This is a genomic window from Streptomyces sp. NPDC023527 (assembly GCF_055560115.1).
The window spans coordinates 297,551-355,221 of sequence record NZ_JBVHJJ010000003.1; the positions used below are offsets into that span (position 1 = coordinate 297,551).

Annotated in this window: 40 protein-coding genes (1 of these 40 cut by a window edge); 20 read left to right on the forward strand and 20 right to left on the reverse strand. The window is 72.4% G+C overall.

Annotation, left to right across the window (positions count from 1 at the left end):
- Window positions 1-484 precede the first annotated feature (484 nt).
- Window positions 485-1,039, reverse strand: a complete 555-nt coding sequence (locus tag ACZ303_RS08365; protein WP_467336389.1) for a hypothetical protein — start codon at window positions 1,037-1,039, stop codon at window positions 485-487.
- Window positions 1,040-1,420: 381 nt separating this feature from the next.
- On the opposite strand from ACZ303_RS08365, the gene ACZ303_RS08370 reads away from it, so the two are divergent.
- Genes ACZ303_RS08370 through ACZ303_RS08385 form a run of 4 tightly spaced genes read left to right on the forward strand, consistent with a single transcriptional unit; the run spans window position 1,421 to window position 9,159 of the window.
- A complete protein-coding gene (locus tag ACZ303_RS08370) occupies window positions 1,421-3,148 on the forward strand; it encodes a S1 family peptidase (protein WP_467336391.1) in 1,728 nt (575 codons plus the stop codon).
- Window positions 3,145-5,424: a tetratricopeptide repeat protein gene (locus ACZ303_RS08375; protein WP_467336393.1), complete on the forward strand. Its 2,280-nt coding sequence runs from the start codon at window positions 3,145-3,147 to the stop codon at window positions 5,422-5,424. Before ACZ303_RS08370 ends, ACZ303_RS08375 begins: the two co-directional genes overlap by 4 nt.
- A 13-nt stretch (window positions 5,425-5,437) precedes the next feature.
- Window positions 5,438-6,931 carry a VWA domain-containing protein gene (locus tag ACZ303_RS08380; protein ID WP_467336395.1) on the forward strand — a complete coding sequence of 498 codons (1,494 nt, stop codon included), beginning with the start codon at window positions 5,438-5,440 and terminating at the stop codon, window positions 6,929-6,931.
- Window positions 6,928-9,159, forward strand: a complete 2,232-nt coding sequence (locus ACZ303_RS08385) for a hypothetical protein (protein ID WP_467336397.1) — start codon at window positions 6,928-6,930, stop codon at window positions 9,157-9,159. Before ACZ303_RS08380 ends, ACZ303_RS08385 begins: the two co-directional genes overlap by 4 nt.
- A 12-nt stretch (window positions 9,160-9,171) precedes the next feature.
- Here the strand turns inward: ACZ303_RS08385 and ACZ303_RS08390 are convergent, their stop codons facing one another.
- Both ACZ303_RS08390 and ACZ303_RS08395 read right to left on the reverse strand, forming a co-directional pair.
- Window positions 9,172-11,043, reverse strand: coding sequence for an MFS transporter (locus ACZ303_RS08390; RefSeq protein WP_467336399.1), 1,872 nt, complete (start codon window positions 11,041-11,043; stop codon window positions 9,172-9,174).
- 205 nt (window positions 11,044-11,248) lie between these two features.
- The gene (locus tag ACZ303_RS08395; RefSeq protein ID WP_467336401.1) at window positions 11,249-14,095 is read right to left on the reverse strand and encodes a D-alanyl-D-alanine carboxypeptidase family protein; all 2,847 of its coding nucleotides are present in this window, start codon (window positions 14,093-14,095) and stop codon (window positions 11,249-11,251) included.
- 260 nt (window positions 14,096-14,355) lie between these two features.
- Here ACZ303_RS08395 and ACZ303_RS08400 point away from each other — a divergent pair, with 260 nt between their 5' ends.
- From ACZ303_RS08400 to ACZ303_RS08410, 3 genes are all read left to right on the forward strand, one after another.
- Entirely contained in the window at window positions 14,356-15,132 is a 777-nt protein-coding gene (locus tag ACZ303_RS08400; RefSeq protein WP_467336402.1) for a GOLPH3/VPS74 family protein, read from the forward strand.
- A 411-nt stretch (window positions 15,133-15,543) separates the two neighbouring features.
- Window positions 15,544-16,401: a helix-turn-helix domain-containing protein gene (locus tag ACZ303_RS08405; RefSeq protein WP_467336697.1), complete on the forward strand. Its 858-nt coding sequence runs from the start codon at window positions 15,544-15,546 to the stop codon at window positions 16,399-16,401.
- 196 nt (window positions 16,402-16,597) lie between these two features.
- Window positions 16,598-16,801: a DUF397 domain-containing protein gene (locus tag ACZ303_RS08410; RefSeq protein ID WP_467336404.1), complete on the forward strand. Its 204-nt coding sequence runs from the start codon at window positions 16,598-16,600 to the stop codon at window positions 16,799-16,801.
- 146 nt (window positions 16,802-16,947) lie between these two features.
- Here ACZ303_RS08410 and ACZ303_RS08415 read toward each other — a convergent pair whose 3' ends face one another.
- The 4 genes from ACZ303_RS08415 to ACZ303_RS08430 form a co-directional block, all read right to left on the reverse strand.
- On the reverse strand, window positions 16,948-18,078 hold the full coding sequence (locus tag ACZ303_RS08415) for an ADP-ribosylglycohydrolase family protein (protein WP_467336406.1): 1,131 nt from the start codon (window positions 18,076-18,078) through the stop codon (window positions 16,948-16,950).
- Between the two features lie 67 nt (window positions 18,079-18,145).
- Window positions 18,146-19,240 (reverse strand): DUF8017 domain-containing protein, encoded by a 1,095-nt coding sequence (locus ACZ303_RS08420; RefSeq protein WP_467336408.1) that lies wholly within the window; start codon window positions 19,238-19,240, stop codon window positions 18,146-18,148.
- Window positions 19,241-19,454: 214 nt separating this feature from the next.
- Window positions 19,455-22,049, reverse strand: coding sequence for a bifunctional FO biosynthesis protein CofGH (locus ACZ303_RS08425; protein WP_467336410.1), 2,595 nt, complete (start codon window positions 22,047-22,049; stop codon window positions 19,455-19,457).
- A 127-nt stretch (window positions 22,050-22,176) separates the two neighbouring features.
- Window positions 22,177-23,034, reverse strand: a complete 858-nt coding sequence (locus tag ACZ303_RS08430) for a TIGR03619 family F420-dependent LLM class oxidoreductase (protein ID WP_467336412.1) — start codon at window positions 23,032-23,034, stop codon at window positions 22,177-22,179.
- Window positions 23,035-23,282: 248 nt separating this feature from the next.
- On the opposite strand from ACZ303_RS08430, the gene ACZ303_RS08435 reads away from it, so the two are divergent.
- Window positions 23,283-24,815 carry a CehA/McbA family metallohydrolase gene (locus ACZ303_RS08435; RefSeq protein ID WP_467336699.1) on the forward strand — a complete coding sequence of 511 codons (1,533 nt, stop codon included), beginning with the start codon at window positions 23,283-23,285 and terminating at the stop codon, window positions 24,813-24,815.
- A 108-nt stretch (window positions 24,816-24,923) separates the two neighbouring features.
- Here the strand turns inward: ACZ303_RS08435 and ACZ303_RS08440 are convergent, their stop codons facing one another.
- Complete coding sequence (locus ACZ303_RS08440) at window positions 24,924-25,571, reverse strand: DUF6415 family natural product biosynthesis protein (protein WP_467336414.1); 648 nt, start codon at window positions 25,569-25,571, stop codon at window positions 24,924-24,926.
- Window positions 25,572-25,844: 273 nt separating this feature from the next.
- On the opposite strand from ACZ303_RS08440, the gene ACZ303_RS08445 reads away from it, so the two are divergent.
- Together ACZ303_RS08445 and ACZ303_RS08450 are read left to right on the forward strand one after the other, a co-directional pair.
- Window positions 25,845-26,714 (forward strand): helix-turn-helix domain-containing protein, encoded by an 870-nt coding sequence (locus ACZ303_RS08445; protein ID WP_467336416.1) that lies wholly within the window; start codon window positions 25,845-25,847, stop codon window positions 26,712-26,714.
- Entirely contained in the window at window positions 26,704-27,099 is a 396-nt protein-coding gene (locus tag ACZ303_RS08450; RefSeq protein ID WP_467336418.1) for a DUF397 domain-containing protein, read from the forward strand. Before ACZ303_RS08445 ends, ACZ303_RS08450 begins: the two co-directional genes overlap by 11 nt.
- Before the next feature lie 92 nt (window positions 27,100-27,191).
- Here the strand turns inward: ACZ303_RS08450 and ACZ303_RS08455 are convergent, their stop codons facing one another.
- Window positions 27,192-27,401: a hypothetical protein gene (locus tag ACZ303_RS08455; protein ID WP_467336420.1), complete on the reverse strand. Its 210-nt coding sequence runs from the start codon at window positions 27,399-27,401 to the stop codon at window positions 27,192-27,194.
- A 250-nt stretch (window positions 27,402-27,651) separates the two neighbouring features.
- On the opposite strand from ACZ303_RS08455, the gene ACZ303_RS08460 reads away from it, so the two are divergent.
- Complete coding sequence (locus tag ACZ303_RS08460; protein ID WP_467336422.1) at window positions 27,652-28,239, forward strand: YceI family protein; 588 nt, start codon at window positions 27,652-27,654, stop codon at window positions 28,237-28,239.
- A 4-nt stretch (window positions 28,240-28,243) separates the two neighbouring features.
- On the opposite strand, the gene ACZ303_RS08465 is transcribed toward ACZ303_RS08460, so the two are convergent.
- From ACZ303_RS08465 to ACZ303_RS08490, 6 genes are all read right to left on the reverse strand, one after another.
- Complete coding sequence (locus tag ACZ303_RS08465; RefSeq protein WP_467336424.1) at window positions 28,244-29,803, reverse strand: APC family permease; 1,560 nt, start codon at window positions 29,801-29,803, stop codon at window positions 28,244-28,246.
- A gap of 227 nt (window positions 29,804-30,030) precedes the next feature.
- A complete protein-coding gene (locus ACZ303_RS08470; RefSeq protein WP_467336426.1) occupies window positions 30,031-31,782 on the reverse strand; it encodes an N-acyl-D-amino-acid deacylase family protein in 1,752 nt (583 codons plus the stop codon).
- Window positions 31,783-32,012: 230 nt separating this feature from the next.
- Window positions 32,013-33,134 carry an LLM class flavin-dependent oxidoreductase gene (locus tag ACZ303_RS08475; RefSeq protein WP_467336428.1) on the reverse strand — a complete coding sequence of 374 codons (1,122 nt, stop codon included), beginning with the start codon at window positions 33,132-33,134 and terminating at the stop codon, window positions 32,013-32,015.
- Between the two features lie 121 nt (window positions 33,135-33,255).
- On the reverse strand, window positions 33,256-34,044 hold the full coding sequence (locus ACZ303_RS08480; protein ID WP_467336431.1) for an SDR family NAD(P)-dependent oxidoreductase: 789 nt from the start codon (window positions 34,042-34,044) through the stop codon (window positions 33,256-33,258).
- A 72-nt stretch (window positions 34,045-34,116) separates the two neighbouring features.
- Window positions 34,117-35,079, reverse strand: coding sequence for a TIGR03619 family F420-dependent LLM class oxidoreductase (locus ACZ303_RS08485; protein ID WP_467336433.1), 963 nt, complete (start codon window positions 35,077-35,079; stop codon window positions 34,117-34,119).
- A 128-nt stretch (window positions 35,080-35,207) separates the two neighbouring features.
- On the reverse strand, window positions 35,208-36,041 hold the full coding sequence (locus ACZ303_RS08490; RefSeq protein WP_467336435.1) for a DUF4231 domain-containing protein: 834 nt from the start codon (window positions 36,039-36,041) through the stop codon (window positions 35,208-35,210).
- Between the two features lie 262 nt (window positions 36,042-36,303).
- On the opposite strand from ACZ303_RS08490, the gene ACZ303_RS08495 reads away from it, so the two are divergent.
- On the forward strand, window positions 36,304-39,135 hold the full coding sequence (locus ACZ303_RS08495; RefSeq protein WP_467336437.1) for a TIR domain-containing protein: 2,832 nt from the start codon (window positions 36,304-36,306) through the stop codon (window positions 39,133-39,135).
- 97 nt (window positions 39,136-39,232) lie between these two features.
- Window positions 39,233-42,088: a toll/interleukin-1 receptor domain-containing protein gene (locus ACZ303_RS08500; RefSeq protein ID WP_467336439.1), complete on the forward strand. Its 2,856-nt coding sequence runs from the start codon at window positions 39,233-39,235 to the stop codon at window positions 42,086-42,088.
- Window positions 42,089-42,118: 30 nt separating this feature from the next.
- Here the strand turns inward: ACZ303_RS08500 and ACZ303_RS08505 are convergent, their stop codons facing one another.
- On the reverse strand, window positions 42,119-43,345 hold the full coding sequence (locus tag ACZ303_RS08505; RefSeq protein WP_467336441.1) for an amidohydrolase family protein: 1,227 nt from the start codon (window positions 43,343-43,345) through the stop codon (window positions 42,119-42,121).
- Between the two features lie 154 nt (window positions 43,346-43,499).
- On the opposite strand from ACZ303_RS08505, the gene afsR reads away from it, so the two are divergent.
- From afsR to ACZ303_RS08520, 3 genes are all read left to right on the forward strand, one after another.
- Window positions 43,500-46,433 carry an SARP-family global regulator AfsR gene (afsR, locus tag ACZ303_RS08510; protein ID WP_467336443.1) on the forward strand — a complete coding sequence of 978 codons (2,934 nt, stop codon included), beginning with the start codon at window positions 43,500-43,502 and terminating at the stop codon, window positions 46,431-46,433.
- A 714-nt stretch (window positions 46,434-47,147) separates the two neighbouring features.
- Window positions 47,148-47,372 carry a hypothetical protein gene (locus tag ACZ303_RS08515; RefSeq protein WP_467336445.1) on the forward strand — a complete coding sequence of 75 codons (225 nt, stop codon included), beginning with the start codon at window positions 47,148-47,150 and terminating at the stop codon, window positions 47,370-47,372.
- Window positions 47,373-48,200: 828 nt separating this feature from the next.
- Complete coding sequence (locus tag ACZ303_RS08520) at window positions 48,201-48,491, forward strand: hypothetical protein (protein WP_467336447.1); 291 nt, start codon at window positions 48,201-48,203, stop codon at window positions 48,489-48,491.
- 120 nt (window positions 48,492-48,611) lie between these two features.
- Here ACZ303_RS08520 and ACZ303_RS08525 read toward each other — a convergent pair whose 3' ends face one another.
- Both ACZ303_RS08525 and ACZ303_RS08530 read right to left on the reverse strand, forming a co-directional pair.
- Entirely contained in the window at window positions 48,612-49,046 is a 435-nt protein-coding gene (locus ACZ303_RS08525; protein WP_467336449.1) for a pyridoxamine 5'-phosphate oxidase family protein, read from the reverse strand.
- Window positions 49,047-49,183: 137 nt separating this feature from the next.
- The gene (locus tag ACZ303_RS08530; protein ID WP_467336451.1) at window positions 49,184-50,869 is read right to left on the reverse strand and encodes an AMP-binding protein; all 1,686 of its coding nucleotides are present in this window, start codon (window positions 50,867-50,869) and stop codon (window positions 49,184-49,186) included.
- A gap of 228 nt (window positions 50,870-51,097) precedes the next feature.
- On the opposite strand from ACZ303_RS08530, the gene ACZ303_RS08535 reads away from it, so the two are divergent.
- The 3 genes from ACZ303_RS08535 to ACZ303_RS08545 are packed head-to-tail and all read left to right on the forward strand — an operon-like array spanning window position 51,098 to window position 53,508.
- Window positions 51,098-52,255 carry a lipid-transfer protein gene (locus ACZ303_RS08535; RefSeq protein WP_467336453.1) on the forward strand — a complete coding sequence of 386 codons (1,158 nt, stop codon included), beginning with the start codon at window positions 51,098-51,100 and terminating at the stop codon, window positions 52,253-52,255.
- Window positions 52,256-52,261: 6 nt separating this feature from the next.
- Window positions 52,262-52,726 (forward strand): Zn-ribbon domain-containing OB-fold protein, encoded by a 465-nt coding sequence (locus tag ACZ303_RS08540; protein ID WP_467336454.1) that lies wholly within the window; start codon window positions 52,262-52,264, stop codon window positions 52,724-52,726.
- Window positions 52,723-53,508, forward strand: coding sequence for an enoyl-CoA hydratase/isomerase family protein (locus tag ACZ303_RS08545; protein ID WP_467336455.1), 786 nt, complete (start codon window positions 52,723-52,725; stop codon window positions 53,506-53,508). Before ACZ303_RS08540 ends, ACZ303_RS08545 begins: the two co-directional genes overlap by 4 nt.
- Window positions 53,509-53,538: 30 nt before the next feature.
- On the opposite strand, the gene afsK is transcribed toward ACZ303_RS08545, so the two are convergent.
- A complete protein-coding gene (gene afsK, locus ACZ303_RS08550) occupies window positions 53,539-56,076 on the reverse strand; it encodes a protein serine/threonine kinase AfsK (RefSeq protein ID WP_467336456.1) in 2,538 nt (845 codons plus the stop codon).
- 497 nt (window positions 56,077-56,573) lie between these two features.
- Between afsK and ACZ303_RS08555 the strand changes: the two genes are divergently transcribed.
- Window positions 56,574-57,221 carry a TetR family transcriptional regulator gene (locus tag ACZ303_RS08555; RefSeq protein WP_467336458.1) on the forward strand — a complete coding sequence of 216 codons (648 nt, stop codon included), beginning with the start codon at window positions 56,574-56,576 and terminating at the stop codon, window positions 57,219-57,221.
- Between the two features lie 151 nt (window positions 57,222-57,372).
- Here the strand turns inward: ACZ303_RS08555 and ACZ303_RS08560 are convergent, their stop codons facing one another.
- Window positions 57,373-57,671: the 3' portion of a nitroreductase family deazaflavin-dependent oxidoreductase gene (locus ACZ303_RS08560; RefSeq protein ID WP_467336460.1), read on the reverse strand. It continues 181 nt past the right edge of the window; 299 of the gene's 480 nt are visible here — the last part of the coding sequence; its start codon lies beyond the right edge, outside the window — the gene reads right to left on this strand; the stop codon is at window positions 57,373-57,375.

Consider the following 57,671-nt stretch of genomic DNA (forward strand, 5'->3'; position numbering starts at 1 on the left):
ACCCGGCGGGCCCGCGGGTGGGGGCCCGGGCCCCGGGGGTTGGTGTGTCGGGCTGCTTCGCTTTACGCCCGACACACCACCCCCTCCGGCCCGCCCCCTCCTGCCAGTGGGTTGTTCCTGGTCCGGTGACCGGAGTCCGCAGCTCTCCCCTGCCGCCTGCCGCCCCCTTCCGCCAGTGGGCGGTTCCTCCTCCGGCCCCCAGGGTGGCCCCCCTGCCGTTTCCGGTCGTTCTCCGCCGGGGGGCCGGTTCCGCTCCGGTGCGTCCTCACCTCGTACGGAAACCCGCCCCCGCGCCGCCTCCGCCGCCCGGGTCCTCAGGGCCTCTCTCCGGCGGGCGTCGCGTCTGCGCCGGGAAGCGCCCCGCTCGCGGGAACCTCGGCCGCCCTGCCTCTGCGACATTCGCTCTCCTCCACCGCCCCCGGCCCCCGGACGCTCGCGCGTGCGGGGACCGGGGAAGGAGCCTGCCGGACCGGGGCGCTCGCCGTCAGGCCCGGTCGCCGTCGCCGCGGCGGCGCAGGAACCACGTGCCGCCCACGGCCGCCGTGGCCAGGACCGCCGCGCCGGCCACGATCTCCGTCATGCCCGTGTCGTCGGCGGTGGAGCCGACACCGGTCTTCATGCCGCCGGAGGGAGCCCCGGCGGAGGGGGCGCCGCCGGAGGGAGCCGCGCTGGAACCGCCGCCGCCCTTGGTCGTGACGACCAGGTCGCCCGTGGCCTCCTTGCCGCTCTTGCACCTGACGCCGACGCCGTACGTGCCCGGCTTGGCCTTGTCCGGGACGCTGAACTGGCCGACGGCACCGTCCTTGTCGGTGCCCGCCCTGAGCTCGAACGAGGCCGGACCGCCGACCGCGCTGGCGTCGCCCGTGGCCGCGCCCTCGGAGCCGCACGCGGCGGTGTTCACCGTGACCATCGCGCCGGGCTGCGCGGGGTTCGGGGACACCTCCGCCTTTCCGAAGTCCCCGGCGAGCGCGGGGGCGGTCGCCAGCCCGAGGGCGGCTATGGTCAGGGCGGTCCCGGTGAGCACTCGTGCTGTACGCATGCTTGTTCCTCCGTGAGCGCGGACGCGGCACACCGATGTGCCATGAAGGAGTGGGGGATTCCGCGCTCCTACAAGCCGAGCGAACCCGCGTTCCCACGCCCCCGCACCCCGACGCATCGGCGAAACCCCCCGCCCGGCGCCGCGCGCCGAACTCATCGGACGGCGTAACACCAGGTCACGCCAGGTGATCGCATGGTCACGGATATGAACGGATCCGGGTGGTCGCGATCACGGCGAATGGGTGACCCGCGCCCGCGACGCCCTCGCCGCCCGACCTCTCCCGCACCATGCCGCACAGTGGCCACTAACCACCACACAGAACGGTGACCCGGGGGTCACAAGGGGTCACTTCCGGGGACTCCGCGCGTATGCTCTGCGCCCATGGGGGAGGACAACGACGTCCCCGTCAACGACCAAGAGTTCGAAGAGACTTGGCGGGTTCGTATTTCCACGTCCGGCGGGGACGTTCTCGGCGCCGGAATTCTGCTGGGTGTCGACACCGTGCTGACCTGCGCCCACGTCATTCCCTGGGACGGCGGCCCGGAGCCGGCCGGGGAGGTGCTGGCCGAGCTGGTCGGGGTGGCCGGGGCGACGCCCGTACGGGCCAGGGTGGCCGACGGCTGCTGGGTGCCCGAGCAGGCCGACTCCCGGGGCGACGTGGCGCTGCTGAAGCTCGCCGAGCCGCAGCACGCCCGGCACGCCGCGCCCCTGCACCGGATGGCGCCCACGCCGGGGCGCGAGGTGTGGATGTGCGGGCACCCCAAGGGCCTGCGCGACGGCGTCTATTTCCGGGCCACGCTCGACGGGCCGTGCGGGCCGCGCGGCGAGTGGGTGCAGATGTCGCCGAGGACGCCCGCGGAGACCGTGCGGCCCGGGTTCAGCGGGGCCGCCGTCACCGACACCGAGACCCACCGGGTGCTGGGCATGGTCGTCAGCCGCTACGACGACCGCACCGCGGACGCGCCCACCGGCCAGCGGCTGCACCTGTCGTACATGATCCCGATCGAGACCGTCGTCCGGCACCTGCCGCGCATCGACGAGCACGTGGGCGGCCGGCGCGGCAACGACCTGCCCTCCGTGCCGCGCACGGCCCGGCGCGATGAGGACTTCGCCCGCTGGCTGGCCGGCTGGTTCCGGGCGGGGCCCGGCACCCGGGACGTCGAGGCGATCGTCATCAAGAAGGGCGAGGCGGCCCGCGCCGCGACCCTCAGCCGGGCCGTCGCCCTCGCCGACCGCGAGGTGTCGGCGGACATCGAGGGCGGCCTCGGCGCGGCGCCCGCGTCCCCGTACGACGCCCCGGACACCGTGCCGCCCATCGGCAGCGTCGACCTGGCCCTCGACGTCTCGGGCACGACCGTCGCCGTGGTCGCCGAGCGGGTCGCCGACCGGCTCGGGATGCACGCGTGCGGCGGCCGCGCGCTGAGCCGCATAGGCAGAGCCCGCTCGGTGCCGCTGACCGTCGTCGCGGAGGGCGTCGACTACGCCGAGGACCCGGTCGCGCTCGTCGAGTTCGCCGATCTGCTCGCCGCCCGGGGCGCACGCCTGCTCCTCGTCTTCCGCAACCACGAATCGCAGAGCCTGGAGCTGGCGCTGAGGATGTCCGACCCGAGCAAGGACGAGATCACCGCCCGCCTCGACCGGGTGCGCGACCGCATCGAGCACATCGCCCGCCGCGAGCGCGTCGCCCACGACCGGGCCGCGCTGATCGCGCCCGTCCGGCCCGTACCGCAGGAGGCGGCCGGGCTGCGGCTGGGCCTGACCGAGCTGCGCTGCGACCCGGAGCCGGCCGGCAGACGGTTCCTGCCCCGGCTCGCGGCCTTCGAGAGCGCCGTGGAGTCGGGGCTGCTGAAGGTGGAGGAGGCGATCGCGCGGGCCGAGGCCGGCATCGCCCGCCGCGATGAACTGCGCGGCCGCCTGGAGGCGTTCTTCGCGCTGCTCGCCGCCCGCAGCCAGGAGGAGGGCCGGGCCGCCGCACAGCTCTACCGGGCCGCGCACAACCTCCTCTACCAGGCACCCTGCGAGCTCGCCGAGGCCACCCGGGCCGTGGAGCGGTTCGCCGACGCCGTACGCCGTCATACGCACCGTCCGCGAGGAGACGACCGGCCATGACAGCGCGCGCCGACTGCGAACGCCCCGACTGCCGGGGCTGCTCCACCGACGGCACCGGCTTCTGCCGCGTCACCGGCCGCGCCCTCGCCGCGCCCACGGCACTCGCCGGCGGCCCGGCCGAGAGCGCGCCCACCGCGGGCACCCGGCGCCGGATCGCCACGGACAGCCTGTTCACCGTCGCCCCGGCGGGCGACGGCCTGCTCGACCTGCCCGTCGTCGGCACCCCCTCCCCCGACGACCTGGTCGTCATCGACTGGCACGTCCCCGAAGGCGGCCGGATCTGCGGGTGGCAGGGCTGCACCAGCATCGTCGGCCGCGCCTACGCCGGGCAGCCCGCCCTCATCCAGGGCTACTGCCCCCGCTGCGGCCACCGCTTCGACTTCACCCCGAAGCTCGCCCCCGGCGAACTGGTCGGCGAGCAGTACCGCGTGGTGGGCCGCATCGCCAACGGCGGCCTCGGCTGGGTCTACCTCGCCGAGGACATCCAGCTCCAGCGCTGCGTCGCCCTCAAGGGCCTCATCCAGGACGACTCCGGGAGCCTGCGCGAGGAGCGGGACCACCTCACCCGCCTCGACCACCCGGGCATCGTCCGCATCATCAATTACGTGACCCACCCGGGCCGCGACAGGGCCGAGGGCGACGGCCCGACGGAATACATCGTCATGGAGTTCGTCAACGGCATGTCGCTCTCGCAGGTCCGCGACCGCATCAGCCGCAACGAGGGCCCCTTCGGCGGCGACCGGGTCTTCGAGTACGTCCTCGTCTACGGCTGCCACATCCTCGACGCCCTCGACCACCTCCACCGCGACGGCCGGCTCTACTGCGACCTCAAGCCCAACAACGTGATGCACCACGGGAACCGCGTGAAGCTCATCGACCTCGGCGGCGTCCACAGGATCGGCAATCCCCTCGTCTCGATCCAGGGCGCGCCCCGCTTCATGGCACCCGAGATCGGCGACCCCGCCCTGCCCGATCACGGCCTCTCCGAGCGCTCGGACCTCTACAGCGTCGGCATGACCCTCAAGGTCCTCTCCGACGAGGCCGAAACGCTCCCCCCGGGGCTGGGCGTCGATTCCTATACCCGGGCCATCACGCGCGCCCTGCACCCCGAGCGGGGCGCCCGGTTCGCCGGCGCGCGCGACATGGCCGAGCAACTGCGCGGCGTGCTCCGGGAGATCCGGGCGCTGCGCACCGGTCAGGAGCTCCCCGAGCCCTCCACGCTGTTCGCCCCCACCGCCGCCCTGCTGGACGCCTCGCTCGGGCGCGTACCGCCGCTGGAGCGCTGGCTGTCCGGCGCGCGGCGCCCGCTGCTCGACAGCGGACTGCCCGCCCCCGAGCGGGTGCCGCCGGCCCTGCCCGTGCCCTACCCCGACCCGGACGACCCCGCCGCGGCCCTCCTCACCCAGCCCACGACCAGCGGCCCCCGCCGCGTCGTCCAGCAGCTGTACGCCTCCGGCATCCCCTCCGTGGAGATCGCCCTGCGGCAGTGCCGCGCCCATCTGGAGCTGGGCGAACTCGACGCCGCCGACGAGCGCCTGACGGCGGCGCGGGCCGCCCTGGACCCGGCGGCGGCCCCGTACGACTGGCGGCTCCACTGGCACCGCGGGCTGCTGGGCCTGGCCCGCCGCGACACCGACGCCGCCGAGCGCGAGTTCGACCGGGTCTACAGCGACCTGCCCGGGGAGTACGCGCCGAAGCTCGCCCTCGGCTACTGCGCCGAGCACCGCGGCGACCCGGGCTCCGCCGAGCGCTTCTACCAGGCCGTGTGGCAGCGCAACCGGTCGCAGGGCAGCGCCGCCTTCGGCCTCGCCCGGCTGCGGCTCGCCGACGGCGACCGCCGGGGCGCCGTCGACCTGCTCAGCGAGGTGCCGAAGGTCTCCCGGCACCACGACGCGGCGCGCACCGCCTGCGTGCGGATCCTCGCCGGGCGACTCTGCGCCGACCAGGGGCGCGGCCTGCCGGACCTGACGGACCTCACCGAGGCCCTCACCCGGCTGCCCCGGCTCTACCTCGACGAGGGCCACCGCACCGGGCCGGCCCGCGACCGGCTGGAGGCCGAGCTCCTCGATGTCGCCCTGGACTGGATTTCGGCGGACACCACGCCCGCCGGCGAGCGGGGCGACCGCGCGCTCTTCGGCACGGACGACGAGGAGTTCACCATCCGCGGCCGGCTCGAACAGAAGCTGCGCGGCCTCGCCCGGCAGGCCGGCACCCCGGCCGGGCTCGGGACCCTGGTCGACCTGGCCAACCGCGTCCGCCCCAAGACCCGCTTCTGACCAGGGGGAGCAGATGAACCGAGCGAACGGCACCACCGGGGGCCCCGACAGGGCCCCGGGGCCCACCGTCACCACCCAGCTGGGCCAGAACAAATACCTGCCCGCGGGCAGGGGCACGGCGCCCGCCCACGCCGTCCTCACCGTCGAGGCCGAGGGGCTGGGCCGGCTCGCCGCGCGCGCCGACTGCGCCGAGGTCGTCGTCATCGACTGCTCCGGCTCGATGAGCTGGCCCAGCACCAAGATCGCGGCGGCCCGGCGGGCGGCCGCGGCGGCCATCGGGGCGCTGCGCGACGGCACCCGCTTCGCGCTCGTCGAGGGCACCGACCAGGCGCGCGTCGTCTATCCGCCGGACGGGCGGATGGCGGTCGCCGGACCGGACTCCAAGGCCGACGCCGCCCATGCCGCGGCGCGCCTCGTCGGCGCCGGCGGCACCGCCATCGCCGCCTGGCTCACCTGCGCCCTCGACCTCCTCACCACGCAGGACGCCCCCATCCGGCACGCCCTGCTGCTGACCGACGGCCGCAACGAACACGACCGGCCCGGCGAGCTGGAGCGCGTGCTGGCCGCCTGCGCCGGCCGGTTCACCTGCGACGCGCGGGGCCTCGGTGACCAGTGGGCCGCCACCGAGCTGCGCGAGATCGCCCAGCAGCTGCACGGCGTCGCGGACGCGGTCGAGGACGACAGCGACCTGGAGGCGGAGTTCCGCACGATGATGACGAGCGCCATGGCCAAGGCGCTGCCCGACATACGGATCCGCGTCAGGCTCCGCGAGGGCGGCGACCTGAACTTCTTCAAGCAGGTCTTCCCCACCGAGCTGGACCTCACCCCGGAGGGCGTCCGCACCGACGACCTCACCTGGGAGTTCCCGACCGGGGCCTGGGGCGACGAGACCCGCGAGTTCCATCTGTGCGTCACCGCCGACCCGGACGGCGACCCGCGCGGCGAGGACCTCCAGGTGGCCCTGGTCTCCCTCGTCGCGGGCCCCGCCGAGGGCGCGGCGCCGCTCACCCTGCCGGCCCCCGGCTCCATGCTGATCCACTGGACCGACGATCTCGCCCTGTCCACCCGCGTCCATCCGCGCGTCGCCCACTACGGCGGCTACGCCGACCTCGGCCGCGCCATCACCGCCGGCTGCGAGGCGTACGAGCGCGGGGACCGCGAGACCGCGCGGACCCAGTGGGGGCGGGCGGTGCGGCTGGCCCACGAGCTGGGCGACGAGAAGGTGCTGCGCCGGATGGGCCGGCTGGTGCACGTCGACGACCGGGCGCGGGGCGAGGTGCGGCTCCGTGACGGGCTCGCGCCCGGCGACCTCAACTCCGCCTGGGTGACGGCCGACCACAGCACCCAGTGGACCGCGCCCCCGGAGCCGGAGCGGCGGGTCGTACCGCCGCCGCGCGAGGAGACGAGCCGGACGTGCCCGCGGTGCCGACGCCTGGCGGCCATGACCGACAGGCACTGCACCGGGTGCGGTCTCTCCTTCGCGCCACCCCAGGGAAACCCCGCATGAACCACGCCGCCGCCACCCGCCCGTATCTCATACGCCGCCTGGCCGTCCTGCTGACGGCCACGGCCCTGGCCTGCGGCGCGCTGCTGGCCGCCTACTACGGCGTCAGCCGCAACGCCGGTGCGGTGGACGGCCGGACGGCGCCCGCGATGGCGCAGATCGCGGGGGCGCGGACGGCGCTCCTGGATTCGTACGAGGAGGCCCGCCGGAACCTCGACGGCGGCACCGCCCAGGTCGAGGGGCCGGGCGAGAAGTACCGCGCCGACCTCGACGCCGCCGGGCAGAGCCTGGAGAAGGCCGCCCAGAGCGTGGTCGCCCGGGGCGACGGGAAGGAGACCCTGCGCACCGCGACCGGGCTGGTCTCCTCCTACGACTTCCTCGTCCAGCAGGCCGCCCGCAACGCCGGGCCGCCGCCGGGCGGCGACACCGACCTGCGGGACTCCTATCTGGGCTACGCGCAGCGGACGCTGACCCGCCCGGACGGCGGCATCGTGCCCCTCCTCGACACGGTCCAGAGCCGCCAGCGCGCCGTGCTGAACGGCCAGGCGTCCTTCGGCCCCCTGCTGTGGCTCGCCTGGGCGACGGCCTACGCGTTCTGCGCGGCGCTGGTGTGGCTGCTCCTCGACACCCAGCGCTCGCTGCGCCGCCGGTTCCGGCGCCGGTTCAACCCGTCCCTGGCCGCGGCGACCGCGCTGACGGCCGGGGTGGTGCCGCTGACCTGGTTCGGCGTCTTCATCCAGGACGGGCTGGGCTCGGCGGCCGGCCGGCTGCGGACCTCACGGATCACCAAGGAGACGCTGACGGGGGTGCGGGACACCCTGGCCGACACGCACTGGCGGGCCGGGGCCACCGCCTGGATCCCCCTGGTGGGCCTCGTCATCGCCGCGCTGATCGTCATCGGGCTCCAGCCGCGCGTGGAGGAGTACCGCTTCGAGAAGGCCCTGCGGAGCCCGGCCCCGCGCCCGCGCACCCACCAGATCACCGTGGCCCTCCTCGCCCTGTGGGCGCTGCTGTTCTGCTCCGTCGGCCATGGCGACCAGCGCGGCGAGGACCAGGGCAGCGTCACCGTCCTCGCCCCGTGGACCGGCGACGAGGGCAAGCGGTTCCGCAGGGTGCTGGGCCGCTTCAGCCGGGAGAAGCACATCACTGTCTCCTACCAGGGCACCACGTCCCTGCGCGATGTGCTCATCTCCCGGGTGAACGCCGGTGCCGCGCCCGACATCGCGATCCTCCCCAGCGTCGGCGAGGCCGCCGAATACATCGCCGACAAACAGCTCCAGCCGCTCGACGAGGTGCTCCCCCGGGCCACCCTCGCCTCCTTCGGACCGCCGTGGACGCCCGCCGAGGGCCCGGTCCACGCCGTCCCCGTCAAGGTCGACCTCAAGAGCATCGTGTGGTTCGACGCGGGCCGCCCGCCGGGGCCGGCCACGCTCGCCGCACAGGGCGGGCAGTGGTGCGCGGGCATGGGCGGGGACGCGACGTCCGGCTGGCCGGGCACCGACTGGGTCGAGGACATCCTGCTCCAGCAGACCGGCGACACCCTCTACACGGCCTGGGCGCGGGGGGACCTGGCCTGGTCCTCGCCGGAGGTCCGCAGCGCGTGGCGCCACTTCGGCCGGACGATCGGGTCCGGCTCCGCCCGCTCCGCGCTCCGGCAGGACTTCACGGAGGGCCCCTTCCCGCCCGGCAAGGGCAAGCGGCCCGCCTGCACCCTCCAGCACCAGGGCTCGTTCATCCGCGCCACCTACCGGGAGGGCTCCCGCGCCGGCTTCGCCCTCTCCCGCGACGTGCTCCCCGGCCTCGACGGCAGGTCCAGCGCCCGCGAGGTCTCCGCCGACTTCGCCACGCTCTTCGGCAAGAGCTCCGAGGCGAAGGAGCTGATGCGCTACCTCGCCGAGGAGGCCCAGGACGAATGGGCCGAGCCCGACCCCGACGGCCCCCGGGACAACCCCCTGCGCCCCTTCTTCGCCAACCCCAGGAACGCACCGCCCTCGGGCGAGAAGCTCAACGCCCGCCTCGACAAGGAGCTCCACGACGGGGCGCGCCTGTGCCTCGACGCCTCGGACCTGATGCCGCTGCGGATGCGCTCCGCCTTCCAGCACGGCGTGCTGGACTACCTCAGCGCCCCGAACGACGCCCACCTCGAAAAGGTGCTGGGCTACCTCGACGACGTGCGGAACCAGCTCAGGACCAAGGGCCAGTACCCCGCGCCCCGGTCCGTCTGCGGCTGAGCCCCGCGCCGGCTAGCGCAGCAGCTCCTCCGGGCACCCCGTCCCCCGGGGCAGCTTGTACTTCGCGGCGATGCGGTACGTACCGGCGTGCGGCGCGTGCAGCATCGTCCAGTCGTCCTCCGGCTGGCCGCCGCGGGCCTCCTGGACCTGCTTGGACAGGCAGCCGTTGACGTTGACCGGCGGCTCGCCGTGGGGGCCGGTCCGCGGGGCCTGGACGTCCTTGCCGGACTTGTCGAGCAGGCCGAGCCAGGGCGAGTACGGGATGCGGATCAGGACCGGCCCGGCCTCCTTGACGGTGATCGTCAGCTCGTCGGCGACGGCCCGCTCCACGACCGCCGGCGGGTCGGCGAGCGGGGTCGGCGCGTCGACCCCGTAGACCTTCCAGTTGGCGTCGGACCAGACCTCGCGCAGATACGGCTGCCCCTTGGCGACGAGCCTGGCCTCGCCCCTGGCGGCGGGGTCCGGCTCGCCGACCGGCAGCACCACGTAGTGCACCGCCCAGCGGTCGAGCCAGGCGCGGTAGCTGGCGGGGGTGAGCAGGTCGGGGTCGTAGAAGAGGGGGTTGCGCTCGCGGTCGGCCTGCCGGTTCCAGCCGCGCGCGAGGTTGAAGTACGGGGCGAGGGCCGACGCCTCGCGGTGGCTGCGCGCGGGCACGACCTCGACGCGGCCGCGCCCGGCGTCCACCCGCTGGAGCCGGTCGACCACCGGGGCCAGTTCACGGGCCCAGGACGCGGCGGGCGTGGTGTGCCGGATGTCGCCGATGGCGATGGACGCCTGCCAGATGGTGAGGGTCAGCAGGGCGAGGACGAGCGCGGTCCAGTTCCGGGCGGAGCGCAGCAGCTCGGCGCAGGGCGGCACCTTCCGCTCGGTGAGGACGGCGACGAGCACGACCCCGCCGAAGATCATGCCGAGCCGGGAGATGTTCGTGCCGATCTGCGAGGGGATCAGCCAGACCAGCAGCACGCCCAGCGTGTAGAGGATCGACGCGGTCCGGACGGTGCGCCACTCCTTGGGCACGAAGACCACGCCGAAGACGCCGCTGAGCAGCGGCAGGATCACCGACGCGATGAACATCGGCTGCTGGCCGGAGAAGGGGAACATCCACGCCGACAGCGCCACCACCGCGACCGGCGGCAGCCCCAGGGTGTACGCCGCCGGGCGGCGCTTGCCCAGCCACAGCGCGGCCGCCACGATGCCCACGTACAGGCCCGCGACCGGGCTCGACGCCGTCGCCAGCGCGGCCATCACCCCGCCGAGGGCGGCCCGCCCCCAGCGGTAGCGGCCCTCGGTGCGCCAGCGCGTCGGCCAGGCGAAGATCGTGGCCACGGCCGCCAGGCCGAACATCGTGCCGAGCCCGAACGTCACCCGCCCGGAGATCGCGTTGCCGGTCAGGGCGAGGGCACCGTAGAGCGCGGGCCACAGCGGGCGCCGCACGGCGCGGCTGCGCACCAGCAGCAGGGCGACCAGCCCGGCCGAGACCGGGCCCGCGATCATCATGGTGGGACGGACGCCCAGCAGGGCCATCAGATAGGGCGAGATCGCGCTGTACGAGACGGGGTGCATCCCGCCGTACCACGACATGTTGTACGCCGAGGTGGGGTGCTGGAGCGCGAACTCCGCCCAGGCGTCCTGGGCGGCGAGGTCCCCGCCGCTGTTGGCGAACACGAACACCCACAGCACGTGCAGCACGGCGGCGATGGACAGCGTCGTCAGGACGGGCCTGCGCGCGAGCGCGCGGCCGGCGTTCCGCAGCCGCGCGCGCGGACCGGTCCCGCCGGTCCCCTGCTCTCCGGCCACTGCCCGTATCCGGGAGGAGGGCGCGCCCTCGCTCCGCTCGCCCGGCTCCTCCGGCTTCCCGGCCCGAGCCGGCCCTACGGTGGTCACTGCGGTTCTCCCCGTCTTCCCCCGAGGTCTGCCCCCATCTTCACGCTGTCCCAAAACCTTCCGGCACCGGCACGGCGAATGGGCCATACCCAAACCCTCGCGACGCTAGCACGCTTGCGCGGCCCCGCCGGAACCGCGAAACGGCCCCCCGCCCGTACGTACTCGTACGGGCCAGGGACCGCCTCTCGCGGCCTTCGCGGCCGCCTCAGCCGATGCGCGTCAGCTTGGCACCGAACGACGGCTCGGCCAGCGGCTTCTGGAGCGCCACCGGCACCGTCATCGCGCCGGTGCCGCTGCCCACGGTCAGCTCACCGATCTCCGTGCCCGCCTTCGCGGTGTGCGGCAGCGTCTTCTTGGCGCCCTTGCCGATGGTCAGCTTCGCGGTCATGCCGGGCCAGCCGGCGCCGGTCAGGTCGCGCGTGGCGACGACCGGGGTCCTGCCGCCCAGGCCGTCCTCGACGTAGCCGACGACCTCGCCCTTCTTGACGATCTTCACGGAGGTCAGGGAGTCCTGCACCGCCTTGATCATCTTGTAGCTGACGCTCTTGACCAGCCTCAGGCTCATCTCGGCGTTGACGTCCGGACCGCCCTTGAAGTGCTGGTCCATGGTGACGCCCAGGATCAGCTGCTCCTTGCCGCCGATCGTCCGCTTGGCGGCCCACATCAGGGCGCCACCCGCCGGGGTGCTCGATCCGGTCTTGATGCCCAGCCCACCCGGCTTGAGCAGCAGCTCGTCATTGTTGTTGTTCAGGTGCTGGCCGCCGGCGACGTTGGTGTTGGGCTTGTGCACGATCTCGCGGAAGACCTCGTCCTTCATGACCTCCTCAGCCAGCTTGAGCTGGTCGACGGCCGTGCTCATGGTCGTCTGGTCCAGGCCGCTGGGGTCGGTGTACGTCGTGTTGGTCATGCCCAGCGACTTGGCGGCGTCGTTCATCTTCGCCACGAACGCCTCCTTGGACTGGGCGTCCCAGCGGCCCAGCAGGCGGGCGGCGTTGTTGCCGGAGGGGATGAGCAGCATCTGGAGCAGGTCGTACTCCGAGATCTTCTCGCCCTGCGTCAGGGTCACCTTCGACTCGTCCGCGGCGTGGGAGTCCTGCTCCGCCTGCGCGTCGACCGGGACCTCGGGCCCCGCCTCGCCCTTCTTGAGCGGGTGGTTCTTGAGGATCACGTACGCCGTCATGACCTTGGCGACGCTCGCCGTCGGTACGGGCTTCTCCTCGCCGAACGTCCCCAGGCTGCCGACACCGGCGACCTTGGCCGCGGCCTGGCCCTGGTCGGGCCACGGCATGACGAACTTCTCGCCGCCGAAGGTGTACGTGGCCTTGGCGGAGGCGACCGTGAGCTTCGGGTCGGGCAGCGGGCGGAACGCCTGCACGACGCAGAAGATGATCAGTACGAGCAGGACCAGCGGCGTCCAGATCTTGACCCGGCGCACGGCGGTGCGGACCGGGGTCTCCGGCGGCGGCGGGGTGTTCGTCAGCTGCGCGAGCAGGTCGAGGGGCGCGGCGGGCTCACCCGCGGGTTCGCCCGCGGCGGGCGCCTGCGGGGCGGGCACCTTCGCCTTCGGCGGGGCGGCGGGCGGGGTGACGCTGACCGGTATGGCCGGCTTGGCCGGCCGCTCGGTCTTCGCGCCCACGCCGTCGAGGGCCTTCAGCGGCACGAACTGACTCGTACGCTCCGAGTCCGACTCGGCGGCCCCCTTGCGCTCCGCCGCCTTGGCGGCGGGCACCTCGGGGGCCTTGAGCAGCTCGGTCGGCTGATCGACGGAGTCGCTGCGCTTGGGCTTCCCGCCCTTGGGCTTCCCTGTGTCGGTCCCGCCGGCCTTGGGCTTGCCCGTGCCGGTGTCGCCGACCTTGGGCTTCACGATGCCGAAGACGGCGGTGGGCTGATCACCGGACGCGCGGGCGTCGCCCTTCGCGGGGGCGTCGGCGCCCTTGGCAGGGGCATCGCCATGGTCGGCGCGGGCCTTGCCGTCCTTCGCGGAAGCGTCGGCACCGTCCGCAGCGGGGCGTCCGGCGCCGGAGGCGGCCGATGCACGCTCGGCCGGGGCGTCGCCCTTGGCGGAAGCGTCGCCGTCCTTGGCGGAGGCATCGCCACTGCTAGCAGCAGGCCGCACCGTGCGGAAGACGGCGGTGGCGCGGTCGGCGGGGACGTCGCCGTCCTTCGCGGACGCGTCGCCACCCTCCGAAGCCGGGCGGGCAGCGCCAGAGGCAGGCGTCGCACGGTCGGCCGGAGCCTTGCCGTCCTTCGCGGGAGCGTCGCCACCGTCCGCAGCGGAACGTGCGGCACGGTCGGCCAGGGCGTCGCCGTCCTTCACGGACGCGTCGCCACCCTCCGAAGCCGGGCGCGCAGCGCCACGGGCGGCGGAGCCGGAACCGTTCACGGCGCTCTTCGTACCGGCGTCACCGGAACCGGAGCCCTTGTCGGCCTTCACGGCGCCGAAGACGGCGGTCGCACGGTCCGCCGACGGCTTCGCGGGAGCCTCGGCGGAGTCGCCGGCGTCGGAGTCCGAACCGGAATCCTCTCCGGCCTTCTCGCCCTTCGGGTGCGCCGTCGCGTCAGCGGAAACGGAATCCTTGTCGGCGGCACCGGGCCGCGCCGAGCCGAGAACGGACGTCGCGCGGTCGGCGGAGCCGGAACCGGCTCGCTCGGCCTTCGGCCGCGTGGAGCCGAGGACGGCCGTCGCACGGTCCCCCGACGGCTTCGCGGGAGCCTCGTCGGAGCCCGAAGCGGAACCCTCGGTGGAGCCGGGGTCCGGCTCGTCCGAGCCGGCCACCCACGCGGCGACGGCCGCCTTCAGGCGGGCGTCGCGCGGCGGGGAGGCCGCCTCTGCCGCGCCCGAAGAATCCGCGGCACCCGCGGAGCGCTTTGCATCCGCATCCGTATTCGACGCCTTCTCCGCGTCCTTACCGGAACGGGAATCCGTCGTCTCGCCCGCACCCTGGGACTTACCGGATTCCCGGAAAACCCCAAGCCTCGGGTCGCGCTCGCCGCCAGTCGTCTCCCCCGACGACTTCCGCTGCTTCGACTTGTCGGGGGACTCGCCCGCCACCGATGCCTCCTCGAATTCCCACGCCATACGCCGCCGCGGGGCAAACCCACGCCCCGTGGCCCGAACCTTCAACGCCTACCAGTGTCCTGTGTCGCGGTCGCGCCACCGCGCAACCGCACCGTCAGTGGGGTTCGACTGGCCTCACCCTCGTGCAAGACGAGACGACATACCTACCGGTTCCCACCCGAAGCCACCACGCACTCTCGACAGACCAATGTGAGAGGGGTCACCCTGTCACTCATCCACGCGGGGAGGCATGGATGGGCAGGAGCCGCAGAACAATTCCGGAGGAGCTTCTGCTGCTCGCCTTGGACCCGGCCACGGGAACCACGGCGCAGCCGCAGTCGCTCGACCTGGGTCTTGCCGGGGCACAGCTAGTGGAGCTGGCTCTGGCTGGACGGATAGCCCCAGACGGGGATCGTATCGCCGTGGTGATGCCACGGCCGACAGGAGATCCGACACTGGACTCCGCGTTGGAGCTGCTGCGTCGTCGCGGCAGTCCCGTACGCGCCGTCCACTGGATCGGCGGGCCCCGGCTGGGGCTGCGTCAGACGTATCTCACGCACCTGGAGCGGTGCGGCATGGTCAGTGCCGTGGCGGGCCAGATGTGCGGGGTATTGCCGACGACCCGCTATCAGGCGACGGACACCGCGATCAGCCGGGAGATCAGGGCCCGGCTGGACAGCGCGATCCGCACCGGCGTGCCGCCGGACCCGCGGACCGCGGCGCTGGCCGCGCTGGCGCACGCGGTGGGCCTCGGCAAGCATCTCTACCCGGGCAACGAGGGGCGGTCCTCCCGCTCCAGGCTCCGGGATCTCATCAGGCACGACCCGATGGGCGGACTCGTGGCCCACGCGGTGATGGATGTGCAGAACGGCGCCGCCGCCCAGCCCCGCCGAGCCCCGGCACCCGCCGGCAACGGCAACGGCTCGGGCCGCCGCACGCCGCCCGTACGGGCCGCGGTAGGGGCCTCCAGGGCCGCAGCGCAGTCCGTGGCGCACGGGACGGCCGTCATGGCCCGTGCCGGCGCCTCGTGAACCGGTCCCCCAGCCGGTGAACCGTTAAAGCCGCCGGGCGCCCGTAACCGCGCTTCGCAGTCCCGGCGCGGCCACAGCGCCGGCGGTTCCGCACCACCCTCAACACCAGAGCACGCCGCACGGAACAGCACACCCTCAGCACCCTCACAGCACACGGCAGCTCCAGCAGACCGCACCGCGAATCCCCGGCCGGTTCGGGAGCCGCGACAACGCGCGGGGTGGTGGACCGCCCGCCCGGGATGGCGGAACGGTCCTCCGCCCCGCGCACACGTGTCCGGCGAATCAGGATCACCGCACGTCACGCGTCACCGCGAGCGGACTCTGTGTCGGCATTTTCCAGCGCCGCCCCGGCCAGTGGTGGCAGGCTGCGAGGTCAGGAGACAGAGCATGACGGAGCCGGAGGTGCGTCCCGTGGCGTCCAGTGTCAACCCCACCGTCAGGCGGCGCCGATTGGGGCAGGAGCTGCGCAAGCTCCGCGAACTCAAGGGCATGACCGCCGAAGAGGTGGCCGAGCGGCTACTGGTCTCGCAGTCGAAGATCAGTCGGTTGGAGAACGGCCGTCGCAGCATCAGCCAGCGCGACGTCCGCGACCTGTGCGGGGTGTACGGGGTCGAGGACCACCGCATCGTCGATTCGCTGATGCAGATGGCGAAGGAGTCGCGTCAGCAGGGCTGGTGGCACGCCTTCGGCGACATCCCGTACAGCGTCTACATCGGCCTGGAGACCGACGCCGCCTCGCTGCGGGTGTACGAGGCGTCGCTCGTGCCGGGCCTGCTGCAGACCCCGAACTACGCGAGCGCGGTGACGGAGGGCTCCTGGCCGGAGGCCACCGCCGCCGACATCGAGCGCCGCGTGCAGGTGCGGATGCGGCGGCAGGAACGAATCACCGACCCGGAGAACCCGCTGCGCCTGTGGGCGGTCATCGACGAGTCGGCGCTGCGGCGCATCGTCGGCAGTCGGGCGATCATGCGCGAGCAGATGCGCCGGCTGGTGCAGTTCAGCCTGGAGCCGCACATCACCGTGCAGGTACTGCCGTACGACGTGGGCGCGCACCCGGGGATGTACGGCAAGTTCTCCATCCTGGAGTTCACCGATCCGCAGGACGCCAGCACGGTCTATCTGGAGGGCATCACCAGCGACCTTTATCTGGAGAAGCCCAACGATGTCCAGACGTACAGCGTGATGTACGAGCATCTGCGGATGCAGGCGTTGAACGCCGAGCACTCGCGGCAGTTCATCGACAGGGTCGCGGAGGAGTGGGCGGCCTGAAAGGGCCGCACGGTACACCTGCTGCCACCCAACGGGGAAGCACCTTCCGGTATATGCCATCCGGTCGAGTGAACAGGCCATTCATCAAGTGATGTTGACGCGTAACGTCGGTCGTACCTCGGGAAACCGGCGCTTCGACCGGCGTTCTGATGAAGGCAATACTCACCAAAGCACTACCAAGGCAACGGGAGCAATCATGGCCATCCAGCAGGGAAACACCACGTGGCGGAAGTCCTCGTACTCGCTGGCCAACGGCGACTGCGTGGAGGTCGCTTCTCCTCTCCCCCGATCCATTGCGGTTCGTGACTCCAAGGACCCCCAGGGCCCCGTTCTGGGCTTCACCCCGGATGCGTGGACCGCGTTCGTGACGACCGTTACCGCTGGCGCCCACGACCTCTGACGGATCCGGCCGATAGATCCCTTCACCATCGATAGTGCGGTTCCGCGCGGAGCCCTCTCGCCAGGCACCCCGACCTGGCCGAGAGGGCTCGGCCGTGTCGAGGGTCCTGTGCTGTCGCAATGCCCCCGGCACGCCGTGCGGGCCCGCTAGCGCAAGGTACGGGGGTAGCGGGTAAGCCAGGCGGCGGAGGGGTCGGTGGGGCCGTGCAGCGCCGGACCCTGGGTCAGCTCCATCGCAAAATCGTCGGCGAGTTCGAGAATCGTCGCCCGGCCCTCCAGCTCGGCCAGCCACGCGGGCGGCAGCGCCGTCTCGCCGTGCACCGCGCCGAGGAGATTGCCGCAGAGCGAGCCGGTGGAGTCGGAGTCGCCGCCGTGGTTGACGGCGAGCAGCAGACCGTGGCGCAGGTCCTCGGCGACGAGCGCGCAGTAGACGCCCATGGCCAGGGCCTCCTCCGCCACCCATCCCTGACCGAGGGACTCCAGCCGCTCGGCCGTCGGCAGGCCCTGACGTACGGCCGCGAGCGCGCCCTGGAGCGCCTCGGTGGTCTCCTCGTGGCCCGGGTGCTCGGCCAGCAGGGCCAGGGCCCGCTGGACCGAGCTCTCCAGGGCCTCGCCGCGCGCGGCACCGTGCACGATGGCCGCGAAGGCGCCGGCGGAGAGGTAGCCGGAGGGGTGGCCGTGGGTCTGGGCGGCGCACTCGGCCGCGAGCTGGAAGACCAGTTGGGGCTCCCAGCCGACGAGCAGCCCGAACGGCGCCGAGCGCATGACCGCGCCGCACCCCTTGGACTCCGGGTTCTTGGGCGCCTGGAGGGTGCCCATGACGTCATCGGCGAGGCCGGACAGACAGGCGTTGCCGGGCGCCCGCTGCGCGTACAGCCACTCCTCGCGCGCCAGCCATCCCGCGTCGGCCGTGCGCTCGTCGGGGCCCCGGTGGCGCTGGGTGGCGGCCCAGCGCAGATGCGCCCGGTGGACGTCCGTCGGCGGGTGCCAGGCCCCGGTGTCCCGGCGCACATGGGCCCGTATCAGCCCCTCGACCGTGAAGAGCGTCATCTGGGTGTCGTCGGTGACGGCGCCGCGCCGCCCGTACGCGGTGACGTAGTCGGTCACCCCGGCCGGCCCGTGCGCGGCGCGGATCGCGGACAGGGACTCGAATTCGATCCCCGCGCCGAGCGCGTCGCCGATCGCCCCGCCGAGCAGACAGCCGCGCACCCGGGCCCGGAAGTCCTGCCAGTCCGCCCTGCTCCAGAGCGCGATGCGCGCGCCGGCGGTCGTGGTCATGTTCTGGCCTCCTGCGTCACGGTGTCGGACTGATCCAGCACTGTATTCGAGCGTTGGTGATCAGTACTCAGCCCTTGTCCGGCCGGACGGTGCTCATGATCTTGTCGATCTGCGCCTCGGAGAGCGCGTCGGGCACCCCCTGGTCGGCGTAGATCACCCAGCCGTGGAAGGTGCCGTCCGGCATCTTCCGGGCGATGCTCTTGACGATCGCGGAGGGCGGGACGCAGGCGCTCGGGCGGTGCGTGACGGTCACCTTCGCGGTGGCGGTGTAGCCATCGATGCCGTTCTTCTTCCACGGCACGGCCTTGCCGACCTCGATCTTCGGCTTGTCGGCGCCCACGCCGCCGTAGGCCATGACGCCCCAGTTGCCGGCCCAGTTGACGGCGTTCTGCTCGATGGTCCCGTCCGTACCGCCGCCGGTGGTGCCGACCGTGGCGAGCTGGCCCTTGCCCGCCTCGCCGACGGAGTCGGGGTTGGCGCTGGAAGAACAACCGCCCTCGCGGTAATTGGCGGTGCCGGTCATCACGACCACGGGCTTGCCGTTGTCGGTGTACGAGACGGCCGTGTCCGACGGCAGCGTCTTCCACCGCTCGGACGTGCCGGGCACGTCGTACTGGAAGTGGTGCTCGGCCCGCTTCTGCGTCTGCCACCCGGCGACCATGGGCTGACCGTCCTTCGGCGCGGTGCCGCCCTCGGCGGGCTGGGCGGGCTTCTCGTCGGTCCCGCCCTTCTCCCCCTTCTCACCCTTGCCGCCCTGCTGCGCGGGGGCGCCCGTGGCCTGCTCGCTCTTCTTGTCGTCGTCGCCGCTTCCCTTGAGGAGGAAGAAGGCGCCGCCGCCGATGACCGCGAGGGCGACTACGCCTGCCGCTATGGCGAGGAGCGTTTTGTTGTTGCCGCCCGAGGGGCCCTGCGGGGGCTGGTACGGCTGCTGCGGCGGCCCCTGCGGAGGCTGCTGCTGGTACGGGCCCGGGGGCGCCGGGGGCGGGGGCGGCGAGGGCACCGCCGGCTGTGCGAAGACCGTCGGCTGGGCGTGGACGCCGCCGCCGGGCGGGGGCGGGGGCAGTTGCACGGCCGGCTGGTCGACGGCGGTGGGCTCCGGGGCGCCGCCGCCGTGGGGGTGCTGGGGCTGGTGGGGCTGTGGGGGGTTCTGGGGCCAAGACATGCGGGCCACCCTAAGTGGCGGACTGTTGCCGTCCAGTCGGAGCCTGTCGACAAGTCGGCAACATCCTGGATTTTCCCCAGCCCCGCCCCTTCCCGAATCCGGGGGCAAGCCCCCGGGCCCCCTTGGCCTCAACCGCCGGCCGGGCTTGATTTCCTGCCCCGCCGCGCCTGGCTTTCCGCCCCGGCCACATCCAGCCCGTCCGGCGGTTGGACCGTCAGTCGCCCAGCACCGGCAGCAACTCCGGCAGGTGCCCGTCCGACGCCATCGCAGCCGCCTGGCGCTCAGCCGATACCTCCCCGTACAACGTCGTCCTCGGCCGAGCCGCCCGCCCAGCCGAATCCGCGATAGCGACAAGGTCGCGGATCGAGCGGTACGAGCCGTAAGAGGACCCCGCCATCCGCGAGATGGTCTCCTCCATCAGCGTCCCGCCCAGATCGTTCGCGCCCGAGCGCAGCATCTCCGCCGCGCCCTCCGCGCCCAGCTTGACCCAGCTCGTCTGGATGTTGGGGATGTGCGGGTGCAGCAGCACCCGGGCCATGGCGGTGACCGCGCGGTTGTCCCGCATGGTCGGGCCGGGGCGGGCGATGCCGGCGAGGTAGACGGGGGCGTTGGTGTGGATGAAGGGGAGGGTGACGAACTCCGTGAAGCCGCCCGTCTCCTTCTGGATCTCGGTCAGCTGCCGGAAGTGGCCGAGCCAGTGGCGGGGCTGGTCCACATGCCCGTACATCATCGTGGAGGAGGAGCGGAGGCCCACCTCGTGCGCGGTCTTGACGACCTCGACCCAGGTGGCGGTCGGCAGCTTGCCCTTGGTGAGGACCCAGCGGACCTCGTCGTCGAGGATCTCGGCGGCCGTGCCCGGGATGCTGTCGAGCCCGGCCTCCTTCGCGGCGGTGAGCCACTCGCGGATGGACATGCCGGTGCGGGTGGCGCCGTTGACGACCTCCATCGGCGAGAAGGCGTGCACGTGCATGCCGGGGACGCGTTCCTTGACCGCCCGCGCGATGTCGAAGTAGGCGGTGCCCGGCAGGTCGGGGTGGATGCCGCCCTGCATGCACACCTCGGTCGCGCCGAGCCCCCACGCCTGCTCGGCCCGGTCGGCGACCTGGGACAGGGACAGGGTGTAGGCGTCGGCGTCCGTGCGGCGCTGGGCGAAGGCGCAGAAACGGCAGCCGGTGTAGCAGACGTTGGTGAAGTTGATGTTCCGCGTGACGATGTACGTGACGTCGTCGCCGACCGTCGCGTGCCGCAGGTCGTCGGCGACGCGGCAGAGGGCGTCCAGGGCGGGCCCGTCGGCGTGCAGCAGGGCCAGGGCCTCGGCGTCGGTCAGCCGGGTGGGGTCGTCGGCGGCCTGCTTGAGCGCCTGGCGCACGTCGGCGTCGAGACGGGACGGGACCATGCCGGGGGCCGCGGCCTCGCGCAGGGCCTCCCAGTCGCCGTAGACCTCGTCGAAGTCCTCGCGCCGGTCGGCGGTGCGGCCCTCGGTGTCGATGGTGTGGTGCAGGTCCGTGCGGCCCGCGGCGACGAACACGTCCTCGGGCTCCTGCCAGGGGTGGCCCTCGACGACGGCGTCCTCGCGCGCCAGGCCCGTCTCCGGGTCGGCCAGGGCGCGGACGTGCGGCAGCAGGCGGGGGTCCAGCCAGGGCTCGCCGCGCTGGACGAACTCGGGGTAGACGGCGAGGCGTTCGCGGAGCTCGAAGCCGGCGGCGGCGGAGCGCTCGGCGAGTTCGTCGATGAGCGGCCAGGGCTGCTCGGGGTTGACGTGGTCGGGGGTGACCGGGGAGACGCCGCCCCAGTCGTCGATACCGGCGCCGATGAGCTTCTCGTACTCGCCGGCGACCAGGTTGGGCGGGGCCTGGAGGCAGGCGGCGGGGCCCATGATGTGCCGGGCGACGGCGACGGTGGCGACCAGGTCGTCGAGCTCGGCGTCCGGCATGCCGCGCATCGCCGTGTCCGGCTTGGCGCGGAAGTTCTGCATGATGAGTTCCTGGATGCCGTGGTAGGCACGGGAGACGCGGCGCAGCGCGAACAGCGACTCCGCGCGCTCCTCGTACGTCTCGCCGATCCCGATCAGCAGCCCGCTGGTGAAGGGGACGGAGCTGCGCCCGGCGTCCTCCAGGACGCGCAGCCGGACGGCGGGCTCCTTGTCGGGGGAGCCGTGATGCGGGCCGCCGGGCTCGCTCCACAGCCGGGTGGCGGTGGTCTCCAGCATCATGCCCATCGACGGGGAGACCGGCTTCAGGCGCTGGAAGTCCGTCCAGGACATGACGCCGGGGTTGAGGTGCGGCAGCAGCCCGGTCTCCTCCAGGATGCGGATCGACATGGCCCGTACGTACGCGATGGTGTCGTCGTAGCCCTCGGCCTCCAGCCACTCGCGGGCCTCGGGCCAGCGGTCCTCGGGCTTGTCGCCCAGGGTGATCAGGGCTTCCTTGCAGCCCAGTTCGGCGCCGCGGCGGGCGATGGCGAGGACCTCGTCGGGGGACATGAACATCCCGTGACCGGCGCGGCGCAGCTTGCCGGGGACGGTGGCGAAGGTGCAGTAGTGGCACTTGTCGCGGCAGAGGCGGGTGAGGGGGATGAAGACGCTCTTCGAGTAGGTGATGACGCCGGGCCGCCCGTGCTGTTCCAGGCCCGCGTCCCGCACCCGTGCGGCGGACGCGCACAGATCGGCGAGGTCGTCACCGCGCGCCTGGAGCAGCACGGCGGCCTCGGTGACGTCCAGAGCCACTCCGTCGCGGGCGCGCCTCAGCGCGCGCCGCATGGCGTTCGCGGTCGGTGTCGCCTGCTCGGGTTCCTGCGCGCTCGAAGTCATTGTCCGAGCATACGAGCGGGCGCAATCCGGGAAGGGGCGTGGAGACCCGTCGTTCCGTGTGCCTCTCGTCACGCCAGACGGAGGCAGCCTCCGCAGCGGTCGCGGCCACTCCGACCTGGGGAAACCCTCACAGGAAGTCCGCGTGCGCGTCCAGGGCCCGCAGCACCTCCGACTCGTCCGCCGACGGCAGCCCCACCACGACCTCCCGCAGCCCCAGTTCGGCGTAGTGCACGAGCTTCCCCGCCGAGGGCCGCACGGCGTACGGCACCACCTCCGGCTCCCCCGGGCGGCCCGCCTCCGTCCACACCCGGCGCAGCACCGGCAGCGCCTCCGCCAGACCGCTGCCGCCGATGGGCAGCCAGCCGTCCGCGTATTCCGCGATGTGCGCGAACAGCTTCGGCCCGGCGGCCCCGCCGATCAGCACGCGCGGCCCCACCAGCGGCTCCGCACCCTCGCGCGCCCGGGCCGGGGTCAGCGGCTTGGGATGCGCCCAGCTCGCCCGTACGGACTCGAACTCGCCCTCGTAGGCCGTCGGTTCCTCCGCCCACAGGGCTCGCATCAGCGCCATCCGGTCGCGTACCAGGTCGCGCCGCCGTCTCCAGTCCACGCCGTGATCGGCGGCCTCCTCCACGTTCCAGCCGTAGCCGATGCCCAGCGTGAAGCGGCCGTCGCTGAGGAAGTCGAGCGTGGCGGCCTGCTTGGCGAGCACGATCGGGTCGTGCTGGGCGACGAGCGCGACGCCGGTGCCGAGCGTGATCCGCTCGGTGACGGCGGCCGCCTGGGCGAGCGCGACCATCGGGTCGAGGGCGCGCCCGTACTCGGGCGGCAGCGGCTCCCCCATGGGCGAGGGGGTGTCCCGGCTGGCCGGAATGTGGGTGTGCTCGGGCAGATAGAGCCCGTCGAAGCCGCGCTGCTCCAGCTCGCGCGCGAGCCGGACCGGGCTGATCGTCTCGTCCGTGAGAAAGACCGTGGTGGCGATCCGCATGCGGGGAGGCACCTCCGTCGTAACGTGGCGTGGGGCGGCGTGGGGTCACCGTATGCCCTGCGGCGCGCGGCGGATCCCGAACGGGGCGGTACGCCATGCGACTGTCGTAATCCGGTCCCCCGGGTGGACTTCCCGGCCACGACGGCGCCCACGCGACCGCGGACCGCAATCCACCCGCCCGTACCCGTTCCCGCGCACGCCACCCGGGCGTACAACGGTGTCCCCACGCCACTGCGGAGGCACGGATGATGAACCGACGCGACCTTCTGAAGCTGACCGCCGTCGCCGGCACGGCCGGCGTGTCCACCCTCGACCCCGTGACGTTCGCCCGCGCCGACGGGCCCGCGCGGCCCGGCACGGAGGAGTCCCGCAAGGTCACCGGGCGGCTGCCGACCGGCGCCCCGGACTTCGTGTACCTCCCTGTGGAGGTACCGCGCGGCGTCCGCGAGATCGCCGTCTCCTACGCGTACGACAGACCCGCCGTGCCGCCCGGCACCACCGGCAACGCCTGCGACATCGGCATCTTCGACGAGCGCGGCACGGACCTGGGCGGGGCGGGCTTCCGCGGCTGGTCGGGCGGGGCGCGCACGGAGTTCGCGATCTCGGCGGAGCGCGCCACGCCGGGCTATCTTCCCGGGCCCGTGCGCCCCGGCACCTGGCACGTGTGCCTCGGCCCGTACACCGTCGCGCCACAAGGCCTGGCGTACGAGGTGACGGTCACCCTGCGGTACGGGGCGCCGGGCACGACGCCGGAGCCGGTGTACCCGCCGCAGCGCGCCAAGGGGCGCGGGCGCGCCTGGTACCGCGGCGACAACCACCTGCACAGCGTGCACTCCGACGGACTGCGCACCCCGGCCGGGATCGCGGCGGCGGCGCGGGCGGCCGGACTGGACTGGATCACGACGACGGAGCACAACACGAGCGCCGCGCACCGGGCGTGGGAGGGCCTGTGGGGTGATGACCTGCTGATCCTCACCGGCGAGGAGGTGACGACCCGCAACGGCCACGTCGTCGCGCTCGGCATCGACCCCGGCGTCTTCGTCGACTGGCGCTACCGCGCCCGCGACAACGCCTTCGGCCGTTTCGCCCGTGCGATCCGCCGGGCGGGCGGCCTGGTCGTACCGGCCCATCCGCACGCCACCTGCGTCGGCTGCAACTGGAAGTTCGGCTTCGACGACGCCGACGCGGTGGAGGTCTGGAACGGCCCGTTCACCCCCGACGACGAGGTCACGATCGCGGAGTGGGACAACACCCTCGTCGCGGCGGCCCGCGACGGCGGGCGCTGGCTGCCCGCCATGGGCAACAGCGACGCCCACCGCGAGCCCCAGACCGTGGGCCACCCGCAGACCGTCGTACTGGCCGAGGAGCTCTCCCGCCCGGCCCTCCAGGCGGGCCTCCGCGCCGGACACAGCTGGATCGCGGAGTCCTCGGCCGTCCGGCTGGCCTTCACGGCGGCGGGCGGGCGCGGCGCCCACGCCGGAATCGGCGACCGCCTGCGGGCCGACCGCGACGCGGAAGTGACGGTCCGGCTGGAGGTGACGGGCGTGCCGGCCGACTGCCAGGCGTCGTTCGTGACGGACCAGGGCCGGCTCCTGACCACACCGGTCCCGGCGAACGGCCGGGTGGAGTGGCGCACGACCCCCTCGTACGCGGCGTACGTACGGGCTGAGGTGCGACGACCGGCGGCGGACGGGGGGACGTCGGGGGTGCCGGGGCCGATGGTGGCGATGACGAACCCGATCTTCCTGGGCCGGGACGAGGGGCCGGGCCCCGGCCGGTGACCTGAGGACTTCCTCCAGGAGGACGTCTTCGGCCGACGCGACGGCCGCGCGGCGCTGAGCGGCCGCGTCGGGCGCGGCGCGCCGCTCGTCCCACCTGGGCATGCCCGGCTACTTCCCGCGCGCCCCGGAACCCGGCTGCGGCACCTGACCGTCCGCGTGCCCGGGCGGCGGCGTGCCCTTGCCGTCGGCGTGAACGGCGTCCCGGTGCTCCGCCAGCCGGGCATCGGCGCGCCGCATCCCGGCCCAGTCGTGCCGGAGCTCCAACCGGTGGCGCACTCGGGCGAGTTCCAGGCATACGACGCAGGTCTCGCCGGGCCCGAGTGCGATGACGGCGGGCCCGCAGGAACCGGTCACCGCGACGCCTCCCGTGCCCTGCAGCCGCCGCTGCTGGCGGAGCAACGCCTCCGCGCCCCAGCCGAGGCTCCTGGCGAGGGTGATCGCCGAGGTGTACCCGTCGCCGGGCCCGAGCCCGAGCCGGTAGCGCGCCTCCGCGACGACGGCGAGGGCGTCCAGGCGGACCGGGTCGTCCACGGGCCGGCCGCGCACGGTGGCTTCCACGACCGGGAGCGTCGCGCTCATGTACGCACGGAGCCGGTCGGTGAGCGCGCGCATCCGTTCGGGGGTCGGCAGCATGCGGTGCATGGAGGTGGCTTCGCGGATGACGTCTTCGATCTCCGCTCGCATCCGCGTCGGGTCCGGCGACGGGGTGAGGGCGTGTCCTGCGCCAGGGCGGGCGGTGTAAGGGAAGAAGGGCATGGTCGGCTCCTTCATGAGCGGTGAGGGGATTCGCGCCGATGGCTCAACCACCGTTTCGCAGCGGCGACCGCACCTGCAAGCTCGGCCAACATTCCCGCCAAAAATGGCATATGACAGAACCAGGGCATGGCTTGTACAGCCAGGAACAGGGAGTGCGAGACTGCCAACAGAGCGGTCTCCAAAGGCCAACAGGGGCCCGCCGAGCACCATCTGGGGCGCGCCACGGCGATACAGGGGCGCGACGGCCGAGCAAGGCATCGGGAGGGCTCAGAGTTGGCAGCACGACGCGGTCCGACGTTCCGCCGGAGAGAGCTGGGCAAGGAGCTCAAGCGCCTGCGAGAGAGGAAGGGATACAGCACCAAGGAGGCCGCCGCGGCCATTGAGAGCTCGGAAACGAAGCTCAACCGGGTCGAGAGCGGCCACAACCAACTGCCCAAGGTTCGTGACCTGGATGACCTGCTCGTGCTGTACGGAGTCGAGGATCGCGTCGACCGCGAACACCTGCTGACACTTCACCGGGAGTCGCTCAGCGCGGACTGGTACAGGCCGTACCGGCATTCCATGCCGTCAGGAGAGTATCTGTACGCGGGGTTGGAATCCGATGCCTCCGCCATGCGCGCATGGCACCCTCAGGCCATCTTCGGACTCCTGCAGAGCGAGAGCTACGCCCGGGCTCTGTACATGACGTCGAAGCCGGTCGACGAGAGGACGACCGAGTTCGTCGAGGAGAACGTGGCTCTTCGCATGGAGCGGAAGCACATCATCCACGGAGACAACCCGATCGAACTGCGCGTGATCCTTGACGAGGCCACGCTACGCCGAGTGATCGGCGGTCCCGACGTCATGCGTGACCAGTACGAGGAGATCGAGAAGATGGCCGCACTCGATCACGTGACGGTTCAGATCCTTCCGCTGAATCTGGCGACGTACCGCGCATTCGACAACTTCGTCATTCTGGACTTCGACGCCGCGCTGGAACCCGTCGTCATGCACGAAAGCCCATCCGCGATGACGGTGTCCGACAAGCCACGCGAGGTCTGGCGGCACGCCAGGAAGTTCGATGCCATGCGAGAGGGCGCTCTGGCCCCGGCCAAGACCTCCGAATTCCTGCACCGCCTAGCGGAGGAACTCGATGAAAACTGATACTCGTCCGACAGCGTCGGAAGTAGCCGACGAGGAATCCTGGTTCAAGTCTTCCTACAGCACCGACAACGGCGGCATCGGCTGCGTCTCGGTCACGGTGCTGCCCAAGCGAATCGGCATACGCGACTCCAAGCAGGACGACGGCCCAGCCGTCATCGTGCCGACCACCGCATGGGCCTCGTTCATCGACGAGGTCCGGTCCGGCCAGCACGACCACTGGGTCAGGTCTTCCTACAGCAACGCCGGACAGAACTGCGTCGAGCTCGCCTGCCGGGCGGACCGGATAGCCATCCGCGACTCGAAGCAGAGGAACGGTCCCGCCCTCACCATTCCCGCTGCCGCATGGGCCTCGTTCATCGACGAGGTCCGGTCCGGTCGGCTGTGACCACGGCCCCCGCAGGGGCAACGCGGAGAGGCCAGGGCGGTGTTGCCGGCTGGGGCCGTGGCCTCTCCGCGGGTGCGGCGGTATCAGGTGGGTCAGACAACGGGGGCAAGGGGGTTCGGCACTTCGAGGAACCGGACGCCTCCGGGGCCGCTGAGGCCGATCGTGCCATTCGCGTCCGCGCCGGCAAAGCCGAGGATGCTGATGTGGGTGGCGGCATGGGCCGGTGCGGCCAGCGCAGCGGCACCGGCGGTGAGCAGGATGCTGGTGGCGAGGGCGGCGGCGGCGCGCTTGAAGGGGGTCACGGACTCTCCTCTGTCGATCACGCGTGGCGGGTGCACGAGATCTTTCCGGCCATGTTGTCCGACAAACGACGGCATCCCAGGGTGCGGTAGCGCGGCCACCGCACCCGTACACGCGTGAGCGCCGGTGCGCGCTGCCATCCACCGGCGCTCGCACGCACCCTGCGCGCTGCCGTCACGGCCGGGAAGGCCCCCCGCTCCCACCAGCCCTATCCTGGCTGCAGGGGGCGCCCGTCCGTGCCAGGGAGCTGCCATGGCCACGACCAGATGGTTCTTCGAGCCCGGCCACACCGGCGCGGAGTTCCGCGCGAGACACATGATGGTCACCTATGTGCGCGGCCAGCTCAAGAACGTGCAGGGGACCCTGGAGGTCGACCCCGACGAGCCGGAGAAGGCCCGCGTCGAGGCGACGCTCGACGCGACACAGGTCTACACCGGCCAGCCGCAGCGCGACGCCCACCTGCGCAGTGCGGACTTCTTCGACGTCGAGAACCACCCGACGTGGAGTTTCTCCGGATCCCGGGTCCATCAGGCGAGCGCGACGGAGTTCGAGGTCAGTGGAGATCTCACCGTTCGCGGGGTGACACGTCCGGTGACGTTCGACGTCACCTATCTGGGGCAGTGGGACACCCCCTGGTGGGAGGGCGACAAGAACATGGGCCCCAGGCGACGCGCCGGTTTCGTCGCTCACACACGCATCAACCGCCACGACTTCGGCGTGAGTTGGAACGACGTGGTCGACCGTGGCGGAGTGGTCGTCAGCGCCATGGTCGACGTCACCGTCGACGTCGAGGCGGTCCTGGATCCGGCCCCGGAGGCCGGCGGAACAGCCGCCGCCTGACCTCTCAGTCCTCGACCACCAGCGCCGGTGTCGACCGCGTCAGGACCTCGCCCCGGAAGAACGCCGGGCTGCGGCGCCGCATCACCAGCATCAGCACCACGCCGAGCAGCAGCAGCCCCACCCCGATCACGAAGACCGAGCCGACGCCGAGGACCGCGCTCCCGCTCCCGTACGCCGGGTCCCACATGTCGTACAGCGTCTTGCCGAAGACCGCGGCGAGGAGCAGCCCGCCCAGCGTCGGGAAGACGCCCTTGAAAAGCGCGTCGCGGGCCGATCGGCGCAGGTCGGCGCGGAAGTACCAGGCGCAGGCGAAGGCCGTGATCGAGTAGTAGAAGCAGATCATGAGGCCCAGGGCGTAGACCGTGTCGATCAGGACGTTCTCGCTGAGGAAGCTCATCACGGCGTAGAAGACGCCGGTGGCGATGCCCGCGGCGACCGTGGCGCGGCCCGGGGAGCGGAAGCGCGGGTGGATGCGGGTGAAGGAGGGCGGCAGCGCCTCGTACGCGCTCATGGCCAGGACCGTGCGGGCAACCGGCAGGAACGTCGTCTGCAAGCTGGCGGCCGCGGACGCCAGGACGGCGACGAAGAGCAGGACGCCCAGAACCGTGCCCAGGACGGGGTCGGCGAGGGCGGCGAAGACGTTGCCGACGGTGTCGGGATTGCCGAGGCCGGTGCCCTCCTCGCCGACGCCGGCGAACATCTGCGTGGCCACGGCGGTCAGCAGGTACGAGCCGACGAGCACCACCATGGCGATGAGCGCGGCGCGGCCGGGTGTCTTCGCGCTGCCTTGCGTCTCCTCGTTGACCGTAAGGCAAGCGTCCCAGCCCCAGAACATGAAGATCGAGAGGGAGAGCCCGGCGGTGAAGGCGGCGAAGGACTGGACGGCGAAGGGGTTCAGCCAGGTCCAGGAGAAGTCGATGGAGCCGTTCAGGCCACCGGAGCGGGCCTTGACGAGCGCCATGGCCGCGAAGACGGCGAGGACGGCCAGCTGCAGGCCGACGAGGGCGTACTGGACGCCCTTGGTCGCGGTCATGCCGCGGTAGCTGATGGCGGTCGCGACGGCGATGAAGGCGAGGCACGTCACGACGTGCACGGGACGGCTCTCGTCGAGAGAGGCGTTCGCCTCGCTGCCGGTGATCTCGCCGAGGAGGAGGTAGAAGAAGGAGGTCGCGACGCCCGCGAGGTTGGACAGCACGATGATCGTCGCGATGACCAGGCCCCAGCCGCACATCCAGCCGACGCGGGGGCCGAACGCCTGGACGCTCCAGGTGAACGACGTGCCGCAGTCGGGCACGGCCTTGTTCAGCTCGCGGTAGGCGAAGGCGACCAGCAGCATCGGCAGGAAGCCGGCGAGGAAGACGGCGGGCATCTGCACGCCGACCTGGCCGACGGTCGGGCCGAGGGTGGAGGTCAGGCAGTAGACGGGCGCGACGGTGGAGATGCCGATGACGGCGCTGCCGAGCAGGCCGACGGAGTTGCCGCCGAGGCCCTTGGCACGTCCGGTACCGGGGCCGACGCTCGTCACCGTGTCTCCGGCCCGGGGCCGTGGCGCTGTCTGAACCATGAGCAGGACGTTAGGTGCTGCTGTTTCCGTATCCGGAGGTTCACGATCCAGTCTTCGAACCTTGAACCAATCGATCAACAGGGCGAGTTGACCTGGCAAAGAAAGGGGAAGGCGAGGTTACGACCGGTAACACGCAGGTGTGTCACCCGACCGCAGCTCTACGGGAATCGCACCGGCGCACCCTTTGTCCCGGTTCAAAAATTTCCCGTGCCCCTCCCGGCAGCCGGTCACGTCCCCACCGTCTCCGTGTCCCGCCCCGACCGGAGCACCACACCCGGCACCGCCCCCGTCATCACGTCGTGCCGCACGGTCTCCACCCCGTTGACCCGTACGCTCACCACCCCCACCGCCCGCGAGTCCAGCCGCGGGCCGTCACCCGGCAGGTCGTGGACGAGCGTGGCCGGGCCGGCGTCCACGCGGGCCGGGTCGAACAGCACGAGGTCGGCGCACCACCCCTCCGCGATCCGGCCGCGGCCGCGCAGGCCGAAGAGGCGCGCGGGGTCGTCGGTCAGCATCCGTACGGCCGTCTCCAGCGGCAGCAGCCGGCGCCCGCGCAGGCAGTCGCCGAGGAAGCGCGTCGTGTACGGCGCCCCGCACATCCGGTCCAGGTGCGCCCCCGCGTCCGAGCCGCCGAGCAGGACGTCCTCGTGCGCCCAGGTGCGGCGGCGCAGCTCCCAGCTGGCGGGGTCGTTGTCGGTGGGCATCGGCCACAGGACCGTACGGAGCTCGTCGGCGGCGCAGATGTCCACCAGGCAGGCGAAGGGGTCGATGCCGCGCTCGGCGGCGATGTCGCGGACGACCCGGCCGGTGAGGCCCTCGTTCTCCTTGGCGTACGTGTCCCCGATGACGTACCGCCCGAAGTCGGCCAGCCGGCGGAACACCCCGGCCTCCTCGCTGTTCGCGTGCCGCAGCAGCTCCGCCCGTACGGACTCCTCCCGCAGCCTGTCGATGCGCCGCGGCACGGGCAGGCCCAGGACCTCGCCCCAGCCGGGGATGAGGTTGAGGGCGCAGAAGGTGCCCAGCGACATGTTCATGGGGGTGAGGATCGGCATGGTCAGCGCCACGATCCTGCCGCCCGCGGCGCGGGCCCGGGCGCTCGCGGAGAGCTGGCGGGGCACGCGCTCGGGGACGGCGGCGTCGACGGTGAGGACGTTCCAGTTCAGGGGCCGGCCGGCGGCGGCCGTCATCTCCGCCAGGAGGCTGATCTCGGCGTCCGAGAAGCGGTCCAGGCAGCCGGAGACGATGGCCTCGATCTGTGAGCCCTCGTGCTCGCCGACGGCGCGGGAAAGGGCGATCAGTTCGGCGGGGAGCGCGTGCCGGGAGGCCACGGGTCTGCCGTCGCCGTCGGAGTGGGTGGACGACTGGGTGGTCGACAGCCCCCACGCGCCGGCGTCCATCGCCTCGTGCAGCAGCGCGGTCATCGCCGCCAGCTGCCGCGCGTCGGGCTGCCCGCCCACGGCGTCCGGGCCCATCACATGGCGGCGCAGCGCGCAGTGCCCCACCATGAACCCGGCGTTCACGGCGATGCGTCCGTCCAGCGCGTCGAGGTACTCGCCGAACGCCGACCACGTCCAGGGCGCGCCCTCTTCGAGCGAGGCCAGCGACATGCCCTCGACCCTGCTCATCATCCGGCGGGTGTAGTCGGCGTCGGCGGGCCGCTCCGGGTTGAGCGGCGCGAGCGAGAAGCCGCAGTTGCCGCCGACGACGGTGGTCACGCCGTGGCTCATGGACGGGGTGGCGTAGGGGTCCCAGAAGAGCTGCGCGTCGTAGTGCGTGTGCGGATCGACGAACCCCGGCGCGAGGACGAGCCCGGAGGCGTCCTCCTCGGTCCGCGCCCGCTCCCCCACCCGCCCCACGAGCGTCCGCCCCGGCACCCCGATCACCGCGATCCGCCCGTCACGTATCCCGACATCGGCAAGATAGGAGGGCCCTCCGGTGCCGTCGACGACGGTGGCGCGCCTGATCAGGTGATCGAGCATGGGACCTCTCACCTCGGTCTCGGGTCGCGGGATGTGATTCACGTGAAGGACGCCCGGGCGCCGGAATCGGTCTTCGCCCGCCGCAGATGAACGACGACGGGCGCGAAATCAAGCCCGTCCGGCGTTTGAGGACACCCGGCCGGTAGGCCGGGACGGAAGGCCAAGGCCGGAGGCCAGGGGCCGGGGCGACGCTCCGGGAGGCGCCGCCCCGACGAATAGCGAACCCGGAATCAGCCCGCTTCGCGGAACCGCGAGGTTCGATGCACGGGATCCGTATCGATCTTCGGAACGACGTGCTCCCCGATGAGCCGAATCGTCCGCATCGTGTCCTCGTACGGCACCCCGATCGGCAGCCCGAAGGACAGCTGGTCCGCGCCCGCCTGCTCCCACCGCTTGCACTGCCGGAGGACCTCGTCCGGGTCGCCGCAGATCATCAGCTCCTCGGCGATGAGCAGTTCGATGATCTCCTCGCTGTACTCCGGCAGCAGCTCCGGCCACCGCGGGATCCCCTCGGGACGGGGGAACGTGTCGTGGTAGCGGAAGAGCAGCGACTGCAAGTAGTGCAGCCCGCCCCGGCCCGCGATCGCGACGGCCTCGGCGTGCGTCTCGGCGCAGATCGCGGTGGAGGTGACCATGACGCTGTCGTTGACGAAGGCCCCGACGGGCTCGGCCCGTTCGATCGCCGACTTGTAGGAGTCGACCACCCACTCCATGTCGGAGACCTTCTGCACGCTGAAGCCGAGGACGCCGAGCCCCTTGCCGGCCGCCATGGCGTACGAGGAGGGGGAGCCGGCCGCGTACCACATGGCCGGGTGGGCCCGCCCGTACGGCTTGGGCAGCACCTTGCGCGGCGGCAGGGACCAGTGCTTGCCCTGGAAGCCCTGGTACTCCTCCTGGAGCCACATCTTGGGGAATTCGGCGATCGTCTCTTCCCAGATCTCCTTGGTCAGGTCCATGTCGGTGATGCCCGGCAGGAACCCGAGGATCTCGTGGCTGCCCGCGCCCCGGCCGGTGCCGAACTCGAAGCGCCCGCCGGAGAGGTGGTCGAGCATGGCGGCCTTCTCGGCGACCTTGGCGGGGTGGTTGACCTGCGGCAATGGGTTGAAGATGCCGGAGCCGAGGTGAATGCGTTCGGTCGCGTGCGCGAGATAGCCGAGGAATACGTCATTCGCGGAGAGGTGCGAGTACTCGTCCAGGAAGTGGTGCTCGGAGGCCCAGGCGTACTTGAAGCCGGACCGATCGGCCTGGATGACGTACTCCGTCTCCTCCAGCAGCGCGTGGTGCTCGGCCTCGGGGTCGGTCCGCGACCGGCTCGCCGGAACATAGCCCTGAACAAAGATCCCGAATTCCAAGGAGGTTCACCGTCCGTCCCTAGATTTCTGACGGTACGTCAGATCAGTTGGGGAGACTCTGGCACCGGTGCCATGGAGCGTCAAGAGAGGGAGCGCGGCGCCCGCCGGGCCCGCGTCGGCGTCAGAGGAACAGCGGCGCCCCCGCCAGCCAGCCCCCGTCCAGCACGAACGGCTGCCCGGTGGCGTACGAGGAGTCGTCCGCCGTCAGGAACAGCGCCAGCCGCGCCACCTCGTCCGCCCGCCCGGCCCGCCCCAGCGGCACCACCTTCCGGTACAGCCCGGCGGCGGCCTCGGCCGCCCGTACGGGGTCGGCGCCGGGGTCGAGGTACGCCGGGTTGGTCATGGGGGTGTCGATGGCGCCGGGGCACATGGCGTTGACGCGGATGCCCTTGTCGGCCAGTTCCAGCGCCGCCACCCGCGTCATCGCGACGACGGCCGCCTTGGTCGCCGCGTAGGAGGTGAGGAGGGCGATGCCTGAGAAGGCGATGTACGAGGCGGTGTTGACGATCGTCCCGCCACCGGCCGCCGCGAGCTCGGGCGAGGCCTCCCGCATACCGAGGAAGGTGCCGAGCTGGTTGACGCGCACCACGTCCAGGAACTCCTCGCGCGGGGTGTCGACCAGCTCGTTGTAGCGGATGATGCCGGCGTTGTTGACCAGGCCGTCGAGCTTCCCGAAGGTCTCCTTGGCGGTGCGGACGGCCGCCGTCCAGTCCGCCTCCTCGCCCACGTCGAGATGCACGTACGCGGCCGAGGACGGGCCCAGCCCGTCCGCGACGGCCCTCCCCTGCTCGTCCAGCACATCCGCGAGGACGACCTTCGCCCCCTCGGCGGCGAAGAGCCGCGCTTCCTGCTCCCCCTGGCCGCGCGCCGCACCCGTGACGAGCACGACGCGGCCGTCGAGTTTGCCCATGTGGCGGTTGCCGCCTTCCTTGTCGGCGTACGGATCGGACCGTGCCCGGCGCCCGAGGACCGGCCTCGGCGCCTACTCGCGAAGCAGCGGCGCCACCCCGTCGGCGAACGCCTCCATCTGCTCCAAGAGTTCACCGACCCCGCGGCAGCGAAACCGCACCTGGATCTGATCCACGCCCATCCCGCCGTAAACCCGCAGCGACTCCGCGAGCGTCCCCGGCCTGCCGGTCAGGGTGCGTGCACCCGTGTCCCAGGCGGGCGTGCCGACATACAGCGGCTCGGTGATCGCGCCGACGGCGAACGGGCCGTCGAGCCCGGCCTCCTCGCGGTGCCGGCGCAGGGTGGCGACGCGGCGGGGCAGGTCCTCGCGGCGGTCGCCCTGGGAGAGCCACCCGTCACCGCGCAGGGCGGCCCGGCGCAGCGCGGCGGGCGAGGAGCCGCCGACCCAGATGGGCGGCCGGGGCGTACGGGCGGGCCGGGGCGCCTGTCCGAGCCCCCGGAAGGCGAAGCGGCGGCCGCTGAACTCCGGGAACTCGGAGGGGCCGAGGGCCGCCTTCAGCGCGTCGACCGTCTCGTCCAGGATCGCTCCGCGCCGCTCGAAGTCCACGCCGAGGGCCTCGAACTCCTCGCGCACGTGCCCGGCGCCGACCCCGAGGACGAGCCTTCCGTGCGCGAGCCGGTCGACGGTGGCGTACTGCTTGGCGAGGACGAGAGGGTGCCGCAGGGCTGCCACGGTGACGTGGCTGAGCAGCAGGGTGCGTTCGGTGACGGCGGCGAGGTGGGCGAGGGTGGCCACGGGGTCGTACCAGACGGTGCCCATGGCGGCGGCCAGGCGGGTGGGGACGGCGACGTGGTCGCAGGTGGCGAGGTAGGCGAAGCCGAGCCGGTCGGCGGCCCCGGCGATCGTCCGCAGTTCGGCGGGGCCGGCCTCGACCTCCCAGGGCTCGGCGTAGAGGGTGCTGAGTGAGGTGATGGGCAACTGCATCCCGTACGCCAACCGGCCCTCGGGCAGGACCCGCAATCCATCGACACCCATGGCACCTCCCACCGCCGACTGACGCTTCGTCATGTGCAGGTGCTGCGGGGCCATGCTCTTGGCTTGCGGGCCGACAGGCAAGGGGCGCGGGCGGATCTCCGGTGGCGCCGCACCGTGCCCCGGTGGCGCTACACCGTGCCCCGCGCGGCCCGCCACATCGTGTGCTCGCGGCTGATGGCCTCCTCGGCGTCGGCGACCTCCCGGGCCCAGGCGGCCTCGTCGGTGGTCAGGGTGAGCCGCTGGTGGACGATGCTGAGCTCGGTCGCCGCGAAGGTGTAGGCCCTGCCGAGCGCCTCGTACTGCCGGACCGCGAACCAGGCGGCTCCGGCGCCCAGCACCGCCGCCAGCACGCCGGGCAGGTCGAACTCCACCCATCCGATCAGCCGCAGCGCCGCCGCGATGACCCCGAGCCCCTCGACGGCGATCAGGACCAGGCGCCAGCGGTGGGCGAGGGTGGTGTTGAGCTCGGCCTTGCTGCCGTACCACTGCTGCTGGTCCTCGATGCGGCCCTTGAGATACGCGCTCTTGCGGACCTCGAAGTCGCTCTCGCGCAGGCGGTTCATGGCGTCCGTGGCGGCCATCGACCCCACGGGGACGATGCTGCTGACAGGGGCCTCACGCAGCAGCACCTCCAGCCGCTCATGGAACTTCCGCGCGGCAAGGGCGGCTTGCAGCGGCGCCGGGAACGGCTTGCCCGCCACCGCGTACCGCCAGGCCAGCGTCTTGGTGGATTCAGCCAGCGCCCGCCCGTCGTACCAGGACTGCTCCGGGCGCTCCGCCAGCATCCACACCTCGAGGCAGACGGTGCCGACGAACGCCAACAGCACCACCGCGACGGCGGCGGTCATGCTGAACGCGGCACCCACGGCGGCGAGGACCGCCAGCACGAGCCGCCATTTGGTGACGGACATATACCGCCGCTGCCCCGCGATGGAGGCGGTGTCGGCGGCTCGGAACACCACGGGGAAATCGTCGTCGCCCAGAATCGGCCCACCGCTCACGCCCGGCCCCCGCCCTCGTGTCCGCTCACACCCCCGAAACGGAGGGGATTTTACGGCCGTAAAGGGGCCGGTGTCCGGGGAATGGGCAGGTCCGGCTGCGCCCGGGGGAATTCCCTGTCGGGCGCCCGCATATGTGCGCGTTCATCCCTCGTTTCGGTATCGCCCGACGGTGGGATAACCGAAAACAAGCCATGGGCCGGGGGGCCATGGGCGAGGGGGAGCGATGGGGAAGCGTGACGGGACTGCCGTCGATCAGGGTTGTCGGTACGACGCGTTCATCTCGTACAGCCATGAGGCCGACAGCGCGAAGGCAGTGCGTCTGAGGAGAGGGCTCCAGAGTTTCGCCCGGAACTGGCGCCAGTTACGGGCCCTACGGATCTTCCTCGACAACGCCTCGCTCTCGGCCGACCCGGCGCTGTGGGACGCGGTCCGGCGAAGCCTGGCCGATTCCGGGACCTTCATCCTGCTCGCCTCCCGGGACGCCGCCGATTCGGAGTGGGTGGCGCGGGAGGTCGAGTGGTGGCGGGCCGGCCCCAGGGCGCGGCAGGCGCTGGTCGTGGTGACCGACGGCGAGCTCGCGTGGGACCACGTCGCGGGGGACTTCGACTGGGACCGCACCGATTGCGTTCCGCCTGCCATGCGGGGGATGTTCGCCGAGATGCCGCGCTGGGTGGACCTGCGCTGGATGACGGAGGAGGACAGCGGCTCGCTGCGGGACGAGCGCTTCCTGAGGTGTGTGGCCGACCTGGCCGCCCCGCTCCACGGGCGCCCCAAGGAAGACCTGATCGGCGAGGACGTCACCCAGCACCGCAGACTCCGGCGGGCCACGCGGGGCGCGATCGCCGTCGTCACGGCGCTGGCCGTCACGGCGGGCATCACGTCGGTGGTCGCCTTCCAGCAGCGGGACGCCGCGCGGAAGCAGACCCGGGTCGCGACGTCACGGCAGCTGGCGGCGACAGCGCTCAACCTCAGCAGGGACGACTTGGGGCTGGCGTCACTGCTGGCCGTGGAGGCGCACCGGCTCCAGGACACACCGGAGGCCGCCGCCGCCCTGCACCAACTGGCCACCGCCAGCCCCCATCTGGTGCGGTTCGTGACGAGCGGCGCGGAGGTCGGCAAGCTCGCCTTCAGCCCGGACGGCGGCCTGGTGGCCGTCGGCGACACGGACGGCGGGGTGACGCTCTGGAGCGGTGACGGGAGCGCCGTACGGGGCCGGACGGCGCTGCCGGGGGCGGTGACGGCGCTGGCGTTCAGTGGGGACGGGAAGTCCTTGGGCGTCGGGGACGACGCGGGGCATGTCGGGGTCTACGGGGTGGCGGGGAGGAAGATGCGGCAGCTGGCATCGGTGCCGGGTCCCACCACGTCCCTGGCCTTCCAGCCGAAGGGCGGGCACCTGGCCGTGAGCAGCAGGGACGGGACGGTGTCCCTCTACGCGAACGCCAGGGACAAGACCAAGACGGCACGGCCCACCCCTTATGCCGACTACGTCTCCTTCTGGGATGACGGCACCCGTCTGCTCTCGCTGGGGGCCAGCGGCGCGGGGACCCTGCTGTCCGTGCCCTCGCTGGAGAAGGCCGGCGAGGGCTGGTCGCGCATCACACCGGCCGGGCACTTCGCGGAAGCCTCGTCCCCCAGCGGGACCTGCTTCGGGTTCATCAAGCACGGAAACCCGAGCGTCGCCGCGGCTGCCAGGGACGCGTCCCATGCGGACCCGTCGGCCACGCGGTGCGGGCGGCTCCCCAAGCTGGCCAACCAGGAGGCCCGCCTCTTCGCTCTCGCCGACGCGGGCCGGATGGCGGTGGCGACGGCCTCGGGGATCACGGTGGCCGACGCGCCCCGGGCCGGTTCCGATGTGCCGGGTGAGATCCAGGAGCTCACCGGCATCGGCACGCCGTCGGTGCTGGAGTTCTCGCCGGGCGACGGCAGGAGACTGGCCTCCGCCGGTGGCCGGACGGTCGCACTGTGGGATTTCGGCCGGCCGTCCCGTGTGGCGCACTCGCACGGCCTGGAGATCCCGGACGGGGCGACCATGCCGATCACCGTCCCGCTGGCCGTCGGACCGGGCGGCCGCATCGCCTGGAGCTGGCAGGGCGAGGGCCTCTACGGGCAGTCGTTCCGCGTCCGGTCGACGAAGGACCGCGCGGACATCACCGGCGGGGATCCCCGAACAGCCTCGTACTACTCCCTGGCGTTCACCCCCGACGGCAGGTCGCTCTACGCCGGCGGCGACGGGGAGATCCGGACATGGCGCCTCTCGGGGAATCGGCTCAGCGATCGCGGAACCGTGCCTCTGCCGACGGAAAAGGGCAGGTACTTCAACGCCGTACTCGCCATCGCCCCGGGCCGGGACGGGACCGTGGTCGCGACGACGCAGGACGGGGCCGTGCACGTCGTGGACCCCGGGACCGGTGAGGTGCGGACCGTGGTGCCCAAGAGCATGCCGGATCCGAACGACATGCTGGCCGGTGCCTTGAGCGCCGACGGACGTACCGCGGCGATCGCGACCCTCAAGGGTGATGTGGACCTCTACGACCTTCCGTCCGGCCGCAGGCTCCGGACGGTGACCCTCGGCGGCGAGCGGACCGACGAATTCGTCCTGGCCGCCGGGACGCGGTCCCTCTACATGCGGGGCCGGAAGCGGACCTTCGCCCGCTGGGACATCGATGAGCAGCGCTTCCGCTGGCGTACGGACGGTGCCGGCGCCCGGGAGGTGGAGGTGGGCGCGGACGGTGGCGACGTCCTCACCCTGGCCTCCGACGGCACCGTCACCCGCTGGGGCGCGGACCGCGGAGAGAGGCTGAGCAGCTTCACCCTCCCCAAGGCGGCCGGGTCCATGGGCGGCGACGTCGGCACGGGCGACCAGACCGGTCTGGCGCTCGCCCCCGACGAGGACACCCTGTGGACCGCCACGGAGGGCGGCGAAGTCCTCTCCTGGGACGTGTCGGAGGAGTCCTGGATCCGCACCCTGTGCCGCACCGCCGGACGCGACATGACCGACGACGAATGGCACCGCTACGTACGCACTGCGCGCCCCTCCCGTCCCACCTGCGACTGAGCCGCCGCTCTCCTCGCTCGCCGTTTCGACCTCGTTCGACGGTGGGATGAACCGACAACGGCCCATAGGACGGGCCATGGAGGAGGGGGAACGGCGAATGGAGAACCAGGCCTCTGCCGTTGATCAGGGAGCTCGGGCGGATCAGGAAGGTCAGGGCTACCGCTACGACGCGTTCATCTCGTACAGCCACACCGCGGACAGCGCCAGGGCCGCACACCTGAGGAGAGGGCTCCAGAATTTCGCCCGTAACTGGCGCCAGAGACGGGCCCTGAAGGTCTTCCTCGACAATGCCTCGCTTTCGGCCAACCCGGCGCTGTGGAGCGAGGTCGAGCGGAACCTCGCCGATTCCGGGACCTTCATCCTGCTCGCGTCCCCGGAAGCCGCCCGCTCGCCCTGGGTGGCGAAGGAGATCGAATGGTGGCGGGCCGGTCCGCGGGCGCCGCACTTACTGATCGTCGTGACCGGCGGCGACTTGGCGTGGGACGAGGCGGGAGGGGACTTCGACTGGGCACGTACGGACTGCCTCCCGCGCGCTCTGGAGGGCATGTTCGCCGAGGAGCCCCGGTGGGTGGACCTGCGCTGGATGGCGGAGGAGGACAGCGGTTCGCGCCGGGACCCCCGCTTCCAGGAGTGCGTGGCCGACCTGGCCGCCCCGCTCCACGGGCGCCCCAAGGAAGACCTGATCGGTGAGGACGTCACCCAGCACCGCAAGGTCCGGCGGTTCACGCGGGGCGCGGTGGCCGCCATCACGGCGCTGGCCGTGGCGGCCGGCATCACCTCGGTCATCGCCTTCCAGCAGCGGGACAAGGCACGGGACCAGACCCGCCTCGCGACGTCCCGCCAGCTGGCGGCGACGGCGCTCAACCTCAGCGGAAGCGACCTGCGCCTGGCGTCGCTGCTGGCGATCGAGGCGTACCGGACGCAGGACACCCCCGAGGCCGTCTCGGCACTGAACCAGCTGGCGGCGGCGAGCCCGCACCTGGTCCGGTTCGTGTCGAGCGGGAAGGAGGTCTCGCGGCTCGCCTTCAGCGCGGACGGCGCCCTGGTGGCCGTGGGGGACAAGGGGGGTGGGGTGACGGTGTGGAGCAGCGACGGTACGACCGTACGCGGCCGGACCACGCTGCCGGCGACGGTGACGGCGCTGGCCTTCAGCCAGGACGGCAAATCCTTGGCCGTCGGGGACGGCAAGGGCTCGGTGGGCGTCTACGGCCTGGCGGAGAAGAAGATGCGGCGGCTCGCCTCCCCGCCCGCGGCCGTGACGTCGGTGGCGTTCGACAGGGCGGGCAATCTGGCGGTGGGCAGTGGGAGCGGCCACGCGACGCTGTACGCGGGCGCGAAGGAGAAGACGAAGGAGGCGTACACCGGGCAGCAGGACGTCAGCAGCGTGTCGTTCCGGGACGACGGCACCCGGCTGATGGCCCTCGGCAGCGGCGGGGGCGGGGTGCTGCTGTCCGTGCCCGACCTGAAGAAGGCGGGCGACGAGTGGGGCATCGTCACACCGGCCGGGGATGCCGCGGCGGGCATCTCGCCCTCCGGGACCTGCTTCGGGTACATCAAGTACGGCTCCACCTACTCCGCGAAGTCCCTGCGCGGCGGGCCGGACGCGGACAAGAAGAATGACGAGTGCGGCCCTTTCCCCTGGCTGCCCGAGAAGGAGGCCCGCGGCTTCGCCATGTCCGACACCGGGCGCATGGCGGTGGCGACGGGGAGCGGGATCACCCTCGCCGATTCGGCCTCCGGTCACGACGACAGCAGCCGGGGCCGGGTCCGGGAGCTCACCGGCACCGGGCCGCCCTCCCTGATGGTGTTCTCGCCCGGTGAGGGCAACAGGCTGGCGTCGACCGACGGGCACACGGTGGCGCTGTGGGACTTCACCCAGGCGTCCCGCGCCGCCCACGCACACGGGCTGCGCGTACCGGACTCCGACCAGGCCCCCCGCTCCTTTCCCATCGCCGTGGGCGCCGGCGGCCGCATCACCTGGTCCGGCTGGGGAGAGGGCGGGACGCCGCCCCGCCTCTGGCCGGAGAAGGAAGACACCCCCGAGTCCACAGAGAAGGACGTGCGGCACGCCTGGTTCACCAGCGCGGTCTTCAGCACGGACGGCCGGAAGCTGTACACGGCGGAGGGCGGGGAGATACGGGCGTGGGACGTGTCGGGCGCGGCGCCCCGGCAGGTCGCGGCCACGCGCGTACCCCTGTCCGAGAGCTCGCTGGGGCATGCCGTGCGTGCGCTCGCCCCGGGCCGGGACGGAAAGGTGACCGCCATGACGAGCGACGGGGCCGCGCACCTCGCTGACCTGTCCACGGGCAAGGTGCGCACCGTGGTGCGCGCGGCCGAGCTGAAGCCGTACACCGGCGTGATGACCGCGCTGAGCGCGGACGGCCGCACCGCGGCGGCCGAGAACCCCAAGGGCGGTGTGAACCTCTACGACCTGCCGTCCGGACAGCTGTCGCAGACCGTGCCGCTCGGCGACGAGGGTGTCAGGGACCTCACCCTGTCCGCCGACGGCAGCTCCCTGTACATCGTGGGCGATAAACGCTCGCTGATCCGCTGGGATGTCGGCGCGCACCGCCCGCGCTGGCGCTCGGACGGGGTCGGCGCCCTGATCGCCGAGGTGAGCACGGACGGGGACAGGCTTATCACCCTCGCCTCCGACGGCACCCTCACGCAGTGGGACGTTGGCGACGGGGGCCGGCTGAGCGGCTTCGTCCTGCCCAAGCCGGCCGACTCCGTGGTCGGTAGTGTCGGCGCAGGTGTCCAGACGGGCATGGCCCTCGCACCCGACGGCAGCACTCTGTGGACCGTCACCGAGGGCGGCGAGGTCCTCTCCTGGGACCTCGCCGAGAAGTCGTGGATCCAGGGCCTGTGCCGCATCGCCGGGCGCGACCTCACCAGCGCCGAGTGGCGCCGCCACGTGGGCACCACCCGCCCGTACCACCGCACTTGCTCTTAGGGGCACGCATCCGGTTTCGGCCCGCGCCTCTCAGGTGCGCGCCCCCGCCCACAGCCCCTCCCCCGTCAGCCCCAGCAGCTCGATCGCGTTGCCCCGGACGATCCGCTCGACCACGTCCGGCGCCAAGTGCCCCATCTGTTCCTCCGCGACCTCCCGGGACCGGGGCCACGTGGAGTCGGAGTGCGGGTAGTCCGTCTCGTACAGGACGTTGCCCTCGCCGATGGCGTCCAGGTTGCGGAGGCCGAACGCGTCGTCGAAGAAGCAGCCGTACACGTGCGCGGCGAAGAGTTCGGAGGGCGGGCGGAGGACCTTGTCGGCGACGCCGCCCCAGCCGCGGTTCTCGCGCCAGACGACGTCCGCCCGCTCCAGGACGTACGGGATCCAGCCGATCTGCCCCTCGGCGTACATCACGCGCAGCTGGGGGAAGCGGTCGAACTTGCCCGACATCAGCCAGTCGGTCAGGGAGAAGCAGCAGTTGGCGAAGGTGATGGTGGAGCTGACGGCGGGCGGCGCGTCCGGGGAGGTGGAGGGCATGCGCGAGGAGGAACCGATGTGCATGGCGATGACCGTGCCGGTCTCGTCGCAGGCGCGCAGGAAGGGGTCCCAGGCGTCGGTGTGGATGGACGGCAGGCCCAGGTGCGGCGGTATCTCGGAGAAGCAGACGGCGCGTACGCCCCGGGCGGCGTTGCGGCGCACCTCGGCGGCGGCCAGGGCGGCGTCCCACAGGGGGACGATCGTCAGGGGTATCAGACGGCCGCGGGCGTCGGGGCCGCACCATTCCTCGACCATCCAGTCGTTGTAGGCGCGGATGCTCAGCAGGCCGAGTTCCCGGTCCTTGGCCTCGGTGAAGGTCTGGCCGCAGAAGCGGGGGAAGGTGGGGAAGCAGAGCGCGGACTGGACATGGTTACGGTCCATATCGGCCAATCGTTCCGGCACGCTGTAGGACCCCGGGCGCATCCCGTCGTAGGTGACGCCTTCCAGTTTGATGTCGTCCCTGGAGAATCCGACGGCGGAATCCAGCCGAGTGAGCGGACGGTGCAAATCCTCATAGATCCACCAGTCTGCCGGCGGGCCGTCGTCGCCGGGGCTGCCCATAACGGGGGCGAACCTTCCGCCGACGAAGGTCATTTCCTTGACGGGCGCCCGTACGATTCGCGGTCCGACGTCGCGATACTTCGCCGGAAGACGGTCCCGCCAGACGTGGGGAGGCTCGACCGTATGGTCGTCCACCGAGATGATCCTGGGGAAGCTCACCATGGCCGACACGGTAGCGGGGATCTGACGATCCGTCAGCAAGGTGGTGAGGTGGTCCGTGGCAGGGCTTGTGGAGAGGCCGGACCCCTGCTGACGCGAAGGCCGCGAACAAGGCAGACTGGCCGGTGCGACCGAGCGGGACAAGCAGGGGGTCACAATGGCCGGCGACACAGGGCACGGGCAGCAGCTGCGCTTCACTGTGCTCGGGCCCGTCCGGGCCCGGCGCGGCGGGGAACTGCTCCAGACCGGTTCGCCGCAGCAGCGGGCGCTTCTCGCCGCCCTCCTGCTGCGCGGCGGCCGCACCGCCACCGCACCCGAGCTGGTGGACGCGCTGTGGGGCGAGGAACCCCCGCACGCCGCCCTCGCCGCGCTGCGCACGTACGCCTCCCGGCTCCGCAAGGCGTTCGGCCCCGACGCCGACGCCCTGGTCAGCGAGTCCGGCGGCTACGCGATACGGGTGGGGCAGGACTGCCTCGACATCGACCACGCCGAACGGCTCGCCACCGAGGCCGAGAAGGTCCGCGCCGCCGGGGACCGCGCCCGCGCCCGCGAGCTCATCAACGAAGCCCTCGACGTCTGGGACGGCGAGCCGCTGGCCGGTCTGCCCGGCCCGTACGCCGAGACCCAGCGCACCCGGCTGGAGGAGTGGCGGCTCTCCCTCATCGAGACCCGCCTCGACCTCGACCTGGAGGTCGGCGCGCACGCCGAGGCCGTCTCCGAGCTCACCGCCCTGACCGCGGCCCACCCGCTGCGCGAGCGGCTGCGCGAGCTGCTGATGCTCGCCCTCTACCGCAGCGGCCGCCAGGCCGAGGCCCTCGCCGTCTACGCCGACACCCGCCGGCTGCTCGCCGACGAGCTGGGCGTCGACCCCTGCCCCGAGCTCTCCGAGCTCCAGCAGCGCATCCTCCAGGCCGACGCCGACCTCGCCCTGCACCTGGCCCCGGCCGACCGCCCCGGCGCCGGACCCACCTTCATCCGGCCCGCACAGCTCCCGGCGACCGTCTCCGACTTCACCGGCCGCGGCGCGTTCGTGGACGAGCTCAGCGACCAGCTCGCCACGGCGGAGGGCCGCATCATGGCGGTGTCCGCGGTCGCGGGCATCGGCGGCGTCGGCAAGACGACGCTCGCGGTGCACGTCGCGCACGCCGCCCGCCGCCACTTCCCGGACGGCCAGCTGTACGTCGACCTCCAGGGCGCCGGGCCCGTGCCCGCCGAGCCCGAGGCGGTGCTGGGGTCGTTCCTGCGGGCCCTGGGCATCCCGGACGCCGCCATTCCGGAGGGGCTGGAGGACCGTGCCGCCCTCTTCCGCTCCACGCTCGACGGCCGCCGCGTCCTCACCCTGCTCGACAACGCCCGCGACGCCGCCCAGATCCGCCCGCTGCTGCCCGGCACCGAGGGCTGCGCGGCGCTCGTCACCAGCCGCGCCCGCATGGTCGACCTCGCCGGCGCCCACCTCGTCGACCTCGACGTGATGAGCCCGGAGGAGGCGCTCGTCCTCTTCACCCGCATCGTCGGCGCCGAACGGGTCAACGCGGAGCGCGACGCCGCCATGGACGTCGTCGCCGCCTGCGGCTTCCTGCCGCTCGCCATCCGCATCGCCGCCTCCCGGCTGGCCGCCCGCCGCACCTGGACGGTCTCCGTCCTCGCCCGCAAGCTCGGCGACGAACGCCGCCGCCTGGACGAGCTGCGCGCCGGCGACCTCGCCGTCAAGGCCACCTTCGAACTCGGTTACGGCCAGCTGGAACCCGCTCAAGCAAGCGCCTTCCGCCTCCTCGGCCTCGCCGACGGCCCCGACATCTCGCTCGCCGCGGCCGCCGCCGTACTCGAACTGGACCTCGACGCCACCGAGGAACTGCTGGAATCCCTGGTCGACACCTCGCTCCTGGAATCCGCCGCACCGGGCCGGTACCGCTTCCACGACCTCCTGCGCCTCTACGCGCGTGCATGCGCCGAGCGCGACGAACAGGCCCCGGCCGAGCGCGAGGCGGCCATGTCCCGGCTGCTGGACTTCTATCTGACGACGGCGGCGGGCGTGTACGTCCTGGAGCGCCCCGGCGACCAGCTCCTCGCCCACCTCACGCCCACCACCCACCCGGGCCTCACCTTCACCGACCGGAGCGCCGCCGGCGACTGGCTGTACGCCGAGGCCGGCTGCCTGCTGGCCTGCGTACGGCAGCACGCGGGCGCCACCGGCGAGACACTGCGGCGCGCCGTCGACCTGCTGCTCGCCGCGAAGGACCTCGCCGAGTCCGGCGCCGACTCCCGGCAGTACGAGCACGCCGCCGCGGCCCTGCTGGCCACCAGCCGGGACGCCGGCGACCAGCAGGCCGAGGGCCGCGCCCGCTACGTACTGGCCCATGTCCACAGCATCGCCGGCCGCTTCGACCTCGCCGACGAACAGGCGCGGCAGGCCGTGCTCCTCGGCCGCGCCTGCGGGGACCCCATCCCCTGCTGCTACGCCGCCAACATCCGCTGCATCATCGCCATCTACGAACACCGCCACGAGGACGCCGAACGGTACGTACGCCAGGCGCTCGCTGCCTTCCGGGCCGACGGCAACCGGCCGGGCGAGGCGAGCGCCCTCAGCAACCTCTCACGCGTACGGCTCGACAGCGGCCGCGTCGGCTCGGCCGTCGAACTGGCCGAGCAGGCGCTCGCCCTCTACCGCGAGATCGGCGTCTCCTGGCGGTACGCCAACGCCCTCTACGCCCTGGGCCTCGCCCTGACCCACGGCGGCCGCTACGGAGAGGCCATCGAGCGGCTCACCGAGGCGCTGCCGGTGTTCCGGGACAACCGGCAGCGGCTGTGGGAGGGCATGACCCACTACCGCCTCGCGGAGGTCCACCTCGCCGCCGGCCGCCCGGCCGCGGCCGCCCACCACTCCGAGCAGGCCCTGAAACTCCGGGGCATCGGCGGTGACTGGCGGCGCGGCAACGTCCTGATCGTCCTGGGCCGCTCCCTGGACGCTCTGGGCCAACCGGGCCGCGCCCACGCCTGCTGGAAGGAAGCCCTGTCCATCTTCGAACAACTGGGCTCGGCAGAGGCGGCGGACGTGCGGAGGCTGTTGACGGGGGTTGTTACGGCGGCGTAGGGGAACGGCGGGACGGGCGGGCGGGGCCGGGGAGGTACGTCGGTCCGTCGGGGGCGGCTGCTCCTGTCAGCGGGTCGGGGCGCTTCGCTTGGCGGGTGGGGGTGGTTCACGTGGCGCGTCGGGTACCTCGTGCAGCGCGTCCGGGCGCCTCATGCGGCCTGTCGGGGCCTTTCACCCAACGCGTCCGGGCGCCCCACCCAGCCCGCCCCAGCACCTCACCCAGCCCGTCCGGGCAACCACTCAGCCCGTCCGGCGTTTGAGGACCGGGGCCCGGGGCAGAGCCTCAACCCCACTCAGCCCGCCCGGTGATTGAGGACCAGGGCCAGGGGCGGAGCTCCGGGTCGGGAAGGGGCGGGTAGGGGAAAGATCCATCGGCCGGCGAAGACCAGACCCGCACCCACCCGCACCCACCCCCCTTAACAGCCCGAACCGCCCCCACACCAGGGCCCAACGTCCCTGGAAAACCCCCACCACGTGCCCGTTCATCGATCGTTTATCGCCGCACGGCAGTCTTACTCATGTCGATCCGTCGCGTCGGGGGGCAGGCGGGTCGTAGGTGAGGCCTCACCTTAGGGTGATCAACCCTGGTCAGCCCTATTCCCCGTCCGGCGATCCTCGGGGGAGTCGCCGGGCGGGTTCTGCTATCCCGAAGCACCACCGCACCACTTCCCCTTCACACCAAAACGACTCGCACTGACCAACGGAGTGATCGCTATGAGCGACGAGACTCAGCTCAAGCCGGGTGTGGTGAACACACCGCAGGACGACCACGCCGGCGGCGCCACTCTCGCCGCAGCGCAGCCCACACCGCAGCCCGTACCGCCGGACGACCACGCGGGCAGCCCCAAGCCGCTGCTCGCCCCGATGGACGACCACGCCGGCGGCGGCCGTCCGCTGAAGGTGCTGCGGGACGACCACGCCGGTAGCGAAGGCGTCTGACCGGCGCGGCACCGACCGGGCTCGGCCGGCCGGAGACCTCCGGCCGGCAGGGCTCAAGGGAAACCACGGGGGATGCACGGGGGGACTCACGGGGGGACTCACGGGGGAACAGACGGAACCCGAGCAATGTGGGGGGCCTCTCAGGAACGGCCTTACGGGGGTGCCCGGCGGAAGCCGGGCAGACGGAGGCCCGACCTGAGGGGAGAGAGGTTCCACGGGGAAAAGCGCCACGGAAAGAGTTCAACAATTTCACAGCGGCGGCACTGACAACGGGGGGAGTACGACGGGGGAAGTGCCGCCGCACGGGGGGAAAACGCAATACCCAGAGGGAACGGCATCCGGGGGGATGCGACACCCAGGGGGATGCAGGACACCGGGGGTTCAACACCCGGGGGACACCAAGGGGAACATCCGGGGGGATGCGACACCCAGAGGGAACCGCACCAAAGAAACACCACGGGGGAAGCACAAGGTCGCCAACGGCAAAGTCTCAACTCGTACAACACGAACGGGGGAGTTGAGGCACCGCCGCAGGCGACCCGCACACGGGGGACCGCAGGGGCCGGCGTCGGCAGCACGGAGGGGGAGCCGTCGACGCCGACCCCTGCGGTCATGTTCAACGGCGTCAGGAATTTCGCCGAGGCCGCCGCCGCCGGATCCGCTGGGAACAGCGCCGGGTCGCCTTTCTTCATCATCAGCCACCGGCGAGCCGGCCAAGGATCACAGCTTTTCGGCCCAAATCGCGGACGCCGCCGACCTCAGCGGCTACGTTCGCCCACACGGGTATCACCACCGCAATACCACCCCCCGAATAAGAGGAGTTGGAAAATGAACAGCACGCGTACGCGCACCAGGCGGGCGCTCGCCATAGCCGGCTTCGCCGCCGCGGCGGCGATCGCCACCGCGGTACCGGCCGCCGCCGACGACCACCCCACCGTCCCGGCTCCCACCGTCGCCCTGACGGACGGCGGCGGACACGGCGTCCCCGGTGACGACCACCCCACGGGCATGGACGACGACCACCCCACGGGCGGCTTCGACGACCACCCCACCGAGGGTGATCACGTCGACGGCGGACAGGACGACCACATGGGATCGACGACCGCCGCCCAGTCCTGACGGTCCGATTCCTGACGGCATAGCCCCCGAGGACACGGTTCCTGACGGTCGCAATTCCTGACGGGCCGACATTCCTGACGGGCGATATTCCTGACGGATCGATTCCCGACGGGCCCGAGGTCAGCTCCAGCCACCGAGATCCGCCGACAGCCAGCGCCGCGGTCGCATCGTGATCGCCACCGCCGCCTCGGGATCGGCCGTGAGTCTCTCCACGTGCTCCGCCACCGCCTTCTCCGTCGGCAGGTAGCGGACAGCGATCTCCCTCACGAGCTCCTGGGTCGCCACGGCGATCGACACGAGCTCACCTTCGACGGAGACGTAGCGGTACGTCGGAGACGTCCGGTCCACCATGAGCGTAAAGCGCCCGGCATCGGCGATGAGCTGCGCCTTGCGGGAGGCGCGGCCGGTAACGAACACGAGATCACCACCCGGCCGGTACACGTACCAGACGGGCACGTTCACCGGGCCGCGCCTCTTGTCGCCGGAGTCGACGGCGAGCGCCGCCACATGCGGGCCGACCAGGAACTCTTCACGCTCTTCGACGGAAAGCGGCATTCGCGTCCACCTCTTCGGATCAGGCATGGGGACCCGCGGGAGGCCGTCCTGGAGGTGCGCCCGGAAGCGTTCCGGGTGGTCGCTCAGGAAGTCGCCCGGCGAGTCGTCCGGGACGCCATCCTGATCGCCGGACCTCTTCAGCGCCGCCGCCCGCGCCGCTGTTCCCCCCACTGCTCCCCCGCCGTTCCCCCGTTCTGCCGCAGCACGTGCTTGACCACCTTCCCGGAGGCGTTGCGCGGCAGGCGTCCTACGAACTCCACCGCGCGCGGCACCTTGTAGTTGGCCACCTCCCGCCGCGCCCAGGCGATCAGCTCGTCGGCGGACACCGTCGGCACGCCCGGCCGCCGCACCACATACGCCCTGCCCACCTCCCCCAGCCGGCCGTCCGGCTCACCGACGACCGCGGCGTCCGCGACCCCCGGATGCCGGGCGAGCACGCGCTCGACCTCGGCGGGGTAGACGTTGAACCCGCCGACCACGAACATGTCCGTGACCCGGTCGGTGATCCGGAGGTACCCCTCGGCATCCAGCACCCCGACGTCCCCGGTGTGCAGCCACCCGTCGGCGTCGACGGCCCGTGCCGTGGCCTCCGGGTCCTCGAAGTAGCCGGACATCACCTGGAAGCCGCGCACCAGGATCTCGCCGGGCTCGCCGGGCGGCAGCGCCCGGCCGTCGGCATCCGTCACCCGTAGCTCGGTGTCCGGCACGGCACGTCCCGAGGTGCCCGCGACGACCTCGGCGGGGTCACCGCGCCGGCACATGGTGACCAGCCCGGTCGCCTCGCTCATCCCGTACGCGGTCAGGACCGTCGTCACCCGCAGCTCGTCGCGCAGCCGCTCGACCAGCCGCCGGTCCACGACGGCCGCACCCGTCACCACCAGCCGCAGCGGTGAGAGGTCGTGGGCCGCCCGCGCCGGGTGGTCCAGGATCGTCCGAAGGAGGGTGGGCGGTCCCGGCAGCACGGATATTCGCTCCGCCGCGATGTTGGCCAGCACCGTGTCCGCCGCGAAGACGGCTTGCGGCACCATCGTCGCGCCCCGCATCAGACAGGCGAGGACGCCCGCCTTGTAGCCGAAACTGTGCGAGAACGGGTTGACGATCAGATAGCGGTCTCCTCTCCTCAGCCCTGCCAGTTCGCTCCAGATGCCGAAGGCCCGCAGGGTCTGGGCGTGGGTGACGACCACGCCCTTGGGCTCACCGGTGGTGCCGGAGGTGAACATGATGTCGGAGGGTGCGTCGGGGCCGATGGCGTTCGCCCGTGCGCGCACGGCCCAGGCCGGCACCGCCTCCCCCGCGTCGAGGAACTCCTCCCAGGTGCGGAACTCGGCCGGCGCGTCGTCGGCCAGGACGACGACCTCCCGCAGATGCGGCAGCCCGCCCAGCGGCCCTCCCCCCTCGGCCTCCCTCCACGGCTCCGGGCCCGCCCCGTTCGCCCGGCCGGCGGCGCTGCGCAAGGAGGCCACGTAGGAGGTGCCGAGGAAGGTGCCGGTGACGAAGAGCAGCCTGGCGCGGGTGCGCTCCAGGATCCGGACCGCCTCGGCGCCCTTGAGCCGGGTGTTGACCGGGACGAGAACCGCGCCGGCCGTGACGGCGCCCAGGGCCGCGACGATCCAGTCGAGGGTATTCGGAGCCCAGACGGCCACCCGGTCACCCGCCCGGACACCCGCGGCGAGGCAGCCCGCGGCGGCACGCTCGACGCGCGCGCCGAGCTGCTCGTACCCGATCCGGGTCCGGCCCTCGACCACCGCCTCGCGGTCGGCGTGCCGCGCGGCGGCCGCGCGGACCAGCCGGGGTATGGACATGTATTCCAGATCCCCGCGCATCGCGTGCCCTCCCGCACCACTAGCTGACTAAGCGTCAGATTAGCGATAGCCTTCCGCGCTGTCAGCAGTGGCACCCGTGACCGCACCGGCGCCATCGGCAGCAACACAGGCACACCCACCACCGGCGCCCGCAGGAGCCGCACGAGCACATGCGACACCGACAGCGACGGCAGCAGCAGAGGCAGCGACCACGGCAGAGACAACGGCGACGCGGAGGCGGCAAGGGCGATGACGACGGCGACGACACTCAAGGACGCGACCGCGATCGTCGGCATAGGACAGACCCCCTTCGCCAGGCAACTTCCCGCTTCGGAAAAGGCGTTGGCATGTCAAGCGATCGTCGCGGCGCTCGACGATGCCGGCATCCCTCCCTCCCAGGTCGACGCCTTCGCCTCCTACACCATGGAGGAGACCGACGAGGTCGAGGTCGCCAAGGCCATCGGGGCCGGTGACGTGACCTTCTTCGCCAAGGCCGGCTACGGCGGTGGCGGCTCCTGCGCGACCGTCGCCCACCTCGCCGCGGCGATAGCCACCGGGCAGGCGACCGTCGGCGTCGCCTGGCGCTCCCGCAAACGCGGCTCCGGACCACGCCCCTGGCGGAACACCCGGGTGCAGCTGCCCACCCCCGCGCAGTGGACCCGCCCGTACGGCCTCCTGCGCCCGGTCGACGAGATCGCCATGCTCGCCCGCCGCTATCTGCACGAATACGGCGCCACCCGCGACCACTTCTTCAACGTCGCGCTCGCCTGCCGCAACCGCGCCAACCAGAATCCCGCCGCGATCATGTACGAGCGGCCGCTGACCCGGGAGATGTACATGACCTCCCGCTGGATCAGTGAACCGCTCTGCCTCTTCGACAACTGCCTGGAGACCGACGGCGCCCTGGCCTGCGTCGTCACCTCCGCCGACCGGGCCCGCGACTGCCGCCGCCCGCCGGTCTATGTGCACTCCGTGGCCCAGAGCCTGCCCGCCCAGCACCACGGCATGGTCAACTACTGGAACGACGACCCCCTGACGGGCCCCGCCTGGTCCGCGGCCCGGCACCTGTGGAAGAACGCCGACCTCGGCCCGCACGACGTCGACGTCGCCCAGATCTACGACGCCTTCACCGCGCTCGTCCCGCTCTCGCTCGAAGGCTATGGCTTCTGCGGACGCGGCGAGGGCGCGGCCTTCACCGAAGGCGGCGCGCTGGAACTGGGTGGCCGGCTCCCGCTCAACACGGGCGGCGGCGGACTCAGCGAGGCTTACGTCCATGGCTTCAACCTCATCAACGAGGGCGTCCGGCAACTCCGCGGCACCTCCACCGCGCAGGTCCCCGGCGCCACGACCTGCCTGGTGACAGCGGGCGAGGGAGTCCCCACTTCAGCACTGCTGCTGAGGAGTTGAGTCTTCATGTCCTCCATCATGAAGGGCACCACTGACAACGGCCTGCTGCTGCCCGTCCCCGACGAGGACGGCGCCCCCTTCTGGGAGTTCGCGGCCCGCGGTGAGCTGCGGATACAGTCCTGCGCCGACTGCCACGAGCCGCGTTTCCCGCCCCGGCCCTGCTGTCCGCGCTGCCAGTCCTTCGCCGGCGAGTGGCGCCGGATGAGCGGGCACGGCCACCTCTGGTCGTACGTCCTGCCCCACCCGCCCCTCCTGCCCGCCTACGCCGAGCTAGCCCCGTACAACGTCGTCGTCGTGGAGCTGGCCGACGCCCCGCGCATCCGTCTCGTCGGCAATGTCGTCGCCGCCCCGGACGCCCCGCTCGACTCCGTCGACCCGGGCCTGCTGCGCATCGGCGCGCCCGTACGCGTGACCTTCACACGGCTCGCCGAGGGCGTCACCGTGCCCCGCTGGCTGCTGGCGCGGCCATGACCGCCGACGGCTCGCCCTCGGTCCGTACGGAGGTGAGGGCGGACGGCGTCGCCCTCGTCACCCTCGACCGACCGCGTCGGCTCAACGCCATCGACCTCGCCATGGCCGCCGAACTGGCCGCCGTGTGGCGCCGCGTCCGCCTCGACGACGCCGTACGGGCCGTCGTCCTCACCGGCGCCGGTGACCGGGCGTTCTGTACCGGCATCGACCGGTCCGCCGACGTCCCGCAGCCGGGCTCGCCCTACTCCGTCGACGACCCGCTCCTGACCGTCGGCCCCAAGGCCGCCGACCTGTGGAAGCCCGTCGTCGCGGCGGTCGGCGGCATGGCGTGCGGCGGGGCGTTCTACCTGCTCGGCGAGGCGGAGTTCGTCGTCGCCTCCGAGGACGCGACCTTCTTCGACCCGCACACCTCGTACGGCATGGTCAGCGCGTACGAGGCCCTCCACATGGCCCAGCGCATGCCGTTCGGCGAGGCCGCCCGGACGGCGCTGATGGGCACCGCCGAACGGCTCTCCGCCCGGCGCGCGTACGAGATCGGGCTGGTCTCCGAGCTCACCGCACCCGGCGAGGCGGTCACCGCGGCTCTCCGCGCGGCCGGCGTCATCGCCTCCTACCCCACCGAGGCGGTGCAGGGGACCGTACGAGCTCTGTGGGCGGCGAAGGAGGCGGCCCGCGGCCACGCCCTCGCCCTCGCCCCGCATCTGATCTCCCTGGGCAACCTGCCCCCGGCCGGCCAGGCGGAGCTCTTCACCCGGCGCGCGGCGGACCACCGCCTGCGGTGAGCCGCGAGCGGCAGGCCGTAGAACGGAAGGTCACCGCCGGGAGAGGCCCGTGCCCTTCGCCGCGTCCAGGGCGTAGACGCACCGGTCCTTGCTACAGGCGTAGACGACGCCGCCCGTCACCACCGGCGAGCCCGTGATCTCACCGCCGGTGGCCAGCTTCCAGCGAAGCTGACCGCCGACCGCGTCGACCGTGTAGAGGCAGTGGTCGGCGGAGCCGAAGTGGACCCTGCCGTCGGCGACGACCGGGGCGCCCACGACATCGCCGCCCGCGGCGAAGCGCCACTTCGGCGTGCCCGTGACGGCGTCCAGGGTGTAGAGCGCGCCACCGCTGCCCAGGTGCACGGACCCGGCCGCCACCAGCACCGGTTCCGTCGACTGACGGGGCTCGGTCGCGATGCGCCAGCGGTCGCGGCCGGTCGCCGCGTCCAGGGCGTAGACCGTGCCCAGATAGTCGGCGATATAGACGCCACCACCCGTCACGGCGGGGCCCGGCGCGAAGGCCGGCGGGCTCAGGAAGACCGCCGGTGCCTCGAACCGCCAGCGGACGTCGCCGCGCGCCACGTCGATGGCGAGCACGCGCGTGCCGGCCGCGACATAGACCGCGCCGTCCTGAGCGGCCAGCAGCCGCACCGGCACGCCCCCGCAGGACGCGGTGTCGCCCACGGGATACGACCAGCGCTCCGCGCCCGTACGGGCCTCCAGGGCGCGCAGCCGGGCGTCGGCCCACACATAGACCGTGCCGTCCTGGACGAACGGGCCGCAGTCGGGCGTCTCGAAGTCGGTCTGGAGGCCGCCCATCTCCCACAGCAGCTCGCCATTGGCCGCTTCCCACGCCTGCACGCCGCCGCCGCGCGTACCGGTGACGATCGTCCCGCGGTCGGCCCGGAGGGAGTAGACCCAGCCGTCGGTGGCCAGCCGCCACCGCTCGGCGCCGTCGGCCGCGTCCAGGGCATACAGCGTCGGCCCGTCCGAGGCGTGGATGCGGCCGTCCGCCACGGCCATCGCCCATGCCACGTCGCGGGTCTTGAACTGCCGCCGCCCACTGGCCACATCGAGCGCGTGTACCTCGAAAGAGGTGACGTACAACAGCTCACCGGCGACGGTCGGCGTGCCCCAGACGTCATTGGACATCCGGAACCGCCACGGCCGCCAACGCCCCTGCTCACCCTGCGTGTTCCCACCGTCGGACTGCGGGGCGGGCGTCTGGACCGGCACGGAGGCGGAAGCGCCGGGCAGACCGGCCGGCGGGCGCACCCACCCCGTGGCGGGACCGGTGGCCGCCTGGGCCTGCGGTTCGCGCGCCTCGGTGACGAGCGGGCCGGGACCGATCGGGACCTGCGAGCCGGCCAGTCGTACGGACCTGTCGTGCGCGGAGACGGGAGCGGCGGCGGGGGCGGCGGCGTGCCGGCCCTGCGCGGCCTGCCCGGAAGCGGCCCCGGCGTGGGGCCCGCCCAGGCCACCGCGCGGGTCGCGGACGCCGGCCATCCCGGACCGGCCGGTGGCCGCTCCGCCCATGCCGTCGCCCCAGGCGGGCCCGCTGCGCGGTGCGGCGCCCTGCGGCTCGTACGCGGGAGCGGGCGCGCGGGGCGGGGTCGGCTGCTGTGGCGGCCGGGACGGGCCGGAGCGGTTCCGGCCGCCCCGGGCGCCGGTGCCCGCCGCCGCGGGCCGGTGTCCTGCGCGGCGCTGCTCGATGAGGGTGACGGCGTTGTCCGGCAGCCAGGCGGAGGCCGTGCCGCTGTCGTCGCCACCGCCGGAGGCGAAGAGGTGCGGCGCCAGCTGGGCCTGGAGGTCCGCGGGGCTGGGGCGGTGCTCGGCCGCCATCTGCATACAGGAGTCGATCAGCGGCCGCAGCTCGTCCGGGAGGCCGCCGAGGTCCGGGCCCTCCCGCAGCAGCATGAAGACGGTCTCCACGGGGTTCGCCCCGTGGAAGGGGGCGTGGCCGGTCGCGGCGAAGACGAGGGTGGAGCCCAGCGAGAAGATGTCGCTGGCCCCGGTGACGCTGCGGGAGTCGCGCGCCTGCTCGGGGGACATGTAAGCGGGCGTGCCGACGGCGACGTTGGTCATCGTCAGCCGGGTGTTGGAGACACCGGAGGCGATGCCGAAGTCGATGACGCGCGGGCCGTCCTCCACGACCAGCACGTTCGACGGCTTCAGATCGCGGTGCACCAGCCCCGCGCCATGGATGGACTGCAGCGCCTCCGCGACGCCGGCGGCCAGCCACCGCACGGCCTGCGCGGGGAGCGGCCCGCATTCGTTGATGATCTCTTCGAGCGAGGGCGCGGGCACGTACGCGGTGGCCAGCCAGGGCACGGCGGCGCGCGGATCGGCGTCGACGACGGCGGCGGTGTAGAAGCCGCTGACGGCGCGGGCCGCCTCCACCTCACGCGTGAAGCGGACCCGGAAGAGCTGGTCCTCCGCGAGCTCCGTGCGCACCGTCTTGATCGCCACCCGTCGACCGGACGCCGAGCGGGCGAGATAGACCAGCCCCATGCCGCCGGCACCGAGTCGGCCGAGCACCTCGAACGGGCCGATCCGTCTCGGGTCGTGCTGCGTAAGCTGCTCCACCACTGGCCTGCCACCTCCCCGTGGGGGCTTGAAGGGTTTCAGCCCCGTGCAGCGTCTCACCGCGAATTATCTCCGGGGGTACGCCTACTGATTCTTCCTGGCGAAGGCCGCGGTTGCGAACCCGGGTCATGCTTCGCCGTGTCTCCACCACATGCGGAACGTCCCGTCCCGCAGCCTCTCCCGCGCCTTCATCCCGTAACCCTGCGTTACCCCGCTACCCTCAGTCGGTTCTCACCTTCCCGCACAAGGTGTTCCGACTGCCACGTTATCGGGGTATCGCGGATTTCACCCCGGCCTGTGGATAAGTGTGAGGTGTCCACCCCGCCCGCGTTGTCCACAGGGTGTTGATAAGACGATTCACCGGTACGGGCCAATCCGTCCCGATCTTCTCGCCGACCCTGAAATGCCGCCTGAGCTGGGCTTACACCCCACCTCACACCCCCGCCCCCATTTGCATGCGGCCGAATCGCGCTCCGATCACCCCTCGGTAAGCTGACGGCATGACAGGACAAGTACGCACCGTCGACGGCCGCGTGGCCGGCCGACGCGGCCAGGCGACGCGGCAGAAGCTGCTCGACTGCCTCAGCGAAATGCTCAGCTCCTCGCCCTATCGCGACGTCAAGGTCATCGACGTCGCCCGCAAGGCCGGCACCTCTCCCGCCACCTTCTACCAGTACTTCCCCGACGTCGAGGGCGCCGTCCTCGAGATCGCCGAGGAGATGGCGAAGGAGGGCACGAGCCTCACCGAGCTCGTCGCCGGGCGCTCCTGGGTCGGCAAGTCCGGGTGGCAGGCGGCCGAAGAACTGGTCGACGGCTTCCTCGGCTTCTGGCGCAAGCACGACGCCATCCTGCGCGTCGTCGACCTCGGTGCGGCCGAGGGCGACAAGCGGTTCTACAAGATCCGTATGAAGATCCTCAACGCCGTCACCAACTCCCTCACGGACTCCGTCAAGGAGCTCCAGTCCAAGAACAAGGTGGACAAGGACGTCAACCCGGCGGCCGTCGCGGGCTCTCTGGTCGCGATGCTCGCCGCGGTGGCCTCGCACCAGAAGGGCTTCACCAGCTGGGGCGTCAAGCAGGCCGAGCTGAAGCCCAACCTCGCCCTCCTCGTGCACCTGGGCATCACCGGCAAGAAGCCGACGAAGTAGACGCCGGCCTCGCACGTCCTGTCATCGCAGCGGCGGGCCGCTCCGGCTCGAACCGGAGCGGCCCGCCGCAGTGCTGTCCGCCGCCTGTCGCACCGCTTGTCATACCGCTTGTCATACCGGCCGATCGGGCCACTGCCCCGGGCCATGGCCGCTATCGCGGCTCCAGCCGGAAGAGCCGGATCTCACGCTCCACACGCGCCTGGTAGCGCGCGTACGGAGGCCAGAACCTCACCACCGCCGCCCACGCGGCCTCCCGCTCCTCCCCGCGCAGCAGTCGCGCGCGTACGGGAATGTCCCGCCCCTTCCAGCTGATCTCCGCATCCGGATGGGCCAGCAGATTCGCCGTCCAGGCCGGATGCCCCGGCCGCCCGAAATTGCTGCCGATCAGCACCCACGAACGCGCCGGATCGCCCTCCCGCATGCACGCGAGCGGTGCTCGCCGGGCCTGCC

What these genes read in the sequence shown, in the direction of transcription:
- ACZ303_RS08450 (WP_467336418.1), top strand. Translation starts at nt 26,704, where the DNA reads ATGAAAACTGATACTCGTCCGACAGCGTCGGAAGTAGCCGACGAGGAA.
- ACZ303_RS08375 (WP_467336393.1), top strand. Translation starts at nt 3,145, where the DNA reads ATGACAGCGCGCGCCGACTGCGAACGCCCCGACTGCCGGGGCTGCTCC.
- ACZ303_RS08410 (WP_467336404.1), top strand. Translation starts at nt 16,598, where the DNA reads ATGGCCATCCAGCAGGGAAACACCACGTGGCGGAAGTCCTCGTACTCG.
- ACZ303_RS08535 (WP_467336453.1), top strand. Translation starts at nt 51,098, where the DNA reads ATGACGACGGCGACGACACTCAAGGACGCGACCGCGATCGTCGGCATA.
- ACZ303_RS08370 (WP_467336391.1), top strand. Translation starts at nt 1,421, where the DNA reads ATGGGGGAGGACAACGACGTCCCCGTCAACGACCAAGAGTTCGAAGAG.
- ACZ303_RS08440 (WP_467336414.1), bottom strand. Translation starts at nt 25,571, where the DNA reads ATGCCCTTCTTCCCTTACACCGCCCGCCCTGGCGCAGGACACGCCCTC.
- ACZ303_RS08425 (WP_467336410.1), bottom strand. Translation starts at nt 22,049, where the DNA reads ATGACTTCGAGCGCGCAGGAACCCGAGCAGGCGACACCGACCGCGAAC.
- ACZ303_RS08530 (WP_467336451.1), bottom strand. Translation starts at nt 50,869, where the DNA reads ATGCGCGGGGATCTGGAATACATGTCCATACCCCGGCTGGTCCGCGCG.
- ACZ303_RS08465 (WP_467336424.1), bottom strand. Translation starts at nt 29,803, where the DNA reads ATGGTTCAGACAGCGCCACGGCCCCGGGCCGGAGACACGGTGACGAGC.
- ACZ303_RS08435 (WP_467336699.1), top strand. Translation starts at nt 23,283, where the DNA reads ATGAACCGACGCGACCTTCTGAAGCTGACCGCCGTCGCCGGCACGGCC.
- afsR (WP_467336443.1), top strand. Translation starts at nt 43,500, where the DNA reads ATGGCCGGCGACACAGGGCACGGGCAGCAGCTGCGCTTCACTGTGCTC.
- ACZ303_RS08520 (WP_467336447.1), top strand. Translation starts at nt 48,201, where the DNA reads ATGAACAGCACGCGTACGCGCACCAGGCGGGCGCTCGCCATAGCCGGC.
- ACZ303_RS08540 (WP_467336454.1), top strand. Translation starts at nt 52,262, where the DNA reads ATGTCCTCCATCATGAAGGGCACCACTGACAACGGCCTGCTGCTGCCC.
- ACZ303_RS08505 (WP_467336441.1), bottom strand. Translation starts at nt 43,345, where the DNA reads ATGGTGAGCTTCCCCAGGATCATCTCGGTGGACGACCATACGGTCGAG.
- ACZ303_RS08515 (WP_467336445.1), top strand. Translation starts at nt 47,148, where the DNA reads ATGAGCGACGAGACTCAGCTCAAGCCGGGTGTGGTGAACACACCGCAG.
- ACZ303_RS08365 (WP_467336389.1), bottom strand. Translation starts at nt 1,039, where the DNA reads ATGCGTACAGCACGAGTGCTCACCGGGACCGCCCTGACCATAGCCGCC.
- ACZ303_RS08555 (WP_467336458.1), top strand. Translation starts at nt 56,574, where the DNA reads ATGACAGGACAAGTACGCACCGTCGACGGCCGCGTGGCCGGCCGACGC.
- ACZ303_RS08545 (WP_467336455.1), top strand. Translation starts at nt 52,723, where the DNA reads ATGACCGCCGACGGCTCGCCCTCGGTCCGTACGGAGGTGAGGGCGGAC.
- ACZ303_RS08385 (WP_467336397.1), top strand. Translation starts at nt 6,928, where the DNA reads ATGAACCACGCCGCCGCCACCCGCCCGTATCTCATACGCCGCCTGGCC.
- ACZ303_RS08525 (WP_467336449.1), bottom strand. Translation starts at nt 49,046, where the DNA reads ATGCCGCTTTCCGTCGAAGAGCGTGAAGAGTTCCTGGTCGGCCCGCAT.
- ACZ303_RS08500 (WP_467336439.1), top strand. Translation starts at nt 39,233, where the DNA reads ATGGAGAACCAGGCCTCTGCCGTTGATCAGGGAGCTCGGGCGGATCAG.
- ACZ303_RS08400 (WP_467336402.1), top strand. Translation starts at nt 14,356, where the DNA reads ATGGGCAGGAGCCGCAGAACAATTCCGGAGGAGCTTCTGCTGCTCGCC.
- ACZ303_RS08485 (WP_467336433.1), bottom strand. Translation starts at nt 35,079, where the DNA reads ATGGGTGTCGATGGATTGCGGGTCCTGCCCGAGGGCCGGTTGGCGTAC.
- ACZ303_RS08430 (WP_467336412.1), bottom strand. Translation starts at nt 23,034, where the DNA reads ATGCGGATCGCCACCACGGTCTTTCTCACGGACGAGACGATCAGCCCG.
- ACZ303_RS08460 (WP_467336422.1), top strand. Translation starts at nt 27,652, where the DNA reads ATGGCCACGACCAGATGGTTCTTCGAGCCCGGCCACACCGGCGCGGAG.
- ACZ303_RS08415 (WP_467336406.1), bottom strand. Translation starts at nt 18,078, where the DNA reads ATGACCACGACCGCCGGCGCGCGCATCGCGCTCTGGAGCAGGGCGGAC.
- ACZ303_RS08495 (WP_467336437.1), top strand. Translation starts at nt 36,304, where the DNA reads ATGGGGAAGCGTGACGGGACTGCCGTCGATCAGGGTTGTCGGTACGAC.
- ACZ303_RS08470 (WP_467336426.1), bottom strand. Translation starts at nt 31,782, where the DNA reads ATGCTCGATCACCTGATCAGGCGCGCCACCGTCGTCGACGGCACCGGA.
- ACZ303_RS08380 (WP_467336395.1), top strand. Translation starts at nt 5,438, where the DNA reads ATGAACCGAGCGAACGGCACCACCGGGGGCCCCGACAGGGCCCCGGGG.
- ACZ303_RS08420 (WP_467336408.1), bottom strand. Translation starts at nt 19,240, where the DNA reads ATGTCTTGGCCCCAGAACCCCCCACAGCCCCACCAGCCCCAGCACCCC.
- ACZ303_RS08480 (WP_467336431.1), bottom strand. Translation starts at nt 34,044, where the DNA reads ATGGGCAAACTCGACGGCCGCGTCGTGCTCGTCACGGGTGCGGCGCGC.